This window comes from Paenibacillus sp. FSL E2-0178 (assembly GCF_038593005.1).
Taxonomy (GTDB): Bacteria; Bacillota; Bacilli; order Paenibacillales; family Paenibacillaceae; genus Paenibacillus_AQ; species Paenibacillus_AQ phytohabitans.
This window is the reverse complement of record NZ_CP151953.1, coordinates 2,652,498-2,710,168: the sequence shown is the minus strand read 5'-3', so window position 1 is coordinate 2,710,168 and position 57,671 is coordinate 2,652,498. Positions and strand designations below refer to the sequence as shown.

48 protein-coding genes and 1 pseudogene (2 of these 49 cut by a window edge) are annotated in these 57,671 nt (G+C 52.1%); 39 read left to right on the top strand and 10 right to left on the bottom strand.

Annotation, left to right across the window (positions count from 1 at the left end; genetic code table 11):
- From yqeH to MHI42_RS11855, 8 genes are all read left to right on the top strand, one after another.
- Positions 1 to 793 carry the 3' portion of a ribosome biogenesis GTPase YqeH gene (yqeH, locus tag MHI42_RS11890; RefSeq protein ID WP_342423893.1) on the top strand. It extends 338 nt beyond the left edge of the window, so 793 of the gene's 1,131 nt are visible here — the last part of the coding sequence; its start codon lies off the left edge, out of view; the stop codon is at positions 791 to 793.
- Positions 794 to 833: 40 nt separating this feature from the next.
- A complete protein-coding gene (gene aroE, locus MHI42_RS11885) occupies positions 834 to 1,730 on the top strand; it encodes a shikimate dehydrogenase (protein ID WP_342423892.1) in 897 nt (298 codons plus the stop codon).
- 37 nt (positions 1,731 to 1,767) lie between these two features.
- The gene (yhbY, locus tag MHI42_RS11880; RefSeq protein WP_036697934.1) at positions 1,768 to 2,061 is read left to right on the top strand and encodes a ribosome assembly RNA-binding protein YhbY; all 294 of its coding nucleotides are present in this window, start codon (positions 1,768 to 1,770) and stop codon (positions 2,059 to 2,061) included.
- 80 nt (positions 2,062 to 2,141) lie between these two features.
- A complete protein-coding gene (locus tag MHI42_RS11875) occupies positions 2,142 to 2,744 on the top strand; it encodes a nicotinate-nucleotide adenylyltransferase (RefSeq protein WP_342423891.1) in 603 nt (200 codons plus the stop codon).
- Complete coding sequence (yqeK, locus tag MHI42_RS11870) at positions 2,716 to 3,294, top strand: bis(5'-nucleosyl)-tetraphosphatase (symmetrical) YqeK (RefSeq protein ID WP_342423890.1); 579 nt, start codon at positions 2,716 to 2,718, stop codon at positions 3,292 to 3,294. Before MHI42_RS11875 ends, yqeK begins: the two co-directional genes overlap by 29 nt.
- Entirely contained in the window at positions 3,291 to 3,638 is a 348-nt protein-coding gene (gene rsfS, locus MHI42_RS11865; RefSeq protein WP_039308297.1) for a ribosome silencing factor, read from the top strand. The genes yqeK and rsfS overlap by 4 nt, the downstream gene beginning before the upstream one ends.
- Positions 3,635 to 4,552: a S1-like domain-containing RNA-binding protein gene (locus MHI42_RS11860; protein ID WP_342423889.1), complete on the top strand. Its 918-nt coding sequence runs from the start codon at positions 3,635 to 3,637 to the stop codon at positions 4,550 to 4,552. Before rsfS ends, MHI42_RS11860 begins: the two co-directional genes overlap by 4 nt.
- Before the next feature lie 22 nt (positions 4,553 to 4,574).
- Complete coding sequence (locus MHI42_RS11855; RefSeq protein WP_042134823.1) at positions 4,575 to 5,345, top strand: class I SAM-dependent methyltransferase; 771 nt, start codon at positions 4,575 to 4,577, stop codon at positions 5,343 to 5,345.
- Positions 5,346 to 5,462: 117 nt separating this feature from the next.
- On the opposite strand, the gene MHI42_RS11850 is transcribed toward MHI42_RS11855, so the two are convergent.
- Entirely contained in the window at positions 5,463 to 5,621 is a 159-nt protein-coding gene (locus MHI42_RS11850; protein WP_042211365.1) for a hypothetical protein, read from the bottom strand.
- 152 nt (positions 5,622 to 5,773) lie between these two features.
- Positions 5,774 to 6,733 carry a winged helix-turn-helix transcriptional regulator gene (locus MHI42_RS11845; RefSeq protein ID WP_042134824.1) on the bottom strand — a complete coding sequence of 320 codons (960 nt, stop codon included), beginning with the start codon at positions 6,731 to 6,733 and terminating at the stop codon, positions 5,774 to 5,776.
- A gap of 366 nt (positions 6,734 to 7,099) precedes the next feature.
- Between MHI42_RS11845 and MHI42_RS11840 the strand changes: the two genes are divergently transcribed.
- The 11 genes from MHI42_RS11840 (at position 7,100) to MHI42_RS11790 (ending at position 20,953) form a co-directional block, all read left to right on the top strand.
- Positions 7,100 to 8,617 (top strand): alpha-N-arabinofuranosidase, encoded by a 1,518-nt coding sequence (locus MHI42_RS11840; protein ID WP_342423888.1) that lies wholly within the window; start codon positions 7,100 to 7,102, stop codon positions 8,615 to 8,617.
- Positions 8,618 to 8,712: 95 nt separating this feature from the next.
- Positions 8,713 to 9,960: an extracellular solute-binding protein gene (locus MHI42_RS11835; RefSeq protein WP_340947409.1), complete on the top strand. Its 1,248-nt coding sequence runs from the start codon at positions 8,713 to 8,715 to the stop codon at positions 9,958 to 9,960.
- A gap of 77 nt (positions 9,961 to 10,037) precedes the next feature.
- Complete coding sequence (locus MHI42_RS11830) at positions 10,038 to 10,916, top strand: sugar ABC transporter permease (RefSeq protein ID WP_342423887.1); 879 nt, start codon at positions 10,038 to 10,040, stop codon at positions 10,914 to 10,916.
- A 54-nt stretch (positions 10,917 to 10,970) separates the two neighbouring features.
- Entirely contained in the window at positions 10,971 to 11,885 is a 915-nt protein-coding gene (locus MHI42_RS11825; RefSeq protein WP_340947408.1) for a carbohydrate ABC transporter permease, read from the top strand.
- Positions 11,886 to 11,917: 32 nt separating this feature from the next.
- Positions 11,918 to 13,396: an alpha-N-arabinofuranosidase gene (locus MHI42_RS11820; RefSeq protein ID WP_340947407.1), complete on the top strand. Its 1,479-nt coding sequence runs from the start codon at positions 11,918 to 11,920 to the stop codon at positions 13,394 to 13,396.
- Between the two features lie 312 nt (positions 13,397 to 13,708).
- Positions 13,709 to 14,671 carry a family 43 glycosylhydrolase gene (locus tag MHI42_RS11815; protein ID WP_342424726.1) on the top strand — a complete coding sequence of 321 codons (963 nt, stop codon included), beginning with the start codon at positions 13,709 to 13,711 and terminating at the stop codon, positions 14,669 to 14,671.
- A gap of 517 nt (positions 14,672 to 15,188) precedes the next feature.
- Entirely contained in the window at positions 15,189 to 16,712 is a 1,524-nt protein-coding gene (locus MHI42_RS11810) for an alpha-N-arabinofuranosidase (RefSeq protein ID WP_342423886.1), read from the top strand.
- A gap of 63 nt (positions 16,713 to 16,775) precedes the next feature.
- Positions 16,776 to 18,107, top strand: a complete 1,332-nt coding sequence (locus MHI42_RS11805) for an extracellular solute-binding protein (RefSeq protein ID WP_171718763.1) — start codon at positions 16,776 to 16,778, stop codon at positions 18,105 to 18,107.
- Between the two features lie 89 nt (positions 18,108 to 18,196).
- Entirely contained in the window at positions 18,197 to 19,090 is an 894-nt protein-coding gene (locus tag MHI42_RS11800; protein ID WP_042211370.1) for a sugar ABC transporter permease, read from the top strand.
- Position 19,091: 1 nt separating this feature from the next.
- Positions 19,092 to 19,925: a carbohydrate ABC transporter permease gene (locus tag MHI42_RS11795; RefSeq protein WP_342423885.1), complete on the top strand. Its 834-nt coding sequence runs from the start codon at positions 19,092 to 19,094 to the stop codon at positions 19,923 to 19,925.
- Between the two features lie 65 nt (positions 19,926 to 19,990).
- Positions 19,991 to 20,953, top strand: coding sequence for a family 43 glycosylhydrolase (locus tag MHI42_RS11790; RefSeq protein WP_342423884.1), 963 nt, complete (start codon positions 19,991 to 19,993; stop codon positions 20,951 to 20,953).
- A gap of 791 nt (positions 20,954 to 21,744) precedes the next feature.
- On the opposite strand, the gene MHI42_RS11785 is transcribed toward MHI42_RS11790, so the two are convergent.
- From MHI42_RS11785 to MHI42_RS11775, 3 genes are all read right to left on the bottom strand, one after another.
- Entirely contained in the window at positions 21,745 to 23,070 is a 1,326-nt protein-coding gene (locus tag MHI42_RS11785; protein WP_342423883.1) for a DUF4179 domain-containing protein, read from the bottom strand.
- Positions 23,009 to 23,605 (bottom strand): sigma-70 family RNA polymerase sigma factor, encoded by a 597-nt coding sequence (locus MHI42_RS11780; RefSeq protein WP_342423882.1) that lies wholly within the window; start codon positions 23,603 to 23,605, stop codon positions 23,009 to 23,011. The genes MHI42_RS11785 and MHI42_RS11780 overlap by 62 nt, the downstream gene beginning before the upstream one ends.
- 143 nt (positions 23,606 to 23,748) lie before the next feature.
- Positions 23,749 to 24,603, bottom strand: coding sequence for an AraC family transcriptional regulator (locus MHI42_RS11775; RefSeq protein WP_342423881.1), 855 nt, complete (start codon positions 24,601 to 24,603; stop codon positions 23,749 to 23,751).
- A 453-nt stretch (positions 24,604 to 25,056) separates the two neighbouring features.
- On the opposite strand from MHI42_RS11775, the gene MHI42_RS11770 reads away from it, so the two are divergent.
- From MHI42_RS11770 to MHI42_RS11755, 4 genes are all read left to right on the top strand, one after another.
- Complete coding sequence (locus MHI42_RS11770) at positions 25,057 to 26,685, top strand: ABC transporter substrate-binding protein (protein WP_342423880.1); 1,629 nt, start codon at positions 25,057 to 25,059, stop codon at positions 26,683 to 26,685.
- Between the two features lie 233 nt (positions 26,686 to 26,918).
- Positions 26,919 to 27,776, top strand: coding sequence for an ABC transporter permease subunit (locus tag MHI42_RS11765; RefSeq protein WP_256703764.1), 858 nt, complete (start codon positions 26,919 to 26,921; stop codon positions 27,774 to 27,776).
- A gap of 27 nt (positions 27,777 to 27,803) precedes the next feature.
- Positions 27,804 to 28,709, top strand: coding sequence for a carbohydrate ABC transporter permease (locus MHI42_RS11760; RefSeq protein ID WP_342423879.1), 906 nt, complete (start codon positions 27,804 to 27,806; stop codon positions 28,707 to 28,709).
- Between the two features lie 15 nt (positions 28,710 to 28,724).
- Entirely contained in the window at positions 28,725 to 30,602 is a 1,878-nt protein-coding gene (locus MHI42_RS11755; protein ID WP_342423878.1) for a beta-L-arabinofuranosidase domain-containing protein, read from the top strand.
- A 196-nt stretch (positions 30,603 to 30,798) separates the two neighbouring features.
- Here the strand turns inward: MHI42_RS11755 and MHI42_RS11750 are convergent, their stop codons facing one another.
- Positions 30,799 to 31,116, bottom strand: a complete 318-nt coding sequence (locus MHI42_RS11750) for a hypothetical protein (protein ID WP_342423877.1) — start codon at positions 31,114 to 31,116, stop codon at positions 30,799 to 30,801.
- 204 nt (positions 31,117 to 31,320) lie between these two features.
- A complete protein-coding gene (locus MHI42_RS11745) occupies positions 31,321 to 33,924 on the bottom strand; it encodes a beta-L-arabinofuranosidase domain-containing protein (protein ID WP_342423876.1) in 2,604 nt (867 codons plus the stop codon).
- A 186-nt stretch (positions 33,925 to 34,110) separates the two neighbouring features.
- On the opposite strand from MHI42_RS11745, the gene MHI42_RS11740 reads away from it, so the two are divergent.
- On the top strand, positions 34,111 to 34,281 hold the full coding sequence (locus MHI42_RS11740) for a hypothetical protein (RefSeq protein WP_342423875.1): 171 nt from the start codon (positions 34,111 to 34,113) through the stop codon (positions 34,279 to 34,281).
- Positions 34,282 to 34,894: 613 nt separating this feature from the next.
- Here MHI42_RS11740 and MHI42_RS11735 read toward each other — a convergent pair.
- Positions 34,895 to 35,422, bottom strand: coding sequence for a hypothetical protein (locus tag MHI42_RS11735; protein ID WP_342423874.1), 528 nt, complete (start codon positions 35,420 to 35,422; stop codon positions 34,895 to 34,897).
- Positions 35,423 to 35,688: 266 nt separating this feature from the next.
- Between MHI42_RS11735 and MHI42_RS11730 the strand changes: the two genes are divergently transcribed.
- A complete protein-coding gene (locus MHI42_RS11730) occupies positions 35,689 to 38,475 on the top strand; it encodes a YhgE/Pip domain-containing protein (protein ID WP_342423873.1) in 2,787 nt (928 codons plus the stop codon).
- Between the two features lie 207 nt (positions 38,476 to 38,682).
- On the top strand, positions 38,683 to 40,020 hold the full coding sequence (locus tag MHI42_RS11725) for a transcriptional regulator (RefSeq protein ID WP_342423872.1): 1,338 nt from the start codon (positions 38,683 to 38,685) through the stop codon (positions 40,018 to 40,020).
- A 155-nt stretch (positions 40,021 to 40,175) separates the two neighbouring features.
- Here MHI42_RS11725 and MHI42_RS11720 read toward each other — a convergent pair.
- Positions 40,176 to 40,355, bottom strand: a pseudogene (locus MHI42_RS11720) (aldo/keto reductase); the annotation flags it as partial.
- A 354-nt stretch (positions 40,356 to 40,709) separates the two neighbouring features.
- Between MHI42_RS11720 and MHI42_RS11715 the strand changes: the two are divergent.
- The 7 genes from MHI42_RS11715 (at position 40,710) to MHI42_RS11685 (ending at position 49,357) form a co-directional block, all read left to right on the top strand.
- Positions 40,710 to 42,320, top strand: coding sequence for an ATP-binding protein (locus tag MHI42_RS11715; RefSeq protein WP_342423871.1), 1,611 nt, complete (start codon positions 40,710 to 40,712; stop codon positions 42,318 to 42,320).
- 55 nt (positions 42,321 to 42,375) lie between these two features.
- A complete protein-coding gene (locus MHI42_RS11710) occupies positions 42,376 to 43,044 on the top strand; it encodes an SGNH/GDSL hydrolase family protein (RefSeq protein ID WP_342423870.1) in 669 nt (222 codons plus the stop codon).
- Between the two features lie 608 nt (positions 43,045 to 43,652).
- Complete coding sequence (locus MHI42_RS11705) at positions 43,653 to 43,991, top strand: hypothetical protein (RefSeq protein ID WP_342423869.1); 339 nt, start codon at positions 43,653 to 43,655, stop codon at positions 43,989 to 43,991.
- 118 nt (positions 43,992 to 44,109) lie between these two features.
- Complete coding sequence (locus MHI42_RS11700; RefSeq protein ID WP_342423868.1) at positions 44,110 to 44,289, top strand: hypothetical protein; 180 nt, start codon at positions 44,110 to 44,112, stop codon at positions 44,287 to 44,289.
- A gap of 847 nt (positions 44,290 to 45,136) precedes the next feature.
- Entirely contained in the window at positions 45,137 to 46,891 is a 1,755-nt protein-coding gene (locus MHI42_RS11695) for a sensor histidine kinase (RefSeq protein WP_342423867.1), read from the top strand.
- On the top strand, positions 46,881 to 48,518 hold the full coding sequence (locus MHI42_RS11690; protein WP_342423866.1) for a response regulator: 1,638 nt from the start codon (positions 46,881 to 46,883) through the stop codon (positions 48,516 to 48,518). Before MHI42_RS11695 ends, MHI42_RS11690 begins: the two co-directional genes overlap by 11 nt.
- Complete coding sequence (locus MHI42_RS11685) at positions 48,515 to 49,357, top strand: AraC family transcriptional regulator (protein WP_342423865.1); 843 nt, start codon at positions 48,515 to 48,517, stop codon at positions 49,355 to 49,357. Before MHI42_RS11690 ends, MHI42_RS11685 begins: the two co-directional genes overlap by 4 nt.
- Here the strand turns inward: MHI42_RS11685 and MHI42_RS11680 are convergent.
- On the bottom strand, positions 49,354 to 50,859 hold the full coding sequence (locus MHI42_RS11680; protein ID WP_342423864.1) for an FAD-dependent oxidoreductase: 1,506 nt from the start codon (positions 50,857 to 50,859) through the stop codon (positions 49,354 to 49,356). The genes MHI42_RS11685 and MHI42_RS11680 overlap by 4 nt on opposite strands.
- A 231-nt stretch (positions 50,860 to 51,090) precedes the next feature.
- On the opposite strand from MHI42_RS11680, the gene MHI42_RS11675 reads away from it, so the two are divergent.
- The 6 genes from MHI42_RS11675 to MHI42_RS11650 all read left to right on the top strand — a co-directional run.
- Positions 51,091 to 52,326 carry a hypothetical protein gene (locus MHI42_RS11675; protein ID WP_342423863.1) on the top strand — a complete coding sequence of 412 codons (1,236 nt, stop codon included), beginning with the start codon at positions 51,091 to 51,093 and terminating at the stop codon, positions 52,324 to 52,326.
- A gap of 132 nt (positions 52,327 to 52,458) precedes the next feature.
- Positions 52,459 to 53,880, top strand: a complete 1,422-nt coding sequence (locus tag MHI42_RS11670; RefSeq protein ID WP_342423862.1) for an extracellular solute-binding protein — start codon at positions 52,459 to 52,461, stop codon at positions 53,878 to 53,880.
- Between the two features lie 69 nt (positions 53,881 to 53,949).
- Entirely contained in the window at positions 53,950 to 54,849 is a 900-nt protein-coding gene (locus MHI42_RS11665; RefSeq protein ID WP_171718783.1) for a sugar ABC transporter permease, read from the top strand.
- Positions 54,850 to 54,862: 13 nt separating this feature from the next.
- Positions 54,863 to 55,765, top strand: coding sequence for a carbohydrate ABC transporter permease (locus tag MHI42_RS11660; RefSeq protein ID WP_042134873.1), 903 nt, complete (start codon positions 54,863 to 54,865; stop codon positions 55,763 to 55,765).
- Between the two features lie 36 nt (positions 55,766 to 55,801).
- A complete protein-coding gene (locus tag MHI42_RS11655) occupies positions 55,802 to 56,815 on the top strand; it encodes a glycoside hydrolase family 130 protein (protein ID WP_342423861.1) in 1,014 nt (337 codons plus the stop codon).
- A gap of 54 nt (positions 56,816 to 56,869) precedes the next feature.
- Positions 56,870 to 57,671, top strand: the 5' portion of a protein-coding gene (locus MHI42_RS11650; protein ID WP_342424725.1) for an FAD-dependent oxidoreductase. The gene runs 599 nt beyond the window's last position; 802 of the gene's 1,401 nt are visible here — the first part of the coding sequence; it begins with the start codon at positions 56,870 to 56,872; the stop codon falls past the right edge of the window.

Genomic DNA, 57,671 nt, shown 5'->3' with positions numbered 1-57,671 from the left:
CGACTTGCTCCCTAAGGTGACCAATTGGAATAGAATGCGCAACTGGATGCAGCAGCGCTGCAAGGAAGAGGGACTGCGCACGGCGGAGATTGTGCTTGTCAGCGCGAAGCGTAACCAGGGCTTCGACCGCCTGCTGGAGGCAGTAACCGAGCTGCGCGGACAGCGTGATGTCTATGTCGTCGGAGCGACCAATGTAGGCAAATCTACGCTGATCAACCGGCTGATCTCCGATTACAGCGACCTGGAAGAGGAGCTGACTACCTCTCGTTATCCGGGCACAACGCTGGATATGGTCAAGATTCCGCTGGATGACGGCCATTACATTATTGATACTCCGGGGATTGTCTATCCTTGGCGGTACAGTGAACTGGTTGAACGTAAGGATCTGGGCGCTGTAATGCCTGAGAATCCGCTCAAGCCTGCAGTGTATCAGCTGAATGAGGGCCAATCGCTGTTCTTCGGCGGACTGGGACGTTTCGACTTCGTTCAGGGCGAACGCCAATCCTTCACCTGCTATATCAGCAGTACGCTGAAGATTCACCGTACGAAGCTGGAACGCGCCGATTCGCTGTATCAGGACCACCGCGGCGAGCTTTTATCGCCTCCGGGAACGGCGGATATGGATAAGCTGCCGCAATGGCAGCGTCATGAATTCCGCATCGCCAGGAATAGTGAGACCGACCTGTTCATCTCCGGCCTGGGCTGGATCAAGGTGAATGGTACGGCAGGTGCGGTTGTGGCCATACATGTGCCGCGCGGCATTAAGGTGCTTACCCGTCCTTCACTGATCTAACTTAAGCCGATGCTGACAGAACCTGCAGGAGGGCGATACTATGGCTGAGACAGGCCTGAATGGTAAGGATGGACACCCGGAGCTTCTGCTGGGCGTAATGGGCGACCCGATTGCCCAGTCCAAATCTCCGCTGATGCACGGTGCGGCGCTGAAGGCGCTTGGACTCTCCGGCGCCTATGTGCCGCTGCATATTACTCCGGACAAGCTGGGGGATGCCGTGCAGGCGGTCAAGACCCTCGGCTTCCGCGGGGTGAATGTAACCATTCCGCACAAGGTTGCGGTGATGGACTATCTGGATAAGCTGGATGCCAGCGCGGTGGATGTCGGTGCGGTCAACACGATTGTTAACGACAACGGTGTGCTGACCGGCTTCAATACGGATGGAATCGGATATGTCCGTTCGCTCAAGGCGGAGGCTTCGCCCGAACTCGCAGACACCCGTATTCTGGTGATTGGAGCCGGCGGGGCAGCCAGAGGCATTGTCTCGGCACTGCTGCAGGAGCGTCCGGCGTCTATCCTCATCGCCAACCGTAATGAGGAGCGGGCCCATCAGCTGGCAGACGGCTTCCGGAACAGAGGGAACGTAGCCGGAGCCGGCATGGAAGCCGTTCCTTCCGTCACCGGCAGCATGGATATTGTGATCAATACGACCTCGGTAGGCATGTTCCCCCACATGGAAGAGATGCCGATAGATCCGGCTTGGCTTCATGAAGGAATGATCGTAAGCGATCTGATATACAATCCGCTGCACACCCGGCTGCTTACGGAGAGCCTGCAGCGGGGCTGCATCATTCACGGAGGGCTGGGAATGTTCGTCTACCAGGGTGCCTATGCGCTGGAGTACTGGACAGGACTCGCAGCACCCGTAGATATCATGCGGCAGACTATTGTGGATTGCCTCGGCGGGAGTGCCGGGGAAATGATTTCGTCCAAGTAAGGTAATAATATATGTTAATTAAGGAGTTTGTTCATTTATGTTAACTGGTAAACAAAAACGCTATCTCCGCTCTTTGGCCCATCATCTGGATGCTGTATTCCAGGTCGGCAAAGGCGGCGTCAACGATCATCTGATCCGTCACATTGAAGAAGCTATTGAGAAACGCGAGCTGATGAAGATCAGTGTGCTGAACAACAATGCCGATGATCCTAAGGAAATTGGTGCCGCGCTTGCCGAGCAGTCCGGTTCGGAGCTTGTTCAGGTAATCGGCAAGACGATCGTTCTGTACAAGGAATCACGTGATAACAAAACGATTGAGCTTCCCCGCTAAGGATTGATGGTGCAGCTCCCGCACCTGTGCGAGGGTTGCAGCCGGATGAAGTTCATCGGATAATAGGAGGAGGTAACCTCTTGAAAGTAGGAATAATGGGAGGAACCTTCGATCCTCTGCATATCGGCCATATGATGGCCGCGGAAACCGCGCGGGAGAGTTACGGTCTGCAGGAGGTCTGGTTTATGCCTTCGCATATTCCGCCTCATAAGCATGAGGCCGGAGCGAGCGGCGAGGACAGGCTGTCTATGGTGCAGGAAGCGGTTAAGGACCATCCTGCTTTTGGCATTCTCGACTGGGAAGTGGTCAGAGGCGGAGTGTCCTATACCCTGGAAACGGTGATCAGCCTGCAGGAGGAGTATCCGCAGCATGAGTTCTTTTTCATTGTCGGAGCGGATATGGTTCAGTATTTGCCCAAATGGCAGGGGATTGAGGAACTGGTGCAGAGGTTGACCTTCATCGGTGTCGGGCGTCCCGGGACTCCGCTTGATCTTGGGCTGCTGCCCGGGTTCATTGCGGAGCGGGTGTTGCTGGCGGATATGCCGCTCGTGGATCTCTCCTCCACGATGCTCAGAGCCCGGGCCGCCGAAGGGAAATCCATCCGCTACATGGTGCCGGACGCTGTGTTTGATTATGTTCAAAGGAGTGGATTGTATGGAGTACAGCCGCGAAGCGCTGATTGAAAAGGTCTCTGACCAGATGCCGGACAAACGCTGGAAGCATACACTCGGCGTAATGGAATCCTCTGTGAAGCTGGCGCAGCGCTATGGCGCTGATCCTGAACGGGCCGAGACAGCGGCAATTCTGCATGATGTCGCCAAGTACTGGCCTGTAGAGCGGATGCGGGAGATCATTGAACAGAACGGGTTATCCACCGAGCTTTTGAAATACGACAAGCAGCTATGGCATGCTGAGGTGGGCGCTTTTGCCGCTGAGCATGATTATGGAATTACGGATACTGAGGTACTGAATGCCATCCGCTACCACACCTCGGGACGGGAGAACATGAGCCTGCTGGAAAAAATCGTCTGTCTGGCCGATTATATTGAGCCTGGACGGGATTTCCCCGGTGTGGATGAGATACGCAGGCTGGCTAAGGTCAGCCTGGAGGAAGGGCTGGTAGCGGGACTGGATTCCACCATCAGCCTGCTGCTGGAGAAGCGCCGGATCGTGTTCCCGCTTACGGTGCTGGCGCGCAACGATTTAGTAAGAATACTGGAGGATAAAATATGAGTGTACAATCAAACAAACTTCTGGAGCTGGCGCTGAACGCCGTTCAGGACAAAAAAGCAATGAACGTGGTGGCACTGGATCTGCGCAGCGTGTCGCCGATCAGTGATTATTTCATTATCTGCCACGGTAATTCGGATACCCAGGTGCAAGCGATTGCTACTGAGGTTCGCAAGGTAGTTCATGAAGCCGGAGGAATGATCAAAGGCATCGAAGGTATGGACGCAGCCCGCTGGGTACTGATGGATCTTGGGGATGTTATCGTCCATGTCTTCCACCGCGATGAACGCGAATATTACAACATTGAGCGTCTGTGGTCTGATGCCAAGGTTGTGGAAACGGTATGAGTCTGATAGCTGGAACTACGGTTACGCTTGAAGTGATGCGGGAGGTATCCCCTTACGGGTACTTCCTGAGCGCCGGTGACCAGGATATCATGCTTCACTACACCGAGCTGGTCGGCAGCAAGCCGAAGATCGGTGACAAGGTTGAAGTGTTCATCTTCTTCGATACCGAGGACCGCCCTGCAGCTACAATGAAGAAGCCTTACCTGACGCTGGGTGAAATGGCGCTGCTTGAAGTGGCCGATATTCATCCGCGTCTGGGCTGCTTCCTGGAGATGGGGCTTGGACGCCAGCTGCTCCTGCCTATCGGCGAGCTTCCGGAGCTGGTGGAGCTGCGTCCGCAGATCGGTGATAAGGTATTCGCCATTATGGAGCATGACAAGCAGGGGCGTCTTCGGGCCAAGCTGGCCGGAGAGCAGGAGCTGGCGCCGCTGGCGCTGCCCGCACCTGAATCATGGCAGGGCCAGACTGTAACTGCGCGGGTATACAAACCTCTGCAGATGGGTACCTTTGTGCTTGTAGATGCTGGTGTACTCGGCTTCGGCATCATTGGTATGGTTCATTCCTCTGAGCGCAGCCGGCTCTTGCGTCTGGGTGAAGTGATTGAAGCACGGGTAGCGCATATCCGTGAGGATGGCCGCGTCAACCTCAGCATGGGCCACCGCAAGGAAGTGGGCCGTGATGTGGATTCAGCGGCACTGCTGGATTTCCTGGCTACCCGTCCGGGCGGCGGCATGCCGTATTCGGATGCAACGCCTTCGGATATTATCAAGCAGCGCTTCGGCATCAGCAAGTCAGCCTTCAAGCGTGCGCTGGGCAAGCTGATGAAGGAAGGGCTGGTTACCCAGAAAGAGAACTGGACCTATCTGGCCGGCAAGGAAGAGGCCGATTCGGAGCCTGAATCTGACAACCAATAGTATATAGAAAGCGGTGTACGCAGTGTCTTCCTATGGGAAATTTGCTTATGTATACGATGAGCTGATGGCGGATATGCCGTATCCGGATTGGCTGACCTTCGCAGAGACAGCATGGAGTAAATACGGCAAGCCGCGTACGGTAGCCGAACTCGGCTGCGGTACCGGCAGCCTGACCATTCCGCTGGCCGCGGCAGGTTATCATATGACGGGGATTGATCTCTCTTCGGACATGCTGGCTGTGGCGCAGCGCAAGCTGGAGCAGCAGCCGCAGGGGCGGCGTTTTTTGCGGGAAGGCAGTGTACGCTGGGTTAGACAGAATATGAAGGAATGGGAGATGCCGGAGCCTGTGGATTCGGTTATTTCCTTCTGCGATTGCCTCAATTACGTACTGGAGGAACAGGATGTCAAGGATGTATTTGCCTGTACCTATGCCGGTCTTAAGCCGGGCGGAACCTTCCTGTTCGATGTACATCATCCGAATACGCTGACGCGCTACGAGGAAGAGCAGCCCTTCGTGCAGGATGAGCCGAACGTATCCTACATCTGGACCTGTGAGCTCGATGTGCCGCGCCGTGAGATTGAGCATCACCTGTCTATCTTCGCCCGTGAAGAGGGCCGGCAGGATGTGTACCGGCGTTTTGAAGAGACGCATACCCAGCGCGCCTATGATCCGGACTGGATGAAGCAGGAGCTGCTGAAGGCCGGATTCAAGGACGTTAAGATCTATGCGGACTTCGAGTGGATCGAAGCGGATGATTCCGCCCAGCGGCTGTTCTATGTAGCTGTGAAATAAACTTTATGTACTGTGGTCCTTACCCGTAGGAGGGTGGGGGCCTTTTTGTTGTTTCCGTATATTGTGATAAAAGGAACCGGCCCGCAGCATCGTGCGGGCCGGCATCTTCCAATGTCCTTACCTGTGTTCGAACAAATCGATGGTGCCGAGTACAATATGCGCCAGACCAAATCCAAGAATGCCTGTTGCAGCCATCTTATATCTGCTGCCTAGAAAAGCTGCGCTGGAAGCAGTTACTACGGTTCCAAGAACGGCGGGTATTATACCTTCACGCATTCGAAACACTCCCTCACGGTAGTTTGAAAGACATTCGTTAGTGTGGGTTAAGGAGAGGACATTTATACAGGGAGTTCCTTACCCGGCCGGTCCGTATAAATAAAAGACCATCCTCAGCTCAGGAGGATAGTCTTTGCTGATTGCAAAGCCGGTCAGTCTATGGCCCCCGCCGTTGTCACAGGGCGGGAGGGATCGTCCACCTCATGCACATTATAGAGCACACGTGCCAGCAGATCCTGGCTGTAATTGCCGAAATGCTTGCCGTAAATGGTCAAGCCGCGTTTGTTGACCGGCTTGTCGGTGACGGCAATGCGGAAGGTCAGCTCGCTTTTGTAATCCAGCTTGATATCGTCAAGGGTGATGTCCGAGATGCGGCAGCCGTCAATGAAGCTTCCTTCATTGTTGATCCGGATCAGCTTCAGCATGCCGTACTGGTTAAGATGAGGCGGCCACCAGTCGGGATTGAAGGTACCGCGGGCATCTCCGAAGTCGCCGGGGCTGGTCCAGAAACCGATTTCGATTCCATTCACATAGAAGTACAGGTCTGAAGGATAGTTGTCGTTGAATCCGGGAGCCTCAGAGCCAATCTCCATGGAGAATTGAATCTCACGGAAGGTCTGGTTGGCTTTGAGATAGTTCGGAATCCGGTATTCCAGGAAACCTTCGGCCATCCAGATAATCTCGGAATCAATCCGCTGGGGATCGGCGAAATAACGCGGCTCGTCGAAGTCACCGATAATGCTGTCTTTGGTGGCCAGTCCGCAGGTAGGGACCGCCTGATAATTGCTGTAATGGCCAACCTGGATTTCGACCTCGTACAGATTGTCGACATCCTTGCTGCGCAGATCCACCATCAGCTTATCCTTATTCAGATAGCAGACCTTCTGGATACCATGCTTGCCTACCGAGGTGTTGATCTCGATCAGGCCGCTCTCCTCCAGCTTCTTGATATGCATCGTAATTGCACCATTGCTGAGTTTAAGCTTCTTGGCAATTTCATTCAGGTTCAGCGCCTGGTTGGTGGCCAGCAGCTCGAGAATCTGAATCCGGATCTCGGAGCTGAGCGCCTTGAAAATATCAATCCCGCTCATCAGATCTTTAATGTAAATCATATTTAGATACCTTCTTCCAGTGAGGTCGTTTAGAACAAACTATTTTATAAAATTATAAACCATTTGAGTTAAAAAGGAAAGATTTCTTCCTTTATTTGTAGTTTATAATTAAAAATCAGCTAAATATGATTTGAAATACACCTTTAATTTATATTTATTCAAATGAATTAAGCGGTTTTATTACAAAAAACGAGGTTATATTTCAGAAAACGCGCCATTTATTGATTTTTGTTTGTATATATATAAATAGATTTATACTTTTATGTTTACAGAGGTCTTTATATATGTTATTTTATACCTGTAAGCGAATACATTCAAATATTTTTTAATTGATTAACTAATATGTGAAATGGAAGGGTGATCACATTGTCGTCGGGTACACTAAGAGCAACGCTTATCGCCGATAAGTCATTTGTTATTGCCGAAGTAGATAAGCGGATCTACGGCTCATTCATAGAACATCTGGGACGGGCGGTCTACGGCGGAATCTACGAACCGGGGCATCCCACAGCAGGAACCCTCGGCTTCAGAGGCGACGTGAAATCACTGGTTAAGGAGCTTAATGTACCCATCATCCGTTATCCCGGGGGCAATTTTGTATCCGGATACAATTGGGAGGATGGTGTAGGTCCAATTGAGCAGCGCCCGAGACGCCTTGAACTGGCCTGGAGGACGGTCGAGCCTAATGAGGTTGGTACCAACGAATTCATGAACTGGGCTAAGGAAGTAGGTTCAGAGGTTATGATGGCAGTCAATCTCGGAACACGCGGAGTGGATGCGGCGCGTAATCTGCTGGAATATTGCAATCATCCCGGCGGAACATACTGGAGTGATCTGCGGCAGAGTCACGGGGTGGAGCAGCCTCATAAGATTAAGACCTGGTGTCTGGGTAATGAAATGGACGGACCCTGGCAGATCGGCCAGAAGACGGCTGTGGAATACGGACGGCTGGCTTATGAGACAGGTAAGGCGATGCGCCTGATAGACCCGGACATTGAGCTTGTCTCCTGCGGAAGCTCCAGCTCGGCAATGCCGACCTTCCCTGAATGGGAAGCGGTTACTCTGGAGCATACCTACGATGTAGCCGATTATGTTTCACTGCATCAATATTACGGTAACCGGGATAACGATTCGGCGAACTTCCTGGCACGCAGCATGGACCTGGAGCATTTCATCAAGACGGTCACAGCCACCTGTGACTATATCAAGGCGAAGAAACGCAGCAAGAAGACGATGTATCTCAGCTTCGATGAATGGAATGTATGGTACCACTCGAACGAATCGGATACGAAGATTGATCCCTGGACTATCGGCCCGCCGCAGCTTGAGGATCATTACAACTTCGAGGATGCCCTGCTGGTCGGCAGTATGCTGATTACGTTCCTGAGACATGCAGACCGGGTGAAGATGGCTTGTCTTGCCCAGCTTGTCAATGTAATTGCACCAATAATGACGGAAGCAGGCGGTGCTGCCTGGAAGCAGACGATTTTCTATCCCTATCTGCATGCTTCCAAATACGGCCGCGGGGTTTCCCTTCAGCCGATTGTGAATTCACCGAAATACGATGCACAGGATTACACCGATGTTCCTTATCTGGACAGCGCGATTGTACATAATGAGGAGCAGGATGAGCTGACTATTTTTGCGGTGAACCGTCATTTGGAGGAAAGCCTGCATCTGAAAGCCGATGTCCGGGGCTTCGAGGGATATACGCTGATTGAGCATATTGTCCTGAAACATGATGATCTGAAAGCGGTGAATACGCCGTCAGAACAGAAGGTACAGCCGGAACTGGCTGCCGGTACGGTATGCAAGGACGGTTACGTGGAGACGCTTCTGTCCAAGGCATCCTGGAATGTCATTCGTCTGGGCAAGAGGAACTGACACATGTACATGGAATCAGAACGATAACGAGTACATTGTTTGCAAAAACATTTTTGTAGATGATTTGCTAAATTTTATTTACTTAGGAGGAGAAAGTGTTGAACAAAAAGTGGGGTTTTTCAGCATTGGCACTTGTTCTATCATTATCTACAGTATTGGCGGGCTGCGGGAAGGACGATAAAAATACGATAACGTTCTGGACGCCGCTTACCGGGGATGACGGTGCCTACATGGATCAACTGGTTAAAGATTACAATGCAACCAATCCGGAAATGAAAGTGAAACATGTCATTACCGCAGATATGTATACAAAGATTTCGACAGTGCTTAACTCCGGCAAGGGCGTGCCTGATTTGTCGATTATTCACGCCGACCGTGTTCCTGGATATGTTAAGCAGGGGCAGCTTGAGCCGATGACAGCCGTAACCACAGCACAACCCGAAATTAAGCAGGAAAATTACCTGCCTCAGGCATGGTCAACAGGTACGATTGAGGGAACTCAATATACAGTTCCACTCGATATTCACAGTAATGTGATGTACTACAATAAAGATCTGCTCGCCAAATACGGTGCAGAATCGTTCCTTGATGACAACGTGGTAACTATTGATGAAATGCTCTCCCTACAGGGTAAATTGAATGAAGGCGATTATGTTGTCAATGATGCCTTGCTCGGCTGGGTCATTCTTGCACAGATTCAAAACCTCGGCGGGGACATTCAGGAGAACGGCAAACCTGCGGTAAATACGCCGGTTATGAAGCAAGCCTTTGAAGAGGTTAAGAAAATCAACGATGCCGGACTGATGACACCATTCGGTGAAGACGGCTACCTGATGTTCCAATCCGGCAACGTGTTATTCTCCACTGACGGTACCTGGAGCTCTACGGCACATGCCGGAGTGGAAGGCCTGAACTTTGGAGTAACTAACGTATACTCCCCTACACCTGACAAGTTCACGAACAGATCGTCTTCCCACTTGTTCGCTATGCTGAAGAATAAAGACAGATCCGAAGAGAAAGTAGCCGGAATCGGCAGTTTCCTTGAGTTCATCCGTGCGAATTCTATGGAATGGGCCAAAGCCGGACAAACCGTAGCAAGTAAACAAGTTATTGAGAACCCTGAATATCAAGACTATATCCAATCCTTCTTCACCTCCAGTGAAAAAGAAATTGAATCCCTCTATATCTACACTTATGAGTACTATCCATACATTGCAGAAGCCGTTGATACGTACTGCGGAGACATCGTCCGCGGCAACGTGGACATCGACGAAACCCTGCAAACCATGCAGAAATTCGTAGAGGACAAAATCGCCGAAGGAACAAGCGGCGCGGCGCAGTAAACGGAGCGGAATAGATTGTATGGAGCAATGTGCCGGTAATGGCACATTGCTTTATGCCAAAGGAGAAAAGATTGCCTATGAAAAAGAAATTAAATTTGGCGCCTGTTTTCTTTGTAGGTCCACATGTCATCTTGTTCGTTGTTTTTATTTTACTGCCTACAATCTACGGGATATATGCATCGTTTACCAAATGGAATCTGATGAATGAGCCTGTCTGGGTGGGTCTTGCCAATTACAAGACCATTCTTTTTGACAACAGCTCTACATTTCATACGCAGTTCAACAACGGTTTGAAGAACACCCTGATCTTCGTCGTGCTTAGTGTACCGCTGTTAATTGTGATTCCATTGCTGATTGCGGTTGCGCTTGAGCATAAGAAAGTGAAGGGGAAAAGCTTGATTCAGGCTATTCTGTATATCCCGGGTCTGATTTCCATCTCTGCGGGAGCCCTGATCTGGCTGCTGCTCTTCAACAAACAGCTCGGGATGGCCGGCAATGTGTTCGGTTCCAATGTCGCCTGGCCAACGCACCAGCCGTATGCCTGGATTCTGATTATTATCATCACGATCTGGGGCGGTGTCGGAGGTAACATGATTATTTACCGTGCTTCGATCAGCGGCGTATCCCAGGATTTATATGAATCGGCAGAAATGGACGGCGCGGGTCCGATCCGCAGATTTGCGAGCATCACCCTGCCTTCGATTCGTTTCCCGCTCATCTTTACCTTTGTTATGACTACTGCGGGTGCCTTCAACGTATTTGGCCAGCCGCTAATGATGACTGATGGCGGACCGCGACAGACTACACATGTGCTGATGATGTATATCCGTCAGCTCGCGTTCGGCAACGGGGAGTCCATTGCGGGAATGGCGTCAGCAATGGCAGTGCTGCTGGGATTGGTGATTTTGATTATTTCAGCCCTGCAATATTATGTGATGAACCGGAACGCAGCGTAGGTATTTCTAAAACATGGGATCTGGCAGTGGAAATTGAAAAGGCAGGTGTACCGTATGGCAAACCAAGTGGCTGGACAATTGGATAAAGGTCCGCTTGTAAGCGGACAGAACGGTTCAAAAAGAAAAGGTTCGGGCTTCAGCATTTCAAAATATATCTCGTATCTCTTTTTGATCATATTGTGTGTGATGTGGATCGTCCCTATAATCTTCGGAATTACAACCTCTTTCCGGTCGCAGACCGAAGTTGTGACCTCCGGGTTCCGGTTGTTTCCGAAAGAATGGATATTCGATAACTATGTAAAGATTTTGGAGAATACTTCTACGGCTCCAATCTTGCGTTGGCTAGTGAACTCATTGTTCATTGCGTCCATGCATACCCTATTGGTCGTTGTTGTTATTTCCATTACCGGTTACGGCTACTCTCGAATGAAATTTAAAGGAAGAGATACGCTGTTCTTTACCCTGCTCGGTATATCCTTTTTCCCGGGTGTTGTGAACCTGATTCCTTCCTATAAAATCATCGATGCCTTAGGCTGGGTGAACACCTCCTGGGCCATGATTATCCCCGGGCTTGCGGGCATGGGTAATCTCTTTTTGGTAAGGCAGTTTATGAACGGCATTCCGAAAGAGCTCGATGAATCGGCCCATGTGGACGGTGCGGGCCACTTCCGAATTTATTTCTCGATCATTGTGCCGCTGATTAAACCGATTCTGATCGTATGCGCGCTGTTCTCCTTTACAGGATCATGGAATGACTTCCTGTGGCCAGTTATCGTATTTACCGATGTAGACAAAATGCCGGTCACGGCCGGGCTGCTGCTGTTGCAGGATATCTACGGGAACTACCGTATGATCGGGCAATTGATGGGTTCGGCAATCTTAGCGATAATCCCGACGTTGGTGCTATTCCTGTTTGCCCAGAAATACTTTGTGCAATCGATTAATTTGAACTCTGGGATTAAGGGCTAAATACAAAAATATTCTCTAAGGAGAGAGAAACTATGACTGCAAAGCTGGTTATCAACGCAGATCTGCCTAAAAACGTCATCAACAAAAATATTTACGGGCATTTCGCCGAGCATTTGGGCAGATGTATCTATGAAGGCCTGTGGGTAGGCGAGGATTCGCCAATACCGAATACGGACGGTATCCGTAATGATGTCATTGCAGCGCTCAAAAAGCTGAACATTCCGGTGCTGCGCTGGCCGGGCGGCTGTTTTGCCGATGAATATCACTGGAAAGACGGAATCGGCCCCAAGGAAGGACGCAAGCGGATGGTCAACACCCATTGGGGCGGTGTAGTAGAAAACAACCATTTTGGCACCCATGAATTCTTCCGGTTGTGCGAGCTGCTGGAATGTGAGCCGTACATTTGCGGCAACGTAGGCAGCGGCACAGTCCAGGAGATGTCAGAATGGGTGGAGTATATGACCTTTGACGGCGAATCACCTATGGCGGCCTGGCGGCAGGAGAACGGCCGTGAACAACCATGGAAGCTTAAATATTTCGGTGTCGGCAACGAGAACTGGGGCTGCGGGGGAAATATGCGTCCTGAATACTACGCGGACCTGTACCGCCGTTATCAGACATATACCCGGAACTACGGGGATAACCGGCTCTACAAGATTGCCGGTGGAGCGAACGTGGATGATTACAACTGGACTGAAGTTCTGATGAGAGAAGCCGGCCGGTTCATGGACGGGCTAAGCCTTCATTCCTACACCATCCCCGGCAGCTGGGAAGAGAAACGCCAGTCGCTCGGTTTCGATGAAGCCGAATGGTTCGAAACGATGCAGAAATCACTTCATATGAACGAGCTCATTACCCGGCATTCAGCCATTATGGATAAGTATGATCCACAGAAGCGGGTAGGATTGATTATAGATGAATGGGGTACATGGTTCCTGAACGAGCCCGGAACCAATCCGGGATTCCTGTATCAGCAGAACACACTCAGAGATGCGCTCGTGGCAGGCATTCATCTGAATATTTTCCACAATCACAGCGACCGGGTGCAAATGACCAATATTGCTCAAATGGTCAATGTGCTGCAGGCACTGATCCTGACCGAAGGCGACCAAATGTTGCTTACACCTACATATCACGTGTTTGATATGTATAAGGTGCATCAGGATAATGAGCTGCTGGAGGTCTCTTTACAGAGTCCGGATTACAACTTCGGCGGGGTCACAATTCCGCAGCTGAGCGTCTCTGCATCCCGTGATGGAGAAGGCAAGGTCTATGTCTCCCTGTGTAACATCAGCCATGAAGCGTCAGCCAGTCTAAGCCTCGACATTTGCGGTATCACACTAAGCAGTGTAAGCGGACAGATTCTGACACATGGCGAGCTCGGTGCGCACAATACATTTAACAATCCGGATACTGTAGCGCCGGCTGCCTTCGAAGGCGTGTCTTTAAACGATGGAACTTTGGACTGCGAGCTTCCGCCGGCCTCAGTAGTCGTTATTACACTGGAATAAGACTCTATGCCCGAGATTCCGCACATGAACCGCAGGGAAGGCTGCAAGAGCTGCTATAGAAACTTCGTCAGCCCGGAAAAGTGGAACGGCTGATTGAAATTGCCACCCGGGTAAGACCGCTTGCAACGGAGGAACAATACAAGACACACGGGCTTCAGGATTCGCTGTGCCCTTATCCACCGCTTCGTAGTGGAACTGAGGCCCGCGGACTGATGACGGCAAATCCTCCTCCTTCCCCGGTACATTCGGTATGCTCAGGTCTGAGTTACACAGCCGTTTAATACTTCTGAACAGACCAAAGGAGAAACCATGATGAGTACAAATAGAGAGTACAGCAATCCGCTTGTGGAGCAGAGGGCGGACCCTTGGGTGTACAAACATACAGACGGCTATTACTATTTCACGGCTTCCGTGCCGGAGTATGACCGGATTGAAGTGCGCAGAGCTGCAACAATTGAAGGGCTGAGAGAAGCGGTACCAGTCGTAGCCTGGCGCAAATATGAGAGTGGTCCGCTCAGTGCCAATATCTGGGCTCCCGAAATCCATTACATTGACGGCAAATGGTATATTTATTTCGCTGCCGCCCGGACCACCGAAACGAAGGAAGGGCTGTTCGACCACCGCATGTTCGTGCTGGAGAATGCTTCGGCGAACCCGCTGGAAGGGGAATGGGTAGAGAAAGGCCAGATGAAGACGGCCTGGGAATCCTTCGCCCTGGATGCCACTTCGTTCGAGCACAAGGGAGTGCAGTACTATGTATGGGCGCAAAAAGACCCCGATATCGAGGGGAATTCCAACCTGTATATCTCGGCCATGGCGAACGGCTGGACGTTAACAGGTCCGCAGACGATGATCGCCACGCCGGAGTATCCGTGGGAGATTATTGGCTTCCGGGTGAATGAAGGCGCAGCTGTTCTGAAGCGTAACGGCAAGATCTTCATGAGCTTCTCGGCCAGCTCCACAGACTATAATTACTGCATGGGACTGCTTACCGTAGACGAGGACAGCGATCTGCTGGACGCGGCCTCCTGGACCAAACATCCTGAGCCGGTCTTCAAGACCAGTGAGGAGAACGGGCAATACGGCCCGGGGCACAACAGCTTCACGGTCGATGAGAACGGTGAGGATGTGCTGATCTACCATGCCCGCAATTATAAGGAGATTACCGGAGACCCGCTGTACGATCCGAACCGCCATACCCGGGCCCAGCGCCTGCACTGGAATGAAGACGGCACACCGGATTTCGGTATCCCGGTGAAGGACGGCGGGAAATAAAGGGCAGGTTCTTATAAAGCCGCTGCCGTAATGGCAAAGGAATGGCCTGCTAATCTGCTAATATGCAAAGAGTCCCGCAACCCTTAGAGGGGAGCGGGACTCTTTGTGCTGTGCAGGAAATCTCGATGAAACCCGCTGTTGATCTCGATCAGGCCGCTCGCCTCCATTCTTCCAGGGAGGTCGTTTAGAAAAAAACAATTTTATATAATTATAAACTAATTTAGCTTAAAAGGAGGAAAACATCCCTTTAATTGGATGTTGTAATTGAAATTAAGCTAAATATGAGTTATATATCAATTTTTTTATGTTTTATCAAATTAATAAAGATGTTTTGTTACAAAAAATGAGTAAATTTTAAGAGGATATACCTTTTGTCGGTTTTACTTTGAATATGTATGAATAAGTTTATATCTTTATGTTTACAGAGATGTTTATATATGTTATTTTATACTTGTAAGCGAATACATTTGAATGTTTTCTAATTATTTCACAATTATATGAAACGGTTGGTGATGATATGACTTCTGGTGCATTAAGGGCAACGCTGATTGTAGACAAATCCTTTGTAATCGCTGAAGTGGATAAGCGGATCTACGGCTCATTCATAGAACATCTGGGGCGGGCGGTCTACGGCGGAATATACGAGCCCGGACATCCCACTTCAGGCGCTTCCGGCTTCAGAGACGATGTGAAATCACTGGTGAAGGAACTGGATGTGCCAATTATCCGATATCCCGGAGGGAATTTTGTATCCGGTTACAATTGGGAGGATGGTGTAGGTCCGGTTGAACAGCGTCCCAGACGTCTTGAACTGGCCTGGAGGACGGTCGAGCCTAATGAGGTAGGTACCAATGAATTCATGAACTGGGCCAGAGAAGCGGGTTCAGAGGTCATGATGGCAGTCAATCTCGGAACACGCGGAGTAGATGCAGCGCGTAATCTGCTGGAATATTGCAATCATCCCGGAGGAACGTACTGGAGTGATCTGCGGAGAAGCCACGGGGCACTGCAGGCCCATAAGATCAAGACCTGGTGTCTGGGCAATGAAATGGATGGACCCTGGCAGATCGGCCAGAAGACGGCTGTGGAATATGGACGGCTGGCTTATGAGACAGGTAAGGCCATGCGCCTGGTAGATCCGGACATTGAGCTTGTCTCCTGCGGAAGCTCCAGCTCGGCGATGCCGACCTTCCCTGAATGGGAAGCGGTTACTCTGGAGCATACCTACGATGTAGCCGATTATGTGTCACTGCATCAATATTACGGTAACCGGGATAATGATTCGGCGAACTTCCTGGCACGCAGCATGGACCTGGAGCATTTCATCAAGACGGTCACAGCCACCTGTGACTATATCAAGGCCAAGAAACGCAGCAAGAAGACGATGTATCTCAGCTTCGATGAATGGAATGTCTGGTACCACTCGAACGAATCGGATACGAAGATTGATCCATGGACCATCGGTCCGCCGCAGCTTGAGGATCATTACAACTTCGAGGATGCGCTGCTGGTCGGCAGCATGCTCATAACCTTCCTGAGACATGCGGACCGGGTGAAGATGGCTTGTCTGGCCCAGCTGGTCAACGTTATCGCACCGATCATGACAGAAGCAGGCGGTGCTGCCTGGAAGCAGACGATTTTCTATCCCTATCTGCATGCTTCCAAATACGGCCGCGGGGTTTCGCTTCAGCCGATTGTCAATTCTCCGAAATACGATGCACAGGATTACACCGATGTTCCTTATCTCGACAGCGCGATTGTACATAATGAGGAGCAGGGGGAGCTGACTATTTTTGCGGTGAACCGTCATTTGGAGGAAGGCCTGCATTTGAAAGCCGATATCCGGGGCTTCGAGGGGTATACCCTGCTTGAGCATATCGTTCTGAAGCATGATGACCTGAAAGCTGTGAATACGCCCGCAGAACAGAAGGTACAGCCGGTGCAGGCTGCCGGTACCGTATGCAAGGATGGATACGTAGACACACTTCTCTCCAAAGCTTCGTGGAACGTAATCCGGCTGAAGAAAAGTGCAGGCTTGTGAGCCGGACTGTAAAAGCAGTTCTTATATAACTGATATTTGTACACAAATAAGGGAGGTTTAAGGATGAAGAAGAAGGGGTTTCTCGCATTAATGGTAGTGGCTATGGTAGTATTCCTGGCGGGCTGTGGAGGATCATCGAAGGAAGAGGGCGGTGAAAGTTCGGTACTTAATGCCGGGGCCGGCGAGAGTGCGACTGAGCTCTCCTACTGGACATTCGTTGAATTACACGGCCAGCATTTTGAGAAAATGCTAGAGAAATGGAATGCGGCCAATCCTGATCGTCAGATCAAGCTGAATGTTACAGTAATGCCTTATGACGATATGCACAACAAGTTATCGATTGCCGTGCAGACAGGCGTAGGCGCACCGGATATTGCCGATATTGAATTGGGTAAATTTCCTGACTTCCTGGCCGGAACACCACAGCTGGAACCGCTTAATGATGTAGCTGAGCCTTTCAAGGGTACAGTTGTGCAATCCCAGCTGGATTTGTACAGCAAAGAAGGAAATATCTACGGCCTGTCTACTCACGTAGGGGCAACCGTTGCCTTTTATAACACAGAAATTCTCGAACAGGCAGGAGTCGACTATAAGACGATCGTAACCTGGGATGACTTCAAGAAAGCCGGCATGCAAGTGTACGAAAAAACCGGCAAATACATGGGTACCGCTGACACAAGCGCTATCTGGCAAGAGTCGCTCCTTCTGGCACAGCAAGGCGCTGACCTCACCGATGAAGCAGGCAATCCAAAGGTGAATTCACCGGAGCTGGTGAAAGCCCTTACTATGCTCAAGGATCTGCAGGACAACAATGTAATCTCCACCATCGCCGGAGGGCAGCCGGATACAGAAGAAGCTTATGGTGAATACAACTCCGGTAACTATGCAGCAGCCTTCATGCCGCTATGGCAAATGTCGAGATACACCAACTACATGGCGGACTTGCAGGGCAAGATTGCCATTGCTCCGCTTCCGGTGTTTGAGAAAGGAATGCCAAGATCGTATGGCGGCGGCGGAACCGGTACTGTCGTAACCAAAACAGCCAAAGATGTGCAGCTGGCTAAAGACTTCATTGCTTATGCGAAGCTTTCCCTGGATGCCAATATCGAAATCTGGAACACTCTCGGCTTTGACCCGATCAACATGAGCGTATGGGATATGAAAGATGTGACTCATAATCCTGAGAATCAGTTCGTGAAGTATTTTGTCAACAACCCGTTTGATGTATTGAATGAAATTAAAGACGAAATCCAGCTGATCAAATCCACATCGGCTTCACCGACAATCAATAATGTTCTTTGCACAGTTACCCTAAATGAAATCTTCGAGGACGGCAAGGATGTACAGAAGGCGCTCGATGACGCACAGGCACAAATTGAACAAGAGTTGAAATAACCGATAGTTAAACTGGGAGAGCTACTCTGCGGGCAGAGTAGCTCTATTTTAAAGCACTATCTAAGTTTCACCATGAAAGGAGTAGAGCAATGTTTAAAAACTTTCTGTACTCGCAAAAGGTCGCTCCTTACGTGTTCGTGCTGCCCTTTGTGCTGGTGTTCCTCATTTTTTGGGTATATCCCCTGCTTAGCTCGTTCGGTATGAGTTTTCAAAAGGTAACGCTCGGCCAGGAGGCGCAGTGGGTAGGAATCGACAACTATACGAAGCTGATGAGTGACACGATCTTCTTCAAAGCCGTCCGCAACAGCGGCGTATATATGATCCTGACACTGCTTATTCTCATTCCTTTTCCAATGCTGTTCGCGGTCCTGATCAACAATAAATTTATGTGGGGACGGGAATTCTTCAAATCCTCCTTCTTCTTTCCAGCACTGACCTCGGTGGTTGTAGCCGGTACGATCTTCAGATTAATGTTCGGCGAAATGGAGGGCTCCTTGATCAACAGCCTTCTGGGCCTATTCGGCGTAGAGCCGGTTAAATTTCTGAAGGGGCAGGTCACGGGATTTATCGCCCTGGTCGCCTTGGCCAGCTGGAGATGGATGGGGGTCAATATGCTGTACTTCCTGTCCGGCCTGAAGAATATTCCGGATGATTATTATGAAGCGGCATCGATTGACGGAGCGTCAGCTTTTCAGAAATTCACAAGAATCACCATGCCTTTATTGAAGCCTACTACCATATATGTACTGACGATCAGTATTTACGCCGGTCTGGCCATGTTCATTGAGAGCATGATGTTATGGAACGGCAATAATTCCCCGAAGAATATAGGCCTTACCATTGTCGGGTATCTGTACCGCCAGGGAATTGAAAAGAACAATCTTGGATATGCGGCTGCGGTGGGTATTGTGCTGCTCTTGATTACTATGGTGATCAACCTGACACAACTGGCCTTTAGCGGCATGTTTAAGAAGGAGGATTAAGATGAAAAAAGAAACTGCAATCAAAATCGTCCTCTTTGCCTTCTTTACGGTGGTATGCATCCTGATCCTGATACCGTTCTATGCAGTAACGATTGCCTCCTTCAAGCCTGGTGAAGATTTGATCCGATATGGGCTGAATCTGAAATTCGACCTTTCGGTAATGAATTTCGATAACTTCGTGTACCTGTTTACAGGCGATCATGCCTACTTTACATGGTTCTTCAATTCGGTGCTGCTTACGCTGGTGCAGGTAACGTTGACCTTGCTGATAAGTGCTACAGTGGCTTATGGTTTCTCGGCATATGAATTCAGAGGGAAGAACTTCCTTTTTATATGTGTGCTTCTTATCATGATGGTTCCATTTGAGATTCTGCTGCTGCCTCTGTATACCTTGACCAATAATATGGGACTGATGAACAGCTACTCTGCAATTATTCTGCCGGGGATAGCCGGTGCAGCGACGATCTTCTTCTTCAGACAATATTTAAGCGGAATTCCGAAGGAAATCATTGCTGCCGGCAGAGTGGACGGGGCCAGTGAATACGGGATTTATCTGCGCCTGATTCTGCCTATCATGAAGCCTTCATTCGCCGCAATGGCGATTCTGAACGGTATGAACAGCTGGAACAACTTCCTCTGGCCGTTCATGGTGCTTAGCAGTGAGCACAAATATACCCTGCCTATCGGACTCAAGACACTCCTGACTCCATATGGCAACAATTATGATTTACTTATTGTCGGCTCTTTTTTCTCCATTCTTCCCATTCTGGCCTTATTCCTGGCCTTCCAAAAGTATTTCATCGACGGAATGACTGCAGGAGCGGTGAAAGGGTAAGGCTTGCCTGTAATGTTCTTAGATGAATTCTTAGATAAAAAGATCTGATTAAAGGAGAAACCCTGATGAGCACAAATAGAGAGTACAGTAACCCGCTTGTAGAGCAGAGGGCGGACCCATGGGTGTACAAACATACTGACGGCTATTACTATTTCACGGCTTCCGTACCGGAGTATGACCGGATTGAAGTAAGCAGAGCTGCAACAATTGAAGGGCTGAGAGAAGCGGTACCAGTCGTAGCCTGGCGCAAATATGAGAGTGGTCCGCTTAGCGCCAATATCTGGGCTCCCGAAATCCATTATATCGATGGCAAATGGTATATTTATTTCGCTGCCGCCCGGACCACCGAGACGAAGGAAGGGCTGTTCGACCACCGCATGTTCGTACTGGAGAATGAGTCGGCAAATCCGCTGGAAGGGGAGTGGGTGGAGAAAGGGCAGATGATAACGGCCTGGGAATCCTTCGCCCTGGATGCCACTTCGTTCGAGCACAAGGGAGTGCGGTACTATGTATGGGCGCAAAAAGACCCCGATATCGAGGGGAATTCCAACCTGTATATCTCGGCCATGGCGAACGGCTGGACGTTAACAGGTCCGCAGACCATGATCGCCACGCCGGAGTATCCGTGGGAGATTATCGGCTTCCGGGTGAATGAGGGCGCAGCAGTGCTGAAGCGTAACGGCAAGATCTTCATGAGCTTCTCCGCCAGCGCCACTGACTACAATTACTGCATGGGCCTGCTTACGGCGGATGAGGACAGCGATCTGCTGGACGCGGACTCCTGGACCAAACATCCTGAGCCGGTCTTCAAGACCAGTGAGGAGAACGGGCAATACGGCCCCGGGCACAACAGCTTCACGGTTGATGAGGATGGTGAGGATGTGCTGATCTACCATGCCCGCAACTATAAGGAGATTACCGGTGATCCGCTCTACGATCCGAACCGCCATACCCGGGCCCAGCGCCTGCACTGGAATGAAGACGGCACACCGGATTTCGGCGTACCGGTGAAGGACGGCGGGAAGTAACAGGCCGGTTCCCGTCCCGGAGCCGCAATGGCAGATGACTGGCCTGCGGATGCAGAGAGTTTCTGCAATAAAGAGTGAACTTTAGTTCAGCTTATATAGACACAAAAATCCCGCAACCCTGATAGGGGAGCGGGATTTTTTGCGTCTTGCTTTTAGTTGATGGGTTATAACTGTATTTGGTACAACTAAAGTGGCCATTTATTGCGCGGTAAGTATTATAGTTGTATTCTCTGCAATTATATTGACCTTTGTGCCGCAAAGGAGCACTTTTCGCTACTTTTAGTTGTACAGAATACAATTAAGAGGCCGAATTTGCTTAGGGGCCGTCTTTTAAGTGTACGGAATACAACTATCGGTGATAGAAGCTAATCCTAATATATTCTTGATTACCTGCCGTTTGTGTGGGGGCTCCGAGTGGTTTCTTTTATTGAATTCATGCGAGATCCTGCACAAAATACAACATTTTCCTCAGGATATCGGCCCTAATCCAAGATTGTTGTATGAAATACAACATTTCTCCTCTCCCAGGCAGTTTAGCCGGAAAATTCTTGTATTTCGTACAACATTCCTCCCGAACATCCGGATATATAGGGGGCCAAGTTGTAAAACGTACAACATTTATGCCTAGGTGAAGCTCTGTACCGCGAATTGTGGATAGAACATAGAACATAGAACATAGAACATAGAACATAGAACATAGAACATAGAACATAGAACGCAGAACACAGAACATAGGAAGTTCACTCTACTCCTGCTGCCCGGCGCGGCACTTCGGAGACAATAGTGTGTTTTTAATGTTTCTTGCCATCTATAGGAACTGTAATAGTCTTGTTATAAGTCTTAATGTAGTGGTATCCATCCAGCAGCAGGAGCTGCGGCGCCTCCTTCGTATTGAACGAATACGTCCGCTCCCACAGGATGTTACCGTTCTTCAAGTCCCACGGACGGGACTGGGATATAGAAGCAACGGGAACTGTGGTTCCTCCGGCTTGAACAGCTAAAGTCTCCGTGTCGAGGAAGGTGAACTGCTGCCCGGCGATCACGATATCATAGCCGGTACTGGTCCGGGTAACACTGCGGATCCAGAGCTTCTCCTCGCCAAGCAGAATGGAGCGGTCAGAGGGTGCGGACAGGGAGACAGGCTGTTCTATTTTCTCATATCCGGTGAAATTATCGAGTACCAGTTCAACACTTTGCAGCTTGTCTGTCGGGAGCACATCGTATTCGATTTCAAAATCCGTGAGTCCCGTTTTGCCGGAACGTGCCGAACGCATGGACCAGTAATTCACTTCGATCCCATTCACATAGAGCTTGGTTACAGCCGAAAATCTCGGAGTTTCCCCATCTTCCAGTTCATAATGCCCCTTCACAAGGGTTGAGGTCGGAGAAGCTGTAATAGAATCATAGTGGACCGTTCCCTGATCAACCGGAACAGCTTGGGATATATCCGCTGTGAGCAGACTTTTCATGGCTTGGTTCGCTTCAAATTTGAAGGAGACAGGATAGTGTGCCACTGTCCCATTCTCCAGCCACTCGCTGAATGTAACGGTCAATGTTCTGGAGAAGGGGCTGGCCGGCTCAAATTTGTATACTCCCTCGAAACGGGTACCGTCTTTGCTGCTGCCGCCGCTCCCCCCCAGGGGATCTGAATCCGTCAGGAACCCTTCCAGTTTATCTACTCCGTAACGGAGAGAATAGTTGCCGGCAGGGAAGTCGCCAGTATATACACTGCCTGAAGCCGGATCAATGCTGTAATACATCGTCAGGGCGTTGTCGTCCGCAATCACCCCGTTAATGGTAATAACCGTTCCGTCATCTAACGTTTTGCTTTTATGGACGCTTTGGCCGTATCCGTGGTCCGCCAATTCAGTAAAGGCCATGGTATCCAGCTCGCTTTTACTAAACAGCTTCCCGCCGTAATAAGCAAATGCAGGATATTGATAGATGCCCACCGTCAGAATAAAGGCTGCCGCTGCTGAGGCAACCCAGGTTTTTGCTCTAATCCGGGTTCTTGTCTTCACAGGAACGCGTTCAAGCGCTGTTCGAAGTCTGCCCTCAAGTTCTGATGGGGTCATGATCTGCTGATGCTCCTGTAATCTCTCCTCGATCGTTCTCATAACGGTCACCTCCAATCATAGCTTTCAGCTTCTGTATCCCTTGAGAAATCCTTGATTTGATCGTCCCGACAGGAGAATCGGTCATCTCCGCAATCGTCTGATAGGGAAGATCGTGAACATAGCGGAGTTGAATCGCTTCCCGCTGCCGCGGGTTCAGGTGAGCAAGCAGCGCCGACATGTCCAGCTCAGACTCCGTATAGCGGTAGGGGTTATCTGCAGTCCATGCGGCAAGTGAAGGCTCCCGGTCGTCTTCACCGTCCAGAGGAAGATAACGCTCCTGCTTGCGGAGGACGGTCTTGCAGCGGTTCACGAGTATCGTTTTGCTCCAGCTGTAGAAGGCCTCCCTATTGTTCAACTGCTCCAGCTTCTCGTAAAGCGTAACAATCATATCTTCCATGACATCCATTGCATCATGCTCATTTCCCATATAGCTGTAGGCAAGCCTGTAATAAGCGTCCTGTTCGGCCAGGATTAGTTCCAGTAATGCTTCTTTATTGCCCCGCTGGGCTTGTCTCACAAGACGGCTTACATTCATGTTCTCACCTCTTTCATAGATAAGAGTCCGCAGAGGTTCTAAAAGTTCATTATGCACAAAAAAAATCTCCACAGCCTGTTCCGGTGGGGAATGAGTAGCCCCTGGGAAGCCGCGGAGGAATTAGTATGATGAGCTTTCTTAATTCATTCGTAGAACAGCAGACGTTTGGCATAGGCGTTGCGGAAGTCGGTGGGGGTGAGGCCGACGATCTTTTTGAACGATTTCATGAAATTATGGCAATCCTTATAGCCGAGCTGCAGGGAGACTTCACTGACATTCTGGTTGGTGTCTGCGAGCAGGAATTTCGCCAGCTCCATCTTCTGCTGCAGAATATATTGCTTCAGGGAGATCCCGGAGATCACGGTGAACAGATGGGAGAGATATTTCTCATTGTAGCCGAAGTAGGCGGCGATTTGCGATACCTTGATGTGTTCACTGCGGCTCCACTTGATGTAGTCCACAATATCGTTATAGAGCTGCTCCTGCTTCGTCTTTTTGAGCGGGTCAGCATCGGCATTGCAGGTCTGGTTGTACAGCTCGCATAGAATCACAGTAGCCATGTAGTTGTTGAGTGTAGTCTGATTGTAGCCCCGCACCGAATCCTGCAGCTGCTTCATCATTACGATGATTTTCTCCAGGCTCCGGAGGGTTCCGTACTGAGGCAGTAGAATCCGGTTATCTTCCTTGTCATAGGTACGGGGAGCAAGATCGGCAACCTGAATTCCGCTGGTGGAATGAAAGTGCAGCCAGTAGAAACTGCATTCAGAGGGCTTGTACCCGTATTGCTTGGTGAGCGGAGGGAGGAGCAGATATTCCCCTTTGGAGACCGTGAATTGCTGGTTGTCACCGGCCAGATAGAGTACTCCTTCGGTCATAACGATAAGCTCGTAATCCTGCAAAATTCTGCTCAGGTGAATCCACTCTGCGGAGGGGGCGACAAACTTGCCGGTAATCTCCAGATTCACTGGCTTATCCACAATCAGCTCGAAGGCAGTCATTTGCATGTCCCCTTTTTTCTGACTTTAGTACACTTCTTCTAACCTTTATTATTCCTTAATCCCGGCATGAAGTAAAGCGCTTCCTAAATAAAAAGTTTAGGTAATGACTAACCTTTTTACACATATTCGAACATTAAACTATTTATCCGAATTTGAAATAAGGGTAAGCTGTAGATAAGACAAACAGACAAACTTAACCCATATTCAAACAAAGGAGATGAGGCAAAAAGCTTGTGAAATATGGCATTTGCGCTACAAATGGCGAGGGGATATTTTTTTAGAGTCTTATGTAAGCGTATACATTTTTGTGCGAGCCAAAAACCGGAAACAAATTGGATCAGAAATGTGTGAGGAAGAATCCGGAAATACAGAAGCGGTTTCGGTTAATTTTAGCAAATGTTGAAATATATCTTGCTTTACCATAGAGGCGGACAGAAAAAGGGAGGATACAAAATGAAGAAGTTTCTAACGGGTATGCTCGCGCTTATGCTCGGTGCGGCGGCGTTATCGGGATGCTCCGGCGGCAACAATACAAATACAAATACAGATGCTGCCGGTGGCGGAGATACGGGCAAGAAGGTGAAGCTTACAGCAATTATGACCAAACATCCGCTAACCCAGGAATTCTCCAAAATGCAATGGCTGCAGGAGGCCGAGGAACGCGCCGGCGTTGAAATTGAGTGGCAGGAGGTCACGGCGGACTGGGATCAGAAAAAAGGTACACTGCTTGCCAGCGGCGATATTCCTGACCTGATTGTAGGTGTGAATTCCATTACGGATGCTGATTTCTCGCAGTTCCCGGGCCTCTTCGAGGATATGAGCGGACTGATCAAGGATTACGGCCCTAACGTGCAGGCGATGTTCGATGCCAAACCGGAGACCAAAGTGATTGCCACACAGCTGGTCGGCAAAATCTACGGCCTGCCCAAATACCAGAGATTCTGGCCGGAAACCACAACACGCCAGTTCATCAACCAGAAGTGGCTGGACAATCTCGGCCTGCAGATGCCTACGAACTGGGATGAGCTGTTCGATGTGCTGAAAGCATTCAAGGATGAGGATGCCAACGGAAACGGCGATAAGAATGACGAAATTCCGATGGATTTTGCCCCTACAGGAACGGTAGCGTTCGGTGCCTTTATGCCGACCGTGCTGATGGGCAGCGAAGGGATTACACTGACGGATAACAGCGGACTGGGTTATTTCGTCGAAGACGGCAAGGTGAAAAACTTCTTCACGGATGAGCGCTACAAAACGCTGGTCGCGTTCCTGAACAAATGCTTCAGCGCCGGACTGATCAATCCTGAAGTGTTCACCCAGGACTATACCAAATACCAGTCCGTTGCCCGCGGCAACGGTGAGACAGCAGCCGTCGGCTTCACCTGGGGCTGGGAGGTCACGGACAGAGTCGGTAATACGCTGGCTCCACAGTATGCCTCGATGTCCCCGCTCAAAGTATCGGCTGATTCAACCAGCAAGATTTCCTGGAGCTATGATTACAACTCCTTGAACTATGGGGTGAATGCAGTACAAATGTCCGCCCAATCCAAGCATAAGGAAGCGGCCATGAAGTTCATCAATGAATTGTATGATCCTACTGTAAGTATGCAGGTGCTGTTCGGCTCCCTCGGCACGAATATCGGTGACAATGGAGACGGCAGCTACAGTATTCTGCCTCCTGCAGATGCCGCGATGGACCCTGGTACCTGGAAATGGACTTCCTCCTGGGCCGATAACGGGGCTATGTATATTGCCGATTCCCTCAAGCTGACGCTGGGTACCGATATGCAGTCTGTCGGCAGCCAGACCGAGCCGCTCAAAGCAGCGCTGGACGGGATCAATAAGGATACGGATGTGCTGCCGAGCATGTTCATCAAGTACAGTGCGGCAGATAACAACACCATGAGCTTGAATAACACCGGTATGATGTCTCTCGCCCTGTCGAAATGGTCGCAATGGATTACCAAGGGCGGCATTGATGCCGAGTGGGATGACTACGTGAAGAATATCGGGAAGACCGGTGTGGACAAGAATATTGAGATCATCCAGAAATATTACGACGACTACAAGAAGAATCAGTAATACAGCCTTGCAGCAGTTAACGCGCCATTAATCGAGGCACAGGTGCATAAGAGAAACCGGGACCGGAAGAAGCGTCAGCGGGGTATAGGGCTGAGACTGCTTGTTCCGGCTCCTTGATGGAAGGGGTGGTTCTGATGATATCCAAGAATCTGTATGAGCATCCGGCTCAGCCGAGGGCGCATAAGAAGCCCACCGTACTGAATACCTTCAAGCGGGATCATCAGCTGTGGATTATGATTTTTCCGGCCATTGTCGTGATCTTTATCTTCAACTATATCCCGATGTACGGCATTCAGCTGGCGTTCCGCGATTATGATTTCAGCAAAGGGCTGACCGGGGGCGCGTGGAGAGGACTGTTCTATTTCCGGCAGTTTTTTGACAGCTATATGTTTGCCGATCTGATGAAAAACACGGTGGCGATCAGTCTCGCCACTGTAATTCTAAGCTTCCCCGCGCCGATCATACTGGCGCTGCTGATCAACCAGGTGCGCTGGAAGCGCGCCAAAAAAACACTTCAGACGACCGTGTATCTGCCGCATTTTATCTCCATCGTCGTTATGGTGGGTCTGCTGAACGTACTGCTCTCCCCGAATTCGGGGGTAATCGGGCATATCCTCAGCTCGGTCGGATTGGGCGATGTCAACCTGCTGGGCTCAACGGGGACGTTCGTTCCGGTATATGTGCTCTCAGAGATCTGGCAGCATTGCGGGTGGAACAGCATCATCTATCTGGCCGCACTGTCTACTGTGGACCCGCAGCTCTATGATTCCTCCAAAATCGACGGGGCCAGCCGCTGGCAGACGATCAAGCATGTGGATATTCCGGCGCTGATTCCAACCATTATTATTCTGTTCGTGCTCAGTATGGGGAATGTGCTCAGTACGGGGTTCGAGAAGGTGTTCCTGATGCAGAATGCCCTGAACCTTCCGGTGTCCGAGGTCATCGCAACCTATGTCTACAAAATCGGGATTATCAGCAACCAGTTCAGCTATTCCGCCGCCATCGGGCTGTTCAATACCGTGATCAACTTTGTGTTCCTGTACGCGATGAATATGATTGCCCGCAAGTCCTCGGATATCAGCCTGTGGTAGCAGAGCTAACGGAAGGAGTGGAGCAGCATGCAGCTAATCACTAACAGTAAAGGTAAAAATAAAACCGACATCCTCTTCGATGCCGTGGTCTATCTGGTCTGCCTGCTCATCTTTTTGAGCATTGTATACCCGCTGTATTTCGTCATTATCGCCTCTGTCAGTGACTCCACGCTGGTGTCGACAGGTCAGGTGACTATTTTCCCCAAGAATATCAGCTTCTTCGGCTATAGTGAAATCTTCAAGGATGCGCGGATCTGGACGGGGTATAGCAATACACTGCTCTATACGGTGCTTGGGACGGCCGTGAACCTGCTGTTCACCCTGCCTGCGGCGTACGTGCTGTCCAGACAGGAGTTCCGGGCCCGGCGGTTTCTGATGCTGACCTTTGTCATTACACTGTTCTTCAACGGGGGACTGATTCCGACCTACCTGCTGATGAAGGATATGCATATGACGAATACGATGTGGGTGTTCATCTTCCCGTTCTGCGTGAATGTCTATAATCTGATTATCGCCCGCTCGTTCTTCGAGAATTCGATCCCGAGAGAGCTGTTTGAGGCGGCTTCGATGGATGGCTGTACGCATTTCAAATTCTTCCTGAAGGTCGCCTTGCCGCTCTCCAAAGCGGTGGTTTCAGTTATCGGACTGTATTATCTCGTTGCCCACTGGAATGACTTCTTCACCGGACTGATCTACATCCGCAGCAATAACCTGCAGCCGCTGCAGATTGTGCTCAGAGATATTCTGCTGTCCAACCAGGTGTTCTCGCAAGGTGCGGGAGCGGGCGGTTCAGCCGGAGGTTATGCCCAGCAGTATGCGGATCAGGTGAAGTATGGAGTCATCATCGTGTCTACCCTGCCTATTCTGATTGTGTACCCGTTCATCCAGAAGTACTTCGATAAAGGGGTCATGATCGGCTCGGTCAAAGGTTAAAGAGGAGGATGAGTGATGAACACAGATACGAATAATAATGCGGCAGTAAACTCAGGCATGCTGTACCAGCCGGGTACGGTGAAAATAACCCCTGCCATGCAGGCCTTCGGCTACAGCCATGTCGCGCTTAAGCCCGGCCACTGGAAACAGCAGCAGGATGAGACCATCGAGATGTATCTGGGCATTCCGGATGAGGATCTGCTGCATATTTTCCGGATCAAGGCGGGTGTGCCCTCGGAGGCTGACGGTTTAGCCGGCTGGTACGGGGCGGGGGCAAGCACCTTCGGCCAGAAGCTGGGGGCGTATGCGAAGCTGTACCGGGTGACCGGTGATTTCAGACTGCAGGAAAAAGCAGAGCTGCTCGCAGATGAGTGGATCGCCTGCGCCGAGCAGTCCGCTGAATTATTCGACAATGACACCTATGTCTATGAGAAGCTGCTCGGCGGTTTCCTCGATCTGTATGAGTATCTGGGCTATGAGCGGATTCTCCCTTATGTGCTGAAGCTGACGGAAGCCGCGATGAACCGCTTCAAGCAGGATATTGCCAGGGACGGGCTGCAGGACCACGGGCTGTGGTCCAGTCATATGATCGAATGGTACACGCTGCCGGAGAATCTGTACCGTGCGTATCAGCTGACCGGAGAAGAGAAGTACAAGGACTTCGCTAAGGTATGGGACTACGATTACTTGTGGGATAAGCTGAACAGCAGGGATTTCGCGATCGGCCCGCGTCATGCCTACAGCCAGGTGAACAGTCTATCCAGCGCAGCGCGCGCCTATGAAGTGACCGGGGATGAACGTTATCTGGCGGCGATGAAGATCGCTTACGATGAGCTTACGGCCCATCATATTTTTGCCACCGGCGGTTATGGGCCTGCGGAATGCCTGTTCACGGAGAAGGGGGGCTACCTGGGGGATTCACTGAAATCAACCTGGGACTCTACGTTGTCCAGCCTGACCTATACCAATTTCGCCGGGACGGAAGTCACCCGCAATGATACCTGGGGCAGCTGCGAGGTCTCCTGCTGTGCCTGGGCTGTGTTCAAATTCAGCAGCTACCTGTTGCAATATACCGGGGAAGCCAAGTACGGCGAATGGGTGGAGAAGCTGCTGTATAACGGAACGGGCGCGCAGCTCCCGGTGAAGCCGGACGGAAGAGTGATGTATTATGCCAACTACTTTCTGGATGGTGCAATGAAGACGGTGGAGGACCGGAGACTGCAAGAGGGCGGGCATAATTTCGAGTGGCAGTGCTGCACTGGCACCTTCCCGCAGGATGTAGCGGAGTATAGCAATATGCTCTACTATCACAGCGAGGATAGCTTGTATGTAACGCAGTATCTGCCTTCCCGGGTGAAGTGGGCCAAAGACGGCATGGATATTACGGTGGAAAACTATTCGCAGTATCCGGAAGTGGAGGGGCCGGTCAAGCTGCGGATCAGTCTGGAGGGAAGTGCGGAGTTCGGGCTGAAGCTACGCATTCCGGCGTGGGCCACAGGACTGAACAGCTTGAAGATCAACGGGGAAGAGGTGGAGACGGCGGTTGTGCCCGGTGAGTGGGCTTCAGTCCGCAGGGAGTGGAATGATGGGGACATCGTGGAGATCGACTTTCCGTTCCCGCTCTATTTCAGAGCTGTGGATGCCGCGAATCCCGGCATTGCCGCCTTGAGCTACGGCCCGCTGGTGCTGGTAGCCGATAAGATGACCCGGTTCATCGGCGACACCGCCGACCCGTCCGGCTGGATACACCCGGCTGAAGGGCAGCCGTATACCTTTGAGACGGACAAAGGCCATGTGGCAGGATACAGCCACCTGACCCGCAGCTTCCAGCCGTATTACAGGATCGGCGAAATGCAGTGGTATTATATGTATAACGAAATCCAGCCGCGTTAGCGGCTGGATTGTTTGTTTGTGGTTATGAACCGTAATACGAGCATTGCTAGATAAGCTGAACATAAAACTTTAACATGAAACTTGAACATGAAACCTGAAAAAACTTTAACATAAAACTTTAACATGAAACTTGAACATGAAATTTTAACATAAATCTAACCTTAACCTTGTGAATATTTGAACCTCCGGCGTAGCGTCAAGAAGTTCGTGTGAAAGAGTAGAAGTATCTCTCTGGGTATGGGAGGAGTATGGGTAGGGGGAGGGGTAGGAGGAGGAGTAGGAGTAGGAGTAGGAGTAGATGTAGATGTATGGGTACGGGTTCGCCTGTTGTCGCAGGAACCCTTGATTCATCCGCTTTCTGGGTAGTGATCAGCTGACTTTTACTAACTTTTATAAAATCCTGCACATAATACAACATTTCCCTCGTCTTATCGGCCGAAATCCAAAATTGTTGTATCAAATGCAGGATTTCAGCTTTTTCCAGCGGTTTAGGAGGATTATTGTTGTATTTCATACAACAATAATCCCGGATACCCGGCTATCCATCAATCCAAGTTGCAAAACGTACAACATTTATGTCTACTGTGCTTCCGAAGAAGTCTCCATTCTGCTGCAGGTCACGAATCAAGTGCAGGGCATTGACGTATTCCGCCAGCCTCGCTGTGACTGAACGGTAACCTGCAGGTGTGTTGTCTAAAGTGCAGCTTATATAGCGTACTTATTCCTTCACGATTGTAATCACATATTCCTGCTCCGTCGTATGATCCTCTGCCTTAACCGTGAGGTTCAGCGTTGTGCGGTTTTCGGTCAGCTTAACCTGGCGCGGGAGCGATTCCTCGATCAGGATTCCGTCCGCATAGACCAGGGCATTCTTATGCTCTGGTGTGACATTCAGCTGTACACTGCCGGCCGCTTGCGGAACGGTAAGGGTATAAGCGGTTACTCCGCTGCTGAAGGGAGCAGAGAGCGTGCCTTCGCTAAAAGCAAGCTGGCGCAGCCCGGCGCTACGGCTGTAGCCGGTCATCATGCGCAGCAGATCGAATATGCCATTTTCCTGCCCCGGAATGACGAATTTGACCACCACTTCGGTCTTGCCGCTGATGACTTCAGCCGGGATAAGATAGCTCCGGTTGTAGAAGCTGCGCGCCTGATCGGTGTGCAGAATTTCGCGGCTGATCAGCTCACCGTCCGCATAAATAGCGAGCTCCTTGCCGTTGCTGCCGGAGAAATAGGTAACCGAGAGGTAGTTGTCACTCTGCGGCGCCACCTTCAGCCGGTAGCTGAACCAGCCGCCATTCTCCGCCTTGCGGATATTGTATCCGTCCCATGTAGCCACAGAGGTATTCTCCCCTTGAACTCCGTGCTCCAGCTCGTATTGGTCATTGCCGACAGGCAGACTGTCAAGGGTGGCATCCTGCACACGCTGCCGGATTTTGCCCTGCAGAATATGCTGCTGCAGCTCCGCCGAATCGGCTTCCACCAGCCGCCAATAGATGCCGTAACGCTCATTATGCTGCTTATAATGGGGCGTAAATACCAGCCGGTTGTCTTCATCCGTTCCCTGAAGCGCAAACGCCAGTTCATTCTGCTCCAGCCGGACAACGCGGTCCGCAAGCTGCTCCAGCCATGATTCCGGACTTTCATTCACCGTGGTGATGAAATCCTTCACCAGCATATTGCGGGTCGGCACACTGACATCCACACCTGTGGCAGACACAGCCAGATCAGTCCGGCCCAGGGCGGCGCTGAGCACTGCCGGCCCGTATTTGAAGGCTGCAACATGCCGGGCATCCGGGAGATTGAAGTAAGCAAGCTTCATCGGCAGCCGGAGCTGCAGAGTATCGCCGTCTTCCCATACTCTGTCCACTACAGCATATGTTCCGCTCCCGTTGAATACAGCATTGACCGGCTCCCCGTTCAATAGGAGGTCCGCTTCACCGGCCAGCCAGTCCGGCAGACGAAGCTTGAGCGCAAGGGGACTGGCCTGAGGCTGCAGGGTGTTTATTGTGAATTGTACAGCATCGCTATAAGGCAAATTGGCCGATTGTGTCAGCTTCAGCCCGTGTTCACTGGAGTGGAGGGTGGAGCTTAGGTACTGATTGACCACAATGCTTGCGGCATCATAGAAATATAGGCTGTCATTCAGCTTGGTGAAACTCTCCATGCCGGTTCCGGTGCAGCACCAGAAATGCTCGAACGGTGAGCTGTATACTTTGAAGTAACCCGTTGCCATAGGCTGAAAATACATCGTCATCCCGGTATGCGGATGCTGTGAGGACACGATCGCATTCAGGTACGTATTCTCGTAAAACTCAGCGTATTTGGAGTCTCCGGTGATTTTGAACAGCTCGCGTGTCAGCTTCAGCATATTATAGGTGTTGCAGGTCTCCGCAGTGAAATTGGAGCGTTCCCGGTCCAGCATATCCGGATCGCCGAAATGCTCCCACTCGCTGTTGCCGCCGGTAATGTAGCTGTGATGATGCACAACCATATCCCAGAACCGCCCGGCGGCCTCCAGATAAAAGACCTCACTCTCCCCAAGGGTCCGGTAACGGTTCAGCGCCCCGAGGAACTTCGGAATGGTAGTATTGGCATGTTTGCCTTTGAGGATATCTTTGCCTTCACGGACCGGAGTGAACAAAGTCAGCTCATCAAAGCTATGAGCGGCGCTTAAGTGGTTAGCGTTCCTGCTGATTTTGTACAGCTCATAAAGGCAGTCATTCATCCCGCCATATTCGACGGATAATACGCGCTGCTGTATTTCGTCAGACCAGGAAGCCGTACGGTTGTACACCCAATCCCCCAGCTTGTTCACTACGTTATACGCTGTTGCGCTGCCGGTGGCAGAGTAGGCGGCGGTGAGTCCGGCGATAATCTTGTGCATTGTGTACCAAGGCACCCAGGCAGGCTGTTTATTCTCGACATTATCGAACAGCCGCTCATCGAAAGCTGATAGGTAACCGCACTCATGCTGGCACAGCGCAAGCTCACTGAGCAGGTATTCCAGTCTGAGCGCAAGCGCATCATCCTGGGTGGTGGCATAAGCCTGGGACAAGGCAGAGAGATAATGGCCCAGCGTATGCCCGCGGATTTCGGTATTCTCCCAACCCGGATACTTCTCGCTCTTCTTCGGGAGTCCCCGGTTCTCACGGAAGCCGGCCAGCAGACGGTCAGGTTCCAAGCTGGTGAGGTACTCTATTTCTTTGGAAAAGGCATTGACGATATACGGATCGGCGATGGAAACCTGATGCATGCGGTACTCCTGATACATGGGTTTGCCCTGAGTCTGGTCCACAGACTGCGTTTGGGGTGCAATTGTCACTTTTTATCACCATTCCTATGGATTCTATAATGTTAAAGCAAGGCTGGTATCCTATGAATAAGCTTATATTTAAAGGGCTTGTCGGTAAATAGTGATAGGTTCGAATATGTGTGAAAAGGTTAGATTTACGAGATGGAGTGGGATAAGAGATGAGTTGCGGGGCGGGAAGAGCTGCTGGCCAAAGGGATGGAGAGGATGGGAAGCACGGGAAAGAGATGGGAGAGGGAGGGAAAGCACGGAAAAGGGATGGGAGAGGACGGGAAGCACGGAAAAGAGATGGAGAGGCCCAGGAAAAGAGGGGAACGGAAGCAGATTAGAGGAGAAATGGAGGCAGGGAGAACGGTGATAGTAAGGTAAGAAGCGGGGAAGGCGGTGGTATGGAAGGAAGGAAGGAAGGAAGGAAGGAAGGAAGGCAGGAAGGAAGGAAGGAAGGAAGGCGCGCGAACCCCGAACCCCGAACCCCGAACCCCGAACCCCGAACCCCGAACCCCGAACCCCGAACCCCAAAAAAAACCGCTGTTTGCTACAAGCGTTGTTATCAATCGTTGGAACATGGGCATCCATAACTCTAAGCGGACTCCAGAGCCGTTATTTTCTCGAAACTCGTTATTTTCAGCCTGAAGCGGACTACAGTTCCGTTATGCTCCAAATCATCGTCCAAATCCCTGTTTCCAGAGGAAATAAGCGATTTCCAGTCCGCGTGGAGGTGAAAACAGCGAAAATCAGCTGAATAAGGGATTCTCAGTCCGCTTCCCTGCCGATTCAACTCTTCGGAGCCGATTCGTGAATCCGTGGGGTGGAAGCTTTTTGGAGGTCAGGCTTTCTGTTCAGCCCTTCCGCAGAATCGTTAGGGCCGCTGATTGATCTAGCCGGCAAAAGGCACACAAAAAAACCGCATCTGCTGCTTAGGGCAACAGACTGCGGCTTGCGTGTGATAGACAATAAAGCTAATTGAACCCATATATCTTACTTAAGGTGTGTACTGCTGCGTGATGGAGACGATCTGTCCATTCTGGATGGTGATGTGGTAAGGAGATTGGCTTAGATCGAAAACATCAGTTTTGGCAAATTCCTGAGTGAACTGCTGCAGGCTGAGCGCCTCGTTCCAGTTAATGTCCAGTTCCTCAATATTACCAGTGTGGTCGTAGATCTGCATAGTTACTTTGGCATCAGGGGCTACCGGGTAAGAAGTCAGCGAATCGCTGTCATTCACGATATAGTAACCGTCGGGTACACCGCCGATTTCGGCTGCGGCTTCAGGCTCACGTTCAGCGAAGATAGCATCGGCCGCTGCGCCTTCGTACCATGTAATTTCGTCCCCGGTAAGGGTGGTTTGACCCTTATTGGTTTCGAGTGCGTGTATGTAAACCGTCAAGTGCTGGATATGATCGCTGCTCTGGGCTTCTGCGGTCTTCATGGTCGTGCTGGCCGTAGTCACGAGGGAGAGGAACAACAGGACCAATACAGGAAACAGATAGACATTTTTGTTTTTTAACATTGTGGAATTTCCCCCTTGGCATAATATGACACGGTGTAAGTCTATATACCTAATTACCCTTCGGTATAGTTCTCAAACGTGTTCATACCCTAATAACGTTGATTTTCAAAAAATGTTGCAAATATATTTTCAGATCTCCCTGCAGGAGCCGATCCAATTATTGGGTTGCTTACCTCCAGCATCATCGCGTTGCCAGTTATCGTCGTATAAAGCCTTAATCCGGGGCATATTAAGTTATCCAACTATCGGCTGAGAGGTGACTGGGATTGAAGGAGATCTGGCAAATATACAAGAGGGATTGGCTGAGGCTGTTCAGGATACCTGTGGCCATGCTGCTGATTGCAGCGCTTGTTGTGCTGCCCTCAGTCTATGACTGGGTGAATGTGGCGGCCGTATGGGACCCGTACAGCAACACCTCCGGGATCAAAATCGCCGTAGCCAGTCTGGATGAAGGTGCGGCCGTGCAGGGTACAAGCTTCAATATCGGTGCGGAGGTACTGGAAAGCCTGCGGAGCAATAAGTCACTCGGCTGGAGGTTTACAGATGCAGAGGCTGCGGTGGACGGGGTGCGGCGGGGGGATTACTATGCGAGCATTGTGATTCCGGCGGACTTCTCTGAGCGGATGACCGGAATTCTTGAAGGTAAGATGGAGAAGCCGGAGATTGAATATACCGTTAATGAAAAAATCAATGCGATTGCTCCAAAAATTACAGCCAAGGGTGCTTCCACGATCACCACGCAGATCACCGAGCACTTCACGGAAACGATCAGCAGTACGGTTCTGACCGCCCTGCGCGGGGTAGATGAGGAATTCCAGTCCGAGCTGCCCGCTATCCGCAGAGTGGAGGCCGGGCTGTTCAAGCTGGAGGCGGAGCTGCCGGAGATTGAGCAAGCCGGCAGGCTGGTACTGAAGCTGCAGGAGGATTGGCCGGAGATCTCCTCTTCTGCGGAGCGGATTGCCGGACTGGCCTCCAGGCTCCCGGAGGTAGAGCAGGCGGGAAAAGCCGTGGAGCAGATCGACGAATATTGGCCGCAGATTACGGCTGCCGCCGGACATCTGGAGGAGCTGCAGGAGAAGCTGCCCCGGATTGAACGTGCTGCCCTGCTGGTATCCGAGCTGGATTCGAACTTCAGCAAGTTGGACGGTGTGCTGGACCGGGCAGAGGCCCGGTTGGAAGAGGCCGCAGCCGCAGTGGACACTGCGGCCAAGGTTCTGCCGCAGGCTGACCGGATCACCGCTGCCGGCAGCAGCTTCGGGCTTGCGCTGCAGCAGTTCCTGGCCGGGAACGGCACAGCCTTTGCGGCTGTCCCCGGGGTTGTGCAGCAGAACTTGTATCTGCTGCAGCAGGCCGGGGAAGCGGCCGTGCAGTTGACCGCGCAGCTGCGGCAAGATGCCGCGCAGCCAAACGAGGCGCTGCGGCAAGATGCCGCGCAGCCAAGCGAAGCGCTGCAGCAAGACGCCGCGCAGCCAAGTGAAGCGCTGCACCAGAGTGCGGTGCAGCAGGAGCCCGCGCAGCAGAGCGCTGCGCGGCAGCTGCAGCTTGCCTCGGCCCGGCTGGCCGCGGCAAGCGAAGGGCTCGCCCACACAGCGCAGCTGCTGGGCGCCCTGAACACACTTGCGCCCGGGACCGCGGGCGCAAGTGATCTCCGCGCCGTCGAAGCGGCGCGGAAGCCCTATGCCGCCGCAGCTGCGGAGGCGGCGGCACTGGCACAGGCTGCGCAGGCAGGCGCGCAGCCCACGGAGGCTGAGCTGGACCAGCTCAGCCTAGCGGCAGGGCAGGCGGGAGCTGCCCTGGAGGGGATCATCCCGCGGTACAACGCGGGAATTCTGCCCGCAGCGGAGCAGGTGCTGCAGCAACTGACTGCGGATGCGGGGAATGCTGCTGCAGCGCTGCAGCATATTCCGCAGCGGCTGGCCGCGCTAGACACCATACTGGAGGAAGCGGGGACCGCCATCCAGTATGGCCAATCCGGCCTGGCAGCCCTGCGGCAGGATTGGCCGGCCATCCGCGAAGAGGTGCATAAAGCAGCGGGGGGCATGACAGAGAAGATGGCGGCATTCAGCAATCTGGTCACTAACGTACTTCCGCGTATTAAGGAAGGACTGCCGGGGGCCGGGGCGCAGATACACGAAGCGGCCGAATTTGCCAGAACCGGACTGCCTGCGGCGGAGGTGAAGTTCCGCAAGGCGGCGGATTTCATTACTGCCGGATTGCCGCGGGCAGACCAGGGAGTGGAACGCGCGGCGGAGCTGGTGCGCAGCGATTTGCCTGCACTGATGGCATCGGTCCGCAAAGCGGCAGCGACGCTCCGCGATATCAAAGAAGAGGTCGATCTGGAGGAAATTGCCCAGCTGCTGGGCGGCGATATCCAGAGCCAGAGTGATTTCCTGGCGAATCCGGTTGTACTGAAGCAGCAGACATTATATCCAATTCCCAATTATGGATCGGCGATGACGCCTTTTTATGTCGTGCTGTCCCTATGGGTAGGCGGTACCCTGCTGATCTCGCTGCTGCGCACGGCAGTGGATACCGGCGGAATCCGTTACCTTGGGTATCAGCTCTATTTCGGACGCCTGCTGACCTTTCTTACAGTCGGTGTTCTTCAGGCGCTGGTGGCGGTGCTGGGCAATATCTTCCTGCTAGGCTGTTATGTTGCTGATCCGGTCTGGTTTGTCCTGTTTGCCGTACTGATCAGCGTGGTATTCGTGACGATTGTCTTCACGCTGGTCTCGGTGTTCGGCAGTATCGGCAAAGGGATTGCCATCGTATTTATGGTGCTGCAGTTCTCCAGCTCCGGCGGCACCTTTCCTATTAGTACCACCGGACACTTCTTTCAGGTACTGAATCCGTTTATGCCCTTTACCTATGCGATCAGCCTGCTGCGTGAAGCTGTTGGCGGTCTGCTGCCGGAGGTAGCGATCCGTGATGCGCTGCTGCTGGTCTTGTTCGGCGTGCTTGCGCTGCTGCTGGGTCTTACGCTGCAGAAGCCGCTGCAGGGCTTCATCCGCAAAGCGGCCGCGCAGGCAGAAGAGTCGAAGCTGATTTCATAGATAAAATGGGGATATATAACATTTATTCCGTCTTTGTCAACCTATTTTGAACCGTTCAAACCGGATTGACCTGTATAATAGGGGGACTTATTATATAGGAATATCTGGAGTAATATTCGAATATATGGTTTTTTGAGGGGCGGTATTGGTTTGCATCACAAGACTACAATTCAAGCGGAGCTGGCCGCTTTCCTAAGAAATGAAGGAATGACGATTAATCAATTCGCAGGGGTATCCGGCGTTAACTCCGGAACACTGAGCAGTATTATTAACGGCAACCGTCCCATTGCCATGCAGCAGCTGGACCGGATTACCTCCGGGATGGGGCTGGCTGAAGGGGCGTTCTACGAACTCTATATAGATGAATGTGTCATTCATTCCACACCCGACTGGCGGCGTCTGGGCCCGTTCCTCCACCGCTGCGCGGAGTTGAACAAACTGGAGTGTATCCGGCAGGTCGTCCTTATTATAATGGACAATATTACATATGCCCCCGTGCTGTTTGATACAGCGGAACAATTCTACGGGCAAGGCAACTATCAGGCGGCGGCTCTGCTCTATGAGGGCGTTGCCGACAGTGAGAAATACCAGCATTCGGAGCGGCTGGCCTTATGCCAGTACCGGCTGTTCACCATTAGGGTCGGCCAGGACCGGGAGGCGGACTTCCGGGCAGCCACGCGGTTCGAGTATTTCGTGGAGCGTCTGGATGAGAGCGATCAATTAGGCGCTTTGCAACAGCTGGCCGATGTCTATCTGTCATTGCAGTACTGGGATAAGGTATGGCTGCTGGCCGAAGAGCTGTACCGTAAGACAGCGATTCAATATGAGATTAAGCATCACAAAGTCAGAAAGCAGAAAGAGCTGAAGGAACCTCCGAAGCCGCTATGCTTCTATATTTTATACGCCTACTGGCTGCAGTCCGTGGTATGTGACGGGCGGGGCGAATATGAGCGTGCTTTGCATCATGTAACTTTATATTCAGAAATGGACTGGATTGTGGAAGATTCAGAGGAAGTCCGGCAAATTAAAGAGTATTTCAGCAGTCAGGCAATAGTTAATACTTATCTGTTCCGTTTAATGTGCGGAGATTTGGAAGTGCTTCATAACTATGTGGAGTATATCGGCACGGGCGGCACCGGCCTGCTCCCCGGAATGCTGAAGGCCGTTCAGGCAGCCAACCGGTTTCACTGGAATGTGGATGAGCTGATCGGGCGGTTCCTGCCGCAGGTAGAGCAGGAGTGGTCTGCCCCGGGGCATGGCAAGCCGGGAGCGGACCTGCGGGATAAATACGCGGAATTGCTCTATGAACTGGCGGGATATTACCTGCGTGCCGGAGAGCAGGAGCAGGGATTCCGCTACTTATTCCTAAGCCTGGAGGCTTCGGCGGAACTGGGCAGCGAGACCTGTGTGATCCGCTGTGTGCGATTGTTTGAACAATATCGGCCGCAGGCTTCGGCTGCGCAGCAAGAGGATTATAAGCAGCTGATCAATAAAGTACAGACTGCCCATGCCAGCAGACACCTCGCGCCGGCAGGCAAATTGTAAGAGGAATATTATCCGCTATAGGCTTGCAACTATAGTAAAGCACCGTCCCATTTGCGGACGGTGCTTTTAAGTGCAGATATTTGCTGCAAATTGAATTGCACGGCGGGCTATGCCGTTTAAGAACACAATAAGACATATTTTCCTCCCGCAGTTGCTTATCTTGCAGGTGCAAAATCAGCCACTTCACGCAGAATGCCTTCAATGACTTCCAGTGTATCCGGCTGAAGAACGGCATTTACGGCTTCGGCGTTCTCTTCGATCTGCTCCGGTCTGCTGGCCCCGATCAGCGCCGAGCTTACTCCGGGCTGCCGCAGTACCCAGGCCAGTGCCAGCTGCCCAGGCCGGTTTCACTGACTTTTAGTCCGGTATTGCCCAATTTTCTGTATTTCATCTTCTTCCCATTCCTTTCATAGTTTTTTTGTGCACTTTTTTAGGTTGTCTCTGTGTTTTTTCTGTTATGATGAGGACCAGTCCAGTTGATCGTAACATATCCTCTTAATTAAGAGTAAGAACATAGAGAGTTTCCTTTCTAACTTATCCCAATGGCTTATCATACCGGCTCTGACTGGACAATCGGGCAGTACAAGATGAACGGTGACAAATAGCAATAACGGGCAAAGTTCATACAGTGTGGGAATTAAAAATAAGTAAAATAGTTAAATATGGAGTTTGGAATGGAGTTCTGAAAGATGATGGAGAAGATGAATACCCGGAGTCCGGTCATTTGCAATTTAGAGGATGCTGCAGACCGGATGATTGAACTGCTAAGCCAGATTTTTACGTCAAATACGATTATGATTACGATTCACGGTTTAGGCTTGGTTCCCCTGCTGCGGACCTTCAACCGGGAAGCGCCTATCATGAAGGAGGAGGACAATTTCGCCCTTCTTGATCCTATTCGCAGTCTGGTTATTCTTAATGACAATAAGCCGACACTGGTCGCTGACACGCATAATCATCCCGGGTCCACTGCCCTTGAATTTATACAAACACGGGGCATACACTCGTTCATTGGCGTTCCTCTGATCACGGAGCAAGGGGAGGTTGTGGGGACGATCTGTCTGATGGACCCTGCAGCCGGCCTTCATACGAAGGAAGACCTGGATATAATAAGCGCCATGGCCTATTTTTTCACCTATATTATGAATTTGGAACGAAAAGTTGAATTCATAGAACGGCAGAGCCAATCCAAGCTGGACCTGTTTGCCATGCTCAGTCATGAAATCCGCACCCCGATGAACGGCATTATCGGCATGACCGATCTGATGATGACGACTGAAATGGACGAGCAGCAGCAGTATTACATGGAGATCATTGAGTCGAGCAATGCCAAGCTGCTGCAATTTCTGAATGATGTTCTGGATTTCAGCAAGATGGAAGCGGGCAAGCTGGTCATTGAAAAGGAACCGTTTGATATTATTACCGCACTGGAGGAGAGCGTCTATTTGTTCTCCACCAAGGCTTTTGAGAAAAATCTGGAAGTCATTCTGAATGTGGATTCGGAAATTCCCCTGTATGTTCTGGGTGATGCCCCCAAGGTACGCCAGATCATCATGAATATAGTAAGCAACGCCCTGAAATTCACCCACGCTGGGGAAATCCTTATCGAACTGAAATCGTTGCCTGTCCGCGGTGAAGAAATAGGGATAAGGATTACGGTGCAGGATTCTGGAATAGGTATTGCGGAAGACAAGCTGAAGCTGCTGTTCAACAAATATACCCAGGTTCACCAGAGCAGCGAGCTTCATCATTACGGAGGCACCGGACTGGGACTGGCAATCTGCAGACAGCTGGTGGAGCTGATGGGGGGAGAGATCTCCGTTGAGAGCCAGGAAGGGGTAGGGACGAAGCTGGAGGTCACTCTGTATCTCGAAAAATATACAAGCCTGCCCTCGATTCCCTTCGAGAAAGATGTGCTTGACGCAATTAAAATCCTGGTTGTTGATGATAATCAGACCAGTCTGCATGTTATCTCTTCGGTACTCGAGGACTGGAGTGTGGCAGTTACTTCCGCCGAGACTGCCAAGCAGGCAATGGACTTTTTGGCAGTAAACAAAGATTATGATCTGATCCTTATGGACAAGGATATTGAGGGCACAGAGGCTACAGAGATTGCCAAGCAAATGCGTCAACTTGCTCCGGGCAGGAAGCTGCCCGTAATTCTGCTTGCTCCCCTGGGAACGAATCTGGACGAGGAGACCAAAGCGCAGTTCGCCTCCATCATTATCAAGCCCATCCGCAAGGTCCATCTGCTCAATAACATATTGGCTTTGCTGAAGCACAGTAAGCCGGAATCCTAATTGCGCATTCTCCTGATATAATTGAATCAAATTATAAGGCGAAAGGTGAGTATACATGTCTATATCCATTTCCGGTGCTAACAAGGTATTTCTGTTTCAAGGGGATTCCATTACAGATGGCAACCGTGACCGGGGCAATGATCTTAACCATATCCTCGGGCACGGCTATGCATACATAGTTGGCAGCAAATTAGGCAATGAGCTGGCGGAGCTGCGGCCGGTATTCCATAACCGCGGGGTGAGCGGAGACCGGATCTCCGATCTGTATGCGCGCTGGAACGAGGATGCGATCTATCTGCAGCCGGATGTACTCAGTATCCTGGTCGGGGTTAATGATATCTGGAGAACGATGATGGGCGACCCGGGCGGCATCACGGACCGCTTCGAACGCGCTTACCGCCATGTACTGGAAGAGACACGCGAAGTGCTGCCGCAGACCCGGCTTGTACTCTGCGAGCCCTTTCTCCTGAAGGTAGGGGCACCGGCAGAGAATTGGCCGGAATGGCTGAAGCTCCTGACTCATTATCAGGAGGTTGTCCGCAGCCTTGCGGAGGAATTCGAGGCTGTGCATGTACCGCTTCAGGCTGTTTTTGAGGCGGCTGCAGCAAGAACGGAAGCCGTATACTGGGTCTGGGATGGTGTGCATCCAACGGCGGCCGGCCACGATCTGATCGCTGCAGAGTGGCTGAGAATTGTGGGGCAGAGCGGGATTCTGCAAGGGTAAACCAGCCCGTTCTCAGCTCCTCTTAGACAAATTAGGGTTACAGCGACAATAGTGACAACAGAAATAAGGGTAACACCAGTAAGGCAAGAGTAAAAGTAAGAGTAAGAGTAAAAGTAAGAGTAAAAGTAAAAGTAAGAGTAAAAGTAAGAGTAAAAGTAAAGTAACAGTAAAAGTAAAGTAAAAGCAATTGTAAGGTATTTGCAGCAAAGTATACAAATACTGCAGCACTAGAGCCTGTTTGAAGCCGGGATGTTACCGGAATTCAAGCGGGCTTTTTGGTTAGGTTACTGTAGGGAATCATGAGTTTCGCCTGTTGCGGATAAGTTTCATTGGGATGTGGAGCGGATCTGCCAGTCAAAGGGATAAATCCTTCTGAAGCAGCCGAACGCGGGCGGCAGGAGGAAGTGAGGAGCATTAGTGCCCCTGAATCTGCCGAGAGCGGGCGGCAGGCGGGAATGAGGGGCAAAAGTGCCCCTGAATCTGCCTAACGCGGGAGGCAGATGGGAATGAGGGGCATTAGTGCCCCTGAATCCCCCGAAAGCGGGCAGTAGGCGGGAATGAGGGGCAAAAGTGCCCCTGAATCTGCCGAAAGCGGGCGGCAGGCGGAAATGAGGGGCAAAAGTGCCCCTGAATTCGCCGAGAGCGGGCGGCAGATGGGAATGAGGGGCATTAGTGCCCCTGAATTCGCCGAGAGCGGGCTGCAGGCGGGAATGAGGAGCATTAGTGCCCCTGAATCTGCGGAAAGCGGGAGGCAGGCGGGAATGAGGGGCATTAGTGCCCCTGAGTCTGCCGAAAGCGGGCGGCAGGCAGAAATGAGGGGCATTAGTGCCCCTGAATCCGCCGAGAGCGGGCGGCAGGCGGGAATGAGGGGCATTAGTGCCCCTGAATCCGCCGAGAGCGGGCGGGAGGCGGGAATGAGGGGCATTAGTGCCCCTGAATCTGCCTAAAGCGGGAGGCAGACGGGAATGAGGGGCAAAAGTGCCCCTGAATCTGCCGAAAGCGGGCGGCAGGAGGGAATGAGGGGCATTAGTGCCTCTGAATCTGCCGAAAGCGGGCGGCAGACGAATGAGGGGCAAAAGTGCGCTTGAATCTGCCGAAAGCGGGCGGCAGGCGGAAATGAGGGGCATTAGTGCCCCTGAATCTGCCGAGAGCGGGCGGCAGGCGGGAATGAGGGGCAAAAGTGCGCTTGATTTCACCGGCGGCTGCCCGGAACTAGTCTGTCTGGAGTGGCGTGGGTGGCCTTAATCTACTTAAGCTGCACAGGCTCCATCAACTCCATCAACTCCATAAGCTCATAAGCTCCAGCTCAATTTGCCTTCCGGGTGATTTTTTTCTTTGCCGGGCAGAGGTTGGCGAAATAAGCTAGTTGCCCAGTTGGCTGCTGGTTATTGGCTGCTGGGTGCTGGGTGTTGCTTGTTGCTTGCTGGTTGTTGGCTGTTGGTTGTTGGTTGCTGGAGCAGGTAAGCGTACCGCCAGCAGATGAAGCGGACTGAAAAGACCCTATTTTCCGGAAAACCCCTTTTCTGAGGGTTAAGCGGACTGAGAATCAGCTATTTTGTTCATTTGGGCGTGAAATGGGCTGCGGGAGAGCCATTAACGGAATCTGAGTCCGCTTAGCCAGCAAATCTTCCAGATTTGGGCAAATAGCGGATTTTCAGTCCGTTTGATTAGTTGGTTGTCCGGGCAGATGGGCTTTGATAAGCTCCGCCAAGCACTCGCAGAGGACATGCGGGAGTGCTAACATGCAAATCCGCTTCAGCCATAAAACCTCATCCATGAAGGCGGCAACTCGACTTTATTTTTCAGGAAAGAGGCTGCCTGGCGAAAGGAGAGGGAGGAATTCCTCTGAATCCGGCTGGGACGGGGAACTGGTGGAATGAGCGGGAACAATTCCCTCGAATCGGGTTGTCCCAGAGGAAATCCCCTCAAATTATGTTGGAGCGGGGAAATTGGTTCCCCTCCCCTTGTACATACGGTAAATCCATGCTCCGCATACGGTGATTTCACTGTATCTTAAGCGGCTTATTGCCCGGCCCCGGGTCCGGGTGACATAATCGAAGAGCAGGCATGTACACAGGAAGGCGTGAAGAACTTGGACTATTTCCGGAAGCAATCGTTCCGCAGTAAATTAAAAACCGCATTCCTGGCGGTGATTCTCCTCTCTGTGCTGATGACCGGAGGACTGTCCTATTCCATCTCGGCGGCGATCCTGGAGAAGAATGCGCTGAAGCTCACCCAGGATACCGTCGTCAAATCGGCACAGATCATCGACGAGAAGCTGAACAAGCTGACACTGATTATGATGACCTTTATGATCAGCCAGCCTTTTCACAATATGATGAGGGATGTCGTCTCCGGGGACACAGGCAGATATTATACCCATCTGAATGATCTTGATAACGTTTTCTCACAGGCGCGGATTGCCGAGCCGCTGATTCAGTCCATCTATGTGTCCACGCCGATCGGGGAGTTCTACCCGTCGTCGATGAACCGCAACCGGCTGACGGAATTCAAGGATACGTTTCTATATGAGCGCATTGAACAGGAGAAGAAGAACCTGTGGGTCGAGGGCCATGAGGATATGCTGTTCTCCGGCAAGGACCGGGTGATCTCACTGATTCTGGAGCCCATATTCGATACTCCGGTCAGCGGTGTCTATATCGTAGTCAATATCCGCGAAGACGGCTTCCGCAAGCTGGTAAGCGGAGGTACCGGGGGCGGGGCGCGCAGCTTCCTGCTGAACGCTTCAGGTGAGCCTGTGTATTCTGTGAAGGACCCGCTGGTCCGGCAGGCGGTGGAGGGCGGTCATCTGACCGGTAGGATCAGCAGCAGCCGGGATCTCAGCAATACGTTCAGGCTGGGCGGTGAATCCTATCTGCTGAACTATGCCCATCTGGGCATCGCAGATTGGACGATGACCACAATCCAGTCCAAAGCCAGCGTGCTGAAGGATATGATCTATGTCAAGTGGATGCTTGTAGTGGTGGCCCTCGCCGCCTTCACGGTCACAATGATGGTATCCGGCGCATTTACCCGTTATCTGCTGAGGCCGCTGCAGGGGCTGATGAAGGTGATGAAAAAGGTGGAAAGCAACGATCTGACCGCCCGGTTCGAGAGCAGCAGCGGGGATGAGCTGGCTCAGGTCGGTATCCGGTTCAACCGGATGCTTGAGCAGATTGTGGTGCTGATCGGGGAAGTCACCGAGGCAGAGACGAATAAACGCTCGGCGGAGATCAAGGCGCTGTCGGCGCAGATGGACCCCCACTTCCTGTACAACACGCTGAATACGATCTACTGGAAGCTGAATCTGAAGCAGGTGGAGCAGTCGCAGCGAATGGTAGTGTCGCTGTCCCGGCTGTTTCAGCTGGGGCTGAATAAGGGGCAGGAAATCACAACGCTGTCCAAGGAGCTGGAGCATGTCCGCCAGTATCTGGAGCTGCAGTGCAGCTGCTATGAAGGGTTGTTCCGTTATGAAATCCACGTAGAGGATGAAGCGCTGAATACACTCCCTATTCCGCGCATTCTGCTTCAGCCGCTGGTAGAGAACAGCATTCTGCACGGCTTCCGTGATCTGGAAAGCGGCGGAGTGATTGATATAGAGATATTGGACGAGGGAGAACGCTGGTGCCTTACGGTCCGCGACAATGGAGCAGGCATGGAGGAGGATCAGGTCCGGGCACTCTTCTGGAGGGAATCGGATAAGGGGTATGCCGTGTCCAATCTGATCCGCAGGCTGCAGCTGTATTACGGGGACGGTGCGGTGTTCCGGGTGGACAGCGGGCCAGGCAGGGGAACGGCGGTCATCATTTCTTTACCCAAGAGGGAGGAGCATCAGGATGGACGATAATGGTGTGATCAGCTTGTGCATTATAGACGATATCAAAAGCGTAGTCGCAGGACTCACCTGCATGAATTGGGCGGACCAGGGTATCCGGGTGGCGGGTACGGCAGCCAACGGGGAGGATGGGCTGGACATGATCTCGGAGCTGCGCCCGGATCTTGTCATTACGGATATACGGATGCCGAGGATGGATGGACTGTCCATGCTGCGGGCCGTGCTGGAACGCCACCGGGACTGTAAGGTGATTCTGATCAGCGGCTATGCCGATTTTGAATATGCGCAGCAGGCTGTCCAGCTTGGCGCTTTTGACTTTGTTGTCAAGCCGTTTACCGAAGAGGATATTATGAAGGCGGTGCTGCGGGCGAGGGCGGAGATCATGGAAGAACGGTCGAAGCTGCTTACCCTGCGGGAGATGGAAAAAAGATTGCGGGAGAGTCTGCCGGTGCTGCGGCAGGAATATTTCGCCCTGCTGGTCAGCCACCGTACAGCCTGGGAGCAGGCGGCGGCCCGCTGGGAATTCCTGAATATCGATCTGAACCCGCAGGGGTTTGTGGTGATGCTGCTTGAGATCGATCACTTTCAGGAGCGGGCAGCCGAGCTGTCCATCCGCGAGGTGGAGCTGATCCGCTTCTCGCTGCTCAATATCACGCAGGAGACGATTGCCGAATATGCGCGCTGCGTAGTCTTCCGCGCCAGACATAACCGCTATCTGGCGGTTATGAATGATTGCAGCGCGGTCAGTGCAGTGGAGATTGCGGAACGCTGCTGCCGGAATATTGAACGCTACACCAAATTCACGGTTTCGGTCGGGGTCGGAGGCAGAGTGGAGGAGACGAGTGAGCTGCCCGATTCCTATCTGCAGGCCAACCGGGCGCTGGCCTATCATCTGTTCACAGAAGGCAATGCAGCCATCCGCTATGACGATATTCTCCCGGCCGGCAGCCAGGAGCCGCTGTCCCTGGAATACAAGGACGAGCTGCTGCTGGCGCTGCGCTCCGGTAATACCGGCAAGGCAGCGGCTATTCTGGAGGATATCTCGACAAGCCTCCAGAGTCTGGTCTCCCGGCAGAATCCGGATTATCTGCTCAGCCTGTACGATGAGCTGGCTGCCTCGGCGATCCGGAGCTTCTATGAGCTGATTCCGTATGCGGATATCCAGCCGCTGATCCAGAGATTCAGGGCTGTTCAGGGAACAGCCGGACTGCCGCTGGCTTCTCTCCAGCGGCAGCTGCTGGAGTTATGCGTGGAAGGGGCCGCACTGGTACGCAAGAACAGCCTGTCCGAGGGGCAGAAGGTCATCTATGCCTCACTCGATTATATTCAGAGCCATCTCTCTGAGGATATAACGGTAGGGGATTGCGCAGCTCACGTCCATCTCAGCGCGAGCTACTACTCCAGTCTTTTCAAGAAGGTGACCGGTATGACGGTCACCCAGTATGTGACCATGGAGAAGATCCAGAAGGCCAAAGCGCTGCTGGTAGAAGGGATGCCGGTGCAGGAGGTCGCCCTTGCAGCAGGTTACGAGGAGCGGCGGTATTTCAGCGAAATGTTCAAGAAGATCACCGGGCAGACACCTTCGGAATTCAGGGCAGGCTATCATCCTGACCGTCCGGAGGAGAAACCTTACCGATGACGAAGCCAGATCCGCATCGTTCCGGCGTCATTTATGCTAATTATTTCGCACACACGAAGCCCCACTCCGTTAAGTACGAAGAGGGGCTGACCTACTATCTGTTCCGGTTTCAGGCGGAAGGTACCTGCCGGGCGCTGGTGGCGGGCAATTACGAGACCATCATCCCCGGAGACCTGCTCATTTATCCTCCCGGTCAGCCCTACGGACTAAACGTTCAGCCCCGAAACCTAACAGCATCGGGTGAGACTCAGCCTGCTTCGGACTATTTCCTGGCCGGCAAGGGGGAGTGGCTGGACTCGTGGTGGGCTAACACAAGCCTGCCCGTAAAAACGAATATCGGTTTTGACGATACGGTGCTTACGCTATGGAAGCATATCATCAGCGAGAAGAAAAAAATGATGCAAAACCTGGACGAGATCATGGACTATCTTCTGAGAACGTTTTGCCTGACCCTGGAGCATGTGATTGGGGTCAGTCCGCGCACCAAGGGAGCGGATACCGCGTACAAGCTTAAGTTATTCATAGACAACCATGCCCATGAACCGCTTAGCCTGGAGCAGATATCGGCCTCGGCCGGGTTAAGTGTGTCCCGCTGCTCCTATCTGTTCAAGGCTGCTTTTGGCCAATCCATGTTCGCCTACTGTATCAGCGTCAGACTGAAGCTTGCGCAGCAGCAGGTGCTGTACAGTGGTCTGACGCTTGAACAGATTGCCGACAAAACGGGCTTCCAGAGCTATGCCCATTTCTGCCGGATGTTTCGGGGACACTTTGAACATTCTCCGGGAGAATACCGGCGCAGATTCGGATTCCGCTTCCATCCGGAGGGCTGCACAGATTAGACATCTGTATACAAAACCTGATTTTCTTGAAGCAGGATGGAATGCAGCTTCTCCACCTCTACATTCTGAACAATCCCGTCCGCATCAAGCGCCAGCGCGGCAGCCGCAGCAGCCGATTGCCCCAGGATCATGAAGACCGGCTCCATACGGATCGAGCCGTAGGCTGCATGGGTAGCAGATACACATACCGGTACGATCAGATTGGTGCATTCCGTCCGTTTCGGCACAACCGCCCGGTAGCTGATCGGGTAAGGCGCAGCCAGCCTCACATAGAATCCGCCCTCTGTGCTTACATGACCGTCTTCGTTCACATAGTATTGGGTGTGGTGCGAGTCCATGGCGAAGGAGCCCATTCCGATGGAATCGGGCACCGGGTTGTCCAGTCTGACATCATGCTCAGTAACCACATAATCGCCGATCATTCTGCGGGCTTCCCTGATATATAATTGGGGCGTCCAGTGGCCGCTGTCCGTAAATTCATCAAGCGGCAGCCCCCACGACTTGTAGACCGCCCGGATGTCCTCCGGCACCCGCGGATGATTCTGCAGAGTCCAGACATAACCTTGCTGATAGATGCGGTGGGCCTCCCATATTGCTTCTCTTGCCGGATAATCCGCCTCCGCATAGCTATGGTTCATTCCATTGTAATCCGTTGAAATGCCGCTATTGTTATTGGAGTCCGTCTTCTCTGCAGTAACCCAGTTTAATTTGAAGAAACGGGAGCGCTGTCCCTGCTCAATGGCCCGGAACAGAATTTCATAATCGGCCTCGTTATACCCCTCAGGCTTTCCAATCTCCAGGCGGTTGCCGGGATTGTCCGTCAGGCACATGCGGAAGTTATATGCCTGAAGCTTGTTGTCACCGTCACCGATGCCGCCGCCGCGGGTAGCATTGACACGCGGAAGCAAGCCGCTTGAAGGTACTCCTTTAATGATATAGGGATCAATACCGGCTGGAAGCTCATTCAGCTCGTCGCCGGGCTGAATACCGTTTAGTGTCTCTCTGTAAGCTGAATTCGGCTCCCGGCCGACAGTATAGGATACGCCGGATTTGCCCATCAGATCGCCTTCATACGTAGCGTCAATAAACATCCTGCTCCTATAGATGTTCCCCGATTCCATGCGTATAGAAGTGATTGTCGTGCCTTGTCTGGTCACCCCTTCCTGAAGCTCAAGCCTATCACCGCAGACAACTTTGATTTGGTGTTCGGCTACCAGGTCCTGCAATACTTCGAGCGCCACCTTGGGTTCGAACAGCCAGCGTGCCCCGTCCTGATTATATTTCCGGGCTACCCGCCGGTAGAATTCCAGGGACAGGCCGCCGACCGCTTGCTTCATTCCCACATCCGTATCTCCCAGACCTCCGCTGGTCAAGCCCCCAATACGCTGTCCCTGCTCGATTACCACCACGGTTTTGCCCATGTTTGCGGCTTGGACAGCAGCTGTAATCCCTGCTGCGGTTCCGCCGTAAATGACAATATCATACACTTGTTCCCGGTTCATAGTATGCCTCCTAATGCCTGATTTCACCTGCAGAAATTATCATAACCGCTGGCCGGCCAGGCGGGAATGATGGATCTTCCTTTTTGATTTGACGGATCTTACTGTTTTGTTCAAGCGGCTGATTTTATGGCAAAAGCCTTTTGAAATCAGGGGTTCCGTATGATAAGGTGATTCCTGAAAAACGGGAAACGCCCTTATCCTATGATGTATAACAGGAGGAACTATGAAACTATGAAACCGAAGAAACCGAAATTCCGCTATTTGGACAAACCGGCGCTTGAGCCTGTATCAGGCTGTGATTGGGCGGATAAAATGGTGTTGAATCCGGCGATTATTAAGGACCCTGATTCTGATGAAATCCATATGCTATTCCGGGCCACCGGACCATGGACGCACAAAAGAAGAGAGGGCTGTCATGATCCGTATCCGATTTTTCTGGGTTATGCGTGCAGCAGGGATGCGGGAGAAACCTGGGAGGCAGACTTCTCTAGACCCGCTCTGGCGCCCGCACTGGGGTATGAGGAGCACGAGCTGTACATCACGGATATTTACGGAAATGAAGTGCGGAATTATGCCAACGGCTGTGTGGAGGACCCGCGTATCTTTTATGTCGAAGAGGAGTTATACGTCACGGTGGCCTGCCGGCCGTTTCCCCCTGGCCCCTATTGGCTCAGCAGCCAGCAGCCTCCGGTGCAGACGCGGTTTGAATATGTTCCCGATTGGATTTTTACCGGAGACGAGGCCGACCCGTTCATTCAATCGGCCCGGGCCAATGACACGGTCAGTGTGCTCTACAGGCTGAATTTGGATAAGCTGAAGCAGGGTGAATATGAAAGCGCTTTTCAGTATGTGGGTCCGCTCACTGAGGGACAGGTCAGCGATAACCGCGACGTGTTTTTGTTTCCCCGGAAAATGAGGATTGCCGGTAAAATGCAATATCTGATGCTGCACCGGCCGATGAATGTCCTTCCCTTTGAAGGGGGAGAGCAGGCGGGTAAGCCATCGATTTATATGGCAGCAGCGGAATCCATAGCGGATTTGGCCTCGCCCAAAGCGGTGCACAGACTGCTGGCTTATCCGGTCTTTGATTGGGAGGAGAACCGGGTGGGTGCAAGCTGGCCGCCGATAGCCTTGGGGAATAGAGAGTGGCTGGTACCCTATCACGCGAAGAAAAATGTACAGTTCGGGTACACGCAATCCTTCATGATCCTCAGGGAGCAGGATAATGATTTCCCGGCTGTTATTCACCGGTGCTCTGAGCGTCTGATGTATGCCGAGCGGGATTGGGAAATGCCGGAGGATTATCCGACACCCTGCCTGTTTACGACCGGAGGCATTGTCTTGGGAGAGGATTTAATCATGTCTTATGGCGCGGCAGATCAGAAGGCGGGGATATCGTGGGTTAATTTTGCAGAATTGCTGGCGTATATCCGGAAATACGATGAGAACGGGAACCTGACCGGATAAGGAAGCTTCAGCAGCTAAGAACCATGGATTTCTGTCCCTAGAGAGTGAGACTGCCGCACTCCTTTTGCGGGGGAGGGGGCTTATAATGAGAACGAGCTCACAATACAAATGTTAATCAAAGGGGTAGAACGTATGCAGAAAAAATGGTTGGGTCTCAGCTTGAGCCTCATGCTGGCGGCAGGAATTGCAGGCTGCGGCGGCGGGAACAGCAACAAGGGTGCGGCAACTGAAGCACCTGAAGCGGGCACGGCAGCTCCAGCAGCAACGGCTGCTACTGGCGGTAATACTGCCGAAAGCGAGCCTGTACAGCTTAAATACTGGACGGACGACCGTCATGACCAGGAATATATCAAAGAGCTGATCAACAAGTTCAATGAGACGAACGGCGAGAATATCCAGGTGGAACTGACGGTGATGTCCGAGAACTACGCGCAGAGCGTCGATATCGCTTTTACCAGCAATCAGGCACCGGATCTGCTCCGTCTGAAGAGCGGCAATACAGCCGAATTTGTCAAAAAAGGATATCTGGCACCGATTGACGGTTATCTTACCGATGACATCAAAACGAAATTCGGCAGCGTAATCATCGACAATGTTAACCGTTTTGACGGCAAGGTGTACTCATTAGCTAATACCGGCCTCACCTTGCGTCTGATCTACAACAAGGACCTTTTTGCTAAAGCGGGTATTGACAATCCTCCGGTATCGCTGCAGGAAATGGTCGATGATGCCCGCAAAATTACCGAAGCCGGCAAATCCGAAGGTGTCTATGGCTTCGCGCTGAACTTCAAAAGTCCGAAATCGGCTTTTGACCGTTCGATCCGGGAGATTCTGTCCTTGAGCGGCTATCAGGGACTCGGCTTTGACCTGAAGACAGGGCAGTTTGATTTCGCACCTTACTCGCAGACCATCGAGTACTTCAAGCAGATGTATGAAGACGGCAGCATTCTGCCAGGTGCAGAGACACTGGACATCGACCCGCTGCGCGCCCAGTTTGCGGCAGGCAAAATCGGGATGTACCTCTCCTTCTCGACAGAGCCGGGGGTGTATCAGGACCAGTTCCCGACTGAAATCAACTGGGCAGGTGCCCTGGCTCCAACACTAGATGGACAGATTAAAGGAACCTCTGAAATCGTGTCCGCCGGTACCTGGCTCGGGATCAGTGCCAAATCGGCGCATCAGGAGGCTGCCTGGAAATTCATGCAATACATGTACGGTGACGATATTCTGAAGACTTATCATGAGAAAGGCTTCGGGATTGCCGTAGTGCCAACCATTGTGGAACAGGCCAAAAACCCTGAAATTAACGGCATGGAAGGCTTCCTGGTCGGCGAGCATGACTCGCTCTGGCCCGCAGTGCCAAGTGTTACTCCTGAGGGCTCTACCTATGCGGATGCTTTCTTCAAATATATCCTTGCAGGCGGAGACGCCAAGGCCATTACTGAAGATTTGAACACAAGATACAATGCCGCCTTGACCAAAGCGGTAGAGAAGGGCGAGGTTACCGTTACGCCGGACCCTGCCTTTGATCCGCTGAAACCGCAGGGAGAATAACAGGTTAGGAAGGGGCTTGTACGGGATTCCCGGCGCAGCCCCTTTGCTTTCCCCGAAGGAGGACCACATATGATTTACAAATGGAGAAGGCTTGGGGAGAACTCCCTGTTCCTTGCGCCAAGCATTATTCTGACGATTACTCTTGGCATCTATCCGCTGTTCTGGATGCTGCGCTATATGTTCTATGATTATGCCGGATATGGCGAGGCACTGTTCATCGGGCTGGACAATTTCCGCCGGCTGCTGCGGGACGGCCTGTTCTGGGAGTCAGTCCGCAATACCTTCGTCTTTGCCGGAGGCAAGCTGCTGCTGACCCTGCCTCTGTCCCTGCTGCTGGCGGTTATTTTGAATGGCAAACTGCGCGGGGTGAGTCTGCTCCGGGGCATCTATTTCATGCCGACCGTGATCAGTACGGCAGTGATCTCCGTTGTTTTTTATAACATCTTCAATTCCTATAACGGGATGGTTAACACAGTTCTGATGAAGCTGCACCTGGTCTCAGCGCCGGTCGACTGGCTGGGTCCGAAGCATGCGATGCTGACGGTTATCATCGTGGCGGTCTGGGGTGCGGTCGGCAACTATATGCTGCTCTTTCTCGCCGGGCTACAGAGTATTCCGCAGGATCTGTACGAGAGCGCGGCCATTGACGGGGCGAACGCCGGAAGACGCTTCTGGAATATTACGCTTCCGATGCTGGCTCCGGTTGCCCAGATGGTCATTATGCTGGCGATTATCGCTTCCCTGAAGGGCTATGAGAGCATCATGGTCATTACAGAAGGCGGACCGATCGGCAAAACCGAGGTCATGTATCTCTATCTCTACAAGCTGTTGTTCCCTGTATCCACCGGTTCGCCGGTAGCGCAGCAGCTGGGCTACGGCAGTGCCGTGGGCTTCGCCTCCGCCGTGATTGTCGGAGCGGTTACCGGACTGTATTTCTTCTTCAGCCGCAAAATGAACAAGGTGTATTAGGAGGTTGATTCAAATGAACGAACATGTGATATCCAAGCAGCCGGCCGGGCTGAAGCAGTCCGTCCCCAGGGAGCCCGGCGGCCATGCCGGAAGAATAGCGGTCCGGACGGTGATGTGGCTGTTCCTGCTGGCAACAGCGCTCCTGACCTTGTTTCCGCTGCTGATGACGCTGGCAGGCTCGCTGAAGACAGGGGCAGAAATGATGACCGGCGGCAGCTTGCTTCCGGCGAAGCTGCAATTCGCCAACTATGCGGAAGCCTGGAAACAGGCCAACTTCGCCCGCTATACCTGGAACAGTGCTTTTATGAGTGTAATGGTTACGGTGGGGACGCTGCTGGTAGCATCGATGGCCGCCTATGTGGTGGACCGGCGTGAGTTCCCAGGCAAACGGATATATGTCACGGTGCAGGCGTCCATGATGTTCATCTCGGTTGGTGCGATTGTGCTGCGCCCGCAGTTCGATCTGATGGTTGCGCTGCATCTGAATACGACGCTGTGGGGAGTCATTCTGATTCTGGTCAGTGCCCATTCCAGCACCTTCTTCATGCTGCAGGGCTTCTTCAAAGCGATCCCCCGTGAGCTGGATGAAGCTGCTATGGTCGATGGCTCCGGCTTCATCCGCACCTTCTTCCGCATCATTCTGCCGCTGCTGACTCCAGGACTGGGGGTTGCCGGACTATTCGCCTTCCGCCATTCGTGGAACGAATACATCCTGCCGCTGGTATTCACCATGACCAATCCGAAGCTGCAGACGCTGACTGTCGGGCTGGCGAATCTCCGCTACGGCTCCTCGGCCGCGATGCAGATCCATCTGATGATGGCCGGGGCCTGCCTGTCCATTCTGCCGATGCTGCTGGCATATATTCTGGCGAACAAGACATTCATTCAGGTTACGGCCGGTTCGGTGAAAGGGTAGCTATAATCTTGTATGTGCAAAGGAGAATCTTCCATAATGAACGATCTGACGATAGGAACACTTACCTCAAGTCCGGTGATGGTCCGGCATCCGCTTAACCCCATTCTGAAGCCTGCGGATGTCCCGTACGGGCCGGCCATGGTCTTCAACGCCGGAGTGACGAAATTCAAGGGCAGATATGTAATGGTATTCCGCAATGACTACGGGGAACAGAGCAAGGGGATCGTCGCTCCCCACCATACAACGAATCTGGGACTCGCCTTCAGCGACGACGGAGTAAGCTGGGAGGTGCAGCCGGAGCCGTGCTGGTCCTGGCATGATGAGGAAGTGGTCCGGGTGTATGATCCGCGCCTGACCGTGATTGGCGAACGCTGCTATCTGTGCTTCGCGGTCGATACGCTTCACGGCCTGCGCGGCGGGATCGCCGTGACGGACGATTTCCGCTCCTTCGAGGTGCTGAGCCTGTCGCTGCCGGATAACCGCAATATGGTACTGTTCCCGGAGAAGATCGGCGGCAAATATGTTAGGCTTGAGCGTCCGCTGCCGGTCTACAGCCGGGGAGGACTGGACCGCTTTGACATGTGGATGAGTGATTCCCCGGACCTGAAGTATTGGGGGAGTCACAAGCTGCTGCTGGCTGTCGAGAATGTGGCGTATGCCAATGACAAGGTGGGTCCCGGCGCCCCTCCCGTAAAGACGGACAAGGGCTGGCTGACGACATTCCATGCCGTGGATCTTGACCGCAGCCGGGGCAAGAACGGCTGGGAAGACAGCTGGAAGAAGCGCTATACCGCCGGGATTATGCTGCTTGATCTTGAAGATCCGGGCCGGATCATCGGCCGGGCGGCAGCTCCGCTGCTGGCACCGGAGGCGCTGTATGAGACCTCGGGCGGGTTCCGCAACGATGTGATTTTTCCCGGCGGGATGATCCTGGAGGATTCCGGGGAGGTCAAAATTTATTACGGTGCTGCGGATACGGTGGAATGCCTGGCGACTGCGCATGTAGATGACCTGCTCCGGCTGTGTCTGGAGAAGGGACTGAATAACTAAACCGGCCTTACAAGGAGGACGATTATGAATCAGGAACATATGAATTACGGAGATATGGATTACGGACAGATTACTCTACCATCTGCAGCTGTGCCGGTCTCCCGTGAGGTAGATGTGCTGGTGATCGGCGGCGGGGCGGCGGGCATTGCTGCCGCTATCTCCGCTGCCGAAGGCGGTGCAAGCACCATGATCGTGGAGCAGCGGGGTTATTTTGGCGGCATGGGGACTGTAGCGCTTGTACCTGCCTTCTGTCCCTACACGGACAAGGTCAAGCCGATTATCCGCGGCCTCGGCCTGAAGCTGATGGAGGGGATGAAGCAGGCCTGCGATCCCGGCTATCAGGAGGAATACCGCGAAATGCTGGACTGGGTGCCGATTGATCCTGAGGTGCTTAAGCGTGTCTATGACGATGCCATTCTTGAGAGCGGTGTGACGCCGCTGTTCCATACCTTTGTCTACGATGTTGTGCTGTCCCCGGATGGACAGAGTATCGAGGGCGTGATTATTGTCAATAAATCGGGTCGGTCCTTCATCCGCTGCCGGTATATTATCGACTGTACGGGTGACGGGGATATCGCTGCCCTGTCGGGCGTTCCTTTCCAGAAAGGCGGCGGGGAAGGGGAGCTTCAGCCGGGCAGCATGTGTTATCTGCTGGCAAATGTAGACCGCAAGGAGTTCAGCCGGTTCCTGGAAGAAACGGGAGATACGGGTCAGCTGCACCGGACGGTTGAGCAGGCTATGGCTGAAGGGGCGCTGCCGGAAGGCCGCAAGTCCATTTCCGGCCTGGCCTGGGTGAGTGATTATCTGGTCGGGGTCAACTTCGGCCATGTGTTTGGTGTAGACGGAACGAAGGCCG

Coding starts and splice junctions, on each gene's coding strand:
- aroE (WP_342423892.1), top strand. CDS start 834: ATGGCTGAGACAGGCCTGAATGGTAAGGATGGACACCCGGAGCTTCTG.
- yhbY (WP_036697934.1), top strand. CDS start 1,768: ATGTTAACTGGTAAACAAAAACGCTATCTCCGCTCTTTGGCCCATCAT.
- yqeK (WP_342423890.1), top strand. CDS start 2,716: ATGGAGTACAGCCGCGAAGCGCTGATTGAAAAGGTCTCTGACCAGATG.
- rsfS (WP_039308297.1), top strand. CDS start 3,291: ATGAGTGTACAATCAAACAAACTTCTGGAGCTGGCGCTGAACGCCGTT.
- MHI42_RS11860 (WP_342423889.1), top strand. CDS start 3,635: ATGAGTCTGATAGCTGGAACTACGGTTACGCTTGAAGTGATGCGGGAG.
- MHI42_RS11850 (WP_042211365.1), bottom strand. CDS start 5,621: ATGCGTGAAGGTATAATACCCGCCGTTCTTGGAACCGTAGTAACTGCT.
- MHI42_RS11845 (WP_042134824.1), bottom strand. CDS start 6,733: ATGATTTACATTAAAGATCTGATGAGCGGGATTGATATTTTCAAGGCG.
- MHI42_RS11830 (WP_342423887.1), top strand. CDS start 10,038: ATGAAAAAGAAATTAAATTTGGCGCCTGTTTTCTTTGTAGGTCCACAT.
- MHI42_RS11825 (WP_340947408.1), top strand. CDS start 10,971: ATGGCAAACCAAGTGGCTGGACAATTGGATAAAGGTCCGCTTGTAAGC.
- MHI42_RS11820 (WP_340947407.1), top strand. CDS start 11,918: ATGACTGCAAAGCTGGTTATCAACGCAGATCTGCCTAAAAACGTCATC.
- MHI42_RS11815 (WP_342424726.1), top strand. CDS start 13,709: ATGAGTACAAATAGAGAGTACAGCAATCCGCTTGTGGAGCAGAGGGCG.
- MHI42_RS11810 (WP_342423886.1), top strand. CDS start 15,189: ATGACTTCTGGTGCATTAAGGGCAACGCTGATTGTAGACAAATCCTTT.
- MHI42_RS11805 (WP_171718763.1), top strand. CDS start 16,776: ATGAAGAAGAAGGGGTTTCTCGCATTAATGGTAGTGGCTATGGTAGTA.
- MHI42_RS11800 (WP_042211370.1), top strand. CDS start 18,197: ATGTTTAAAAACTTTCTGTACTCGCAAAAGGTCGCTCCTTACGTGTTC.
- MHI42_RS11795 (WP_342423885.1), top strand. CDS start 19,092: ATGAAAAAAGAAACTGCAATCAAAATCGTCCTCTTTGCCTTCTTTACG.
- MHI42_RS11790 (WP_342423884.1), top strand. CDS start 19,991: ATGAGCACAAATAGAGAGTACAGTAACCCGCTTGTAGAGCAGAGGGCG.
- MHI42_RS11785 (WP_342423883.1), bottom strand. CDS start 23,070: ATGAGAACGATCGAGGAGAGATTACAGGAGCATCAGCAGATCATGACC.
- MHI42_RS11780 (WP_342423882.1), bottom strand. CDS start 23,605: ATGAATGTAAGCCGTCTTGTGAGACAAGCCCAGCGGGGCAATAAAGAA.
- MHI42_RS11775 (WP_342423881.1), bottom strand. CDS start 24,603: ATGACTGCCTTCGAGCTGATTGTGGATAAGCCAGTGAATCTGGAGATT.
- MHI42_RS11770 (WP_342423880.1), top strand. CDS start 25,057: ATGAAGAAGTTTCTAACGGGTATGCTCGCGCTTATGCTCGGTGCGGCG.
- MHI42_RS11765 (WP_256703764.1), top strand. CDS start 26,919: ATGATTTTTCCGGCCATTGTCGTGATCTTTATCTTCAACTATATCCCG.
- MHI42_RS11760 (WP_342423879.1), top strand. CDS start 27,804: ATGCAGCTAATCACTAACAGTAAAGGTAAAAATAAAACCGACATCCTC.
- MHI42_RS11755 (WP_342423878.1), top strand. CDS start 28,725: ATGAACACAGATACGAATAATAATGCGGCAGTAAACTCAGGCATGCTG.
- MHI42_RS11750 (WP_342423877.1), bottom strand. CDS start 31,116: ATGAAATACAACAATAATCCTCCTAAACCGCTGGAAAAAGCTGAAATC.
- MHI42_RS11740 (WP_342423875.1), top strand. CDS start 34,111: ATGGAGAGGATGGGAAGCACGGGAAAGAGATGGGAGAGGGAGGGAAAG.
- MHI42_RS11735 (WP_342423874.1), bottom strand. CDS start 35,422: ATGTTAAAAAACAAAAATGTCTATCTGTTTCCTGTATTGGTCCTGTTG.
- MHI42_RS11725 (WP_342423872.1), top strand. CDS start 38,683: ATGACGATTAATCAATTCGCAGGGGTATCCGGCGTTAACTCCGGAACA.
- MHI42_RS11715 (WP_342423871.1), top strand. CDS start 40,710: ATGATGGAGAAGATGAATACCCGGAGTCCGGTCATTTGCAATTTAGAG.
- MHI42_RS11710 (WP_342423870.1), top strand. CDS start 42,376: ATGTCTATATCCATTTCCGGTGCTAACAAGGTATTTCTGTTTCAAGGG.
- MHI42_RS11705 (WP_342423869.1), top strand. CDS start 43,653: ATGAGGGGCAAAAGTGCCCCTGAATTCGCCGAGAGCGGGCGGCAGATG.
- MHI42_RS11700 (WP_342423868.1), top strand. CDS start 44,110: ATGAGGGGCAAAAGTGCGCTTGAATCTGCCGAAAGCGGGCGGCAGGCG.
- MHI42_RS11690 (WP_342423866.1), top strand. CDS start 46,881: ATGGACGATAATGGTGTGATCAGCTTGTGCATTATAGACGATATCAAA.
- MHI42_RS11685 (WP_342423865.1), top strand. CDS start 48,515: ATGACGAAGCCAGATCCGCATCGTTCCGGCGTCATTTATGCTAATTAT.
- MHI42_RS11680 (WP_342423864.1), bottom strand. CDS start 50,859: ATGAACCGGGAACAAGTGTATGATATTGTCATTTACGGCGGAACCGCA.
- MHI42_RS11675 (WP_342423863.1), top strand. CDS start 51,091: ATGAAACCGAAGAAACCGAAATTCCGCTATTTGGACAAACCGGCGCTT.
- MHI42_RS11670 (WP_342423862.1), top strand. CDS start 52,459: ATGCAGAAAAAATGGTTGGGTCTCAGCTTGAGCCTCATGCTGGCGGCA.
- MHI42_RS11665 (WP_171718783.1), top strand. CDS start 53,950: ATGATTTACAAATGGAGAAGGCTTGGGGAGAACTCCCTGTTCCTTGCG.
- MHI42_RS11660 (WP_042134873.1), top strand. CDS start 54,863: ATGAACGAACATGTGATATCCAAGCAGCCGGCCGGGCTGAAGCAGTCC.
- MHI42_RS11655 (WP_342423861.1), top strand. CDS start 55,802: ATGAACGATCTGACGATAGGAACACTTACCTCAAGTCCGGTGATGGTC.